This is a genomic window from Bacteroidetes Order II. bacterium (genome assembly GCA_016788705.1).
GTDB lineage: Bacteria > Bacteroidota > Rhodothermia > Rhodothermales > UBA2364 > UBA2364.
In genome coordinates this window covers 1-42,864 of sequence record JAEUSQ010000022.1, presented here as the reverse complement: position 1 = coordinate 42,864, position 42,864 = coordinate 1, and the positions used below count along the sequence as shown (strand labels likewise).

Below are 42,864 nucleotides of genomic sequence, written 5' to 3'. Positions count from 1 at the left end.
GTTGCTGCCGGAGTGGGGCATCACATGCGGATTGATTCGGGTAGCTACTGGGCCTCTGGGACGTACCTTGTGGTCTTAACCGCACAACAAGGCAACCAAACCTTGGTACAAAGAAGCAAAATTGTGCTGCTGAAGTAGGGGATTTGGTCGTTAAGGATGTGTTAAAAATATTGTAAACCGCACTTTAGCAGCGCCTCTTCAGGAACCCATAATCCCGCTTATTGAGAGATAGGCGGGATTTTTGTTTACCCTCGCTTCATGGCTATGGCCAATCCAATCAGCACCACCGCCATGCCTATAAGGGAAAGCAGGCCGGGCGTTTCATCCCAAAGAAGGAAGGTCATTAACGAAGACAGAACAGGCTCTACCAAGATAACCAAAGTGACAAAGGCGGGCGGAATATAGCGAACCGCATAGTTCATTGCGCCATGACCTGCAATTTGGGGGCCAAGGGCCATCAATGCACAAATACCCAAAACCGTCCATGAAACCAAGAGATGGGCCTGTAGAAATAAAGAAAAGGTCAAAACCGTTATTGCAGAAATTAAATATACGGGAAAAACATATCCTAACCACGAAAGTCCCTTTTGGCGTACTACCCGTCCGGCCATCATGTAGCCACTAACCGTAACCATACCCAAAAGAGCCAAGCCATTCCCCCGCGCAGCATGAGGAAATTGTTGGTTGGTCATGTCTCCGAACGCCATCAACGCAGCACCCGTAAAGCCCAATAAAATGCCCAAAACCAACGATTTATGGAGCTGCTCGCCGAGTAGGAAAAACGATGCAATGGCGATGAAAAGCGGTGAGGTATTTACCAAAACGGTAGAACTGGCAACAGTGGTATAGTATAAGGAACTGATCCACGTAACAAAGTGGAGACCCAATAAAACACCGGAAAGCACAATCAAGCCTTTGTGTGATGCGGGCAATGCCTTGATTTCTGGCCAAACACGCGGCGAAAAGGGCAATAAAAAAAGGGCCGCCAGAACCGTCCGATACGTGGCGACCGTTAATCCGCTCGCTTCTCCCGAAATATACCGAATTAATACGGAACTACTTGCAACGCACAATACACCCAATGCCAAAATCGGATATAAATGCCTTGGTGGTTTCATCGCAAGCGATCCATTGACCGTACCAATGACTCGTCTTTGCGAATGGCACGTAGCGCCAAAAGTTGGAAAACAAACCCTACGAAGGCTCCGCCAATCCCCCAAAGAATGGCGGGATTTTGGGTAAATGCCATCCACTGTGCTTGCGGCGTCGTGATTAAATACACCACTTTTGCAAATCCGACGGATAGAAAAGCCACAATGGCGGCCATCCGAACGGTATTCATTTGCTGTTTACGATTTTGAAACTGAGCAATCCCCCAGATGGCCAAAATTATGGAAACCGCCGAGACAACCATACCACCCCAATAGAGTGGTTGTTTGGCCGTTAGCGGGAACTGAAGCGCAGGAATCAAAGCAAGTAATACAACGGAAAGTACCAAATAGACCGTTTGAATGCGTTGCCACATATTGGGAAAAAGATTAAAAGGGTGAGGGTAATAATAGCGTGATTATACTTGGGTACGCCAGCGTGGTTTTGCGATGTTTTTCGCTACTTTCTCGGCAACACGTTTCCCAAACTCATTCGTTGGGGTGGAGCCGCCCAAGTCTGCCGTGCGGAATTCTCCACGTCGGAAAATCTCGAAAAGGCTTTTGCGGAGGGCATCTGCAGCAAAGTGCTCGCCCAAGTGACGGAGCATCATCTCGGCAGAACGGATGAGTGCTGTAGGATTCGCTTTGTTTTGTCCGGCAATATCGGGTGCAGAACCATGAACGGACTCAAAAACGGCATACTCACTGCCAATATTTGCGCCGGGTACAATGCCCAAACCGCCCACTAATCCGGCTGCGAGGTCACTTAAAATATCGCCAAACAGGTTGGTGGTGACAATACAATCATAGCGTTCTGGATTGGTTACCATCTGCATGCACATATTATCCACAATCACTTCTTCAAAGCGGATTTGGGGGTATTCTTTTGCAATTTCGCGGCCCAACTCCAAAAACAATCCCGAAGTTTTTTTCAGGATGTTGGCTTTATGAACCAATGAAACTTTGCCGCGTTCGTTAAATTTGGCGTATTCAAAGGCATACCGAATGATCCGTTCGGATCCTTTTTTGGTAACCCTTGCGATGGCCTCGGCTACGCCCGTCTCGGCATCGTATTTTTCTTCTCCAATATACAGTCCTTCCGTATTCTCACGGAAAAGTACCATATCTACATGCTGAAAGGCGGTTTTGATGCCCGGTAAGCTATAACTGGGCCGGACGTTTGCATAGAGGTCTAAGGCTTGACGCAAAGATACGTTCACACTTTTAAAGCCACCGCCAACCGGAGTCGTAATGGGGCCTTTCAGGGCTACCTTATGCGCCTTGATGCTATTGATTACTTTTTCGGGCAAGGGCTCGCCCCCTGCTTCTATGGAACGCATACCCGCTTCTTCTTCTAATACCCAAGTAATGGGGACGCCAGTTGCGGCTAAAACGTCTAAAGCGGCTTCAGTGATTTCGGGACCAATACCATCACCGGGAATGAGGACTACTTTGTGTGCCATCAGGGATAAAAATAATAAATGAAATAAAAGCAGGGGAAGCGTTTTGCAATATAACCGCTTAGGCGAAGCGATTCTGGCAAATATCAGTGAAAGCGGTTAAAAGATAAAAAAGGCCCCGTAAAGGAGCCTTCAAACATAAAATTAAGGGAACGTCTATCGGTAGGATTGAGCAAAGTTTGAAGCTTTGTCCCAATTCCGCAAGGCTTCAGCCAGTGTCAGGTCTAATTTATGAAAAACTTGCACGGAGGCATCCAGGTCCCAAAGACGACGGGCAAGTAAAGCTTTGATACGCACCTCAACCACGTCTCGGTTCTCTAACTGTTCCTTTTTGGTAAAGGTCTTGCGTTTTTCATCAGCCGTATTTAGGGTAGCAGATTTATTGTTTTCAACAAACTTAAAGCCTTTTTTATCGGTAGCATAACCCCAGAATTCATTCAGCATGGCATCCGTAATCCGGAAGTTTTTGATGAAATCACTCTTCTTAGTGGTCCATTGGGTTCTAAATTCCGGATGCTGATTTAGCCAGTGGCCGGTGAAATCATCCTCTACGCTATTCCGAATGAGGGCAATTACAAGGGGCTTGGGCATACCCAGCGAGTCGGGCAGGATAATATCTGGCAAAATACCTCCACCCCCCAAAACGGTCCGTCCACTGGTGGTTTTGTATTTAAGGGAATCTGGCGCCTGAGCAATAAGGTCTTCTTTTTTCAAAACGCCTTTGTTCTTCCGTTCGATGTCTAATTTGGATTTATAATAGGCTTCTTGGTCTCCGTCGGCATAAGGGGTTTGAATGAGGCGTCCGGAAGGGGTGAAATACCGAGAAATGGTCATTTGCATAACGGATCCATCCAATAATTCAAACTGGCGTTGTACCAAGCCTTTCCCAAAGGTCCGCTCGCCCACCACAAGGGCGCGGTCGTGGTCTTGAAGCGCTCCGGCAACAATCTCGCTGGCAGAAGCCGATCCGGAATTGACCAAGACGATGACGGGCATTTTTTCAAAGCTACCTCGCGAAGTGGAGCGGTATTGCTCATTAAAGGATTGGATTCGGCTCTTGGTATAGACAATCATTTTATTCGCAGGGAGCAATTCATCCACAATACGAACGGCCATTTCCATGTATCCGCCACGGTTGTTGCGCAAATCCAGCACAAGGCGCTCCATTCCCAAACCACGTAATTGGTTCATGGCATCTGCCACTTCCTGGTAAGAGGTACGGGCGAAGCGCTCAAGGTTGATATACCCTGTTTTATCGTCTATCATGTGCTTGGCAGTAACCGTATAAAATGGAATGGTATCGCGGGTAATGTCAAAGGTTAAGGGCTTGTCCACGCCATTTCGACGGATTTTGAGTGTCACCTTAGTTCCTTTAGGACCTTTAAGGTGGGCTTGTACATCCTCATTTTTCCAGCCTTTGGTTTCCTTATCATCCACCATAATGATGAAGTCACCTGCCTTAAGGCCAGCTTTTTCGGAGGGACCATCCGATATTACTTGCTGCACCATCAAGGTTTCATCCACAAAGTCAAAGAAAATACCGATCCCCTCAAAGGAAGCATCAAATTCTTCGCGGACGCGCTTCATGCGTTTGGCATCAATATATACCGAGTGAGGGTCTAAGCCCTTCAGCATTCCTTCGATCGCATTTTCGGCAAGTTTACCCGAGTCCACATCATCCACATACTGCTGATTGATCAATGAAAATGCCTGATCTAATTTTTGCAGACTTTGGACTACATCGTCTCCGGAGAAGACTTTTTGAATGCCCATTCCAAAGAAAAAGCCTGCTATTAGGATACCGGCTCCGATGTAAGTAAATTTTTTGGTTAAGCGCATATGGATTTTCAGAGTGAAAAATGGTTATGGATATCGTTTCCGTGCCTGAGAACAAGCCGAAAAGGGTGTTTCAGTTTTAGACGCCCTTGTATCTGTAAAGTAACAGTCTTTACCGAAATGCGGTCCATTCTTTAGAGACCGATCGGTTAAAAAGCGTGATAGAGGCCGCATTCTGGAACCACTTGAGCATGGTGCGAGCATATCCAATAGCCCGATACCGTCGTGGGTCCTCATAAAGCGTCCACTGCCAAAGAAAACGGATGCCTGCTTTGTTTTGTTGCCTCGCATGTTGTGCAATCCGCTTAAATAAATCAAAATCTTCTCCAGCAACCAAGTCCGTTCTATAACCGCCCAGCAACCTAAATGTTCGGGCGGCAATGGCGTGACATTCACCACGCCCCATGCCCAGTCCGATCTTATTCAGACACCAGAAATAGGCATTACAACCGCCCAAGACCAAATGGTCTTTCCAGTTGGCTTCTTCCGGATGGACGGTCACCCGACAGGTTGCGGCCCCTTCCATGCCAGCAGCTTCAGTTAGTTCCCGCAAGAACGGTTCCATTCGTATAGGAAAACGGACATCGGCATTAAAAAAGATTAGGACATCGCCCTGTGCGACGGCTGCGCCAGCATTGCGGCCCTCCGAAATCGTTTGGGGGCGTACGTCGGTATGTTCAACCACTTTGTCGGCATATTTCCGCGCAATTTCGACGGTTCTGTCGGTTGATCCACCATCTGAAACGATGATTTCGAGGCCCAAACGTCGCCGGACTTCCGGTGTAAAAGATCTGAGTAAATTTTCTAAGATCTTTTCCTCATTTAGGGTAGGAATAATGATACTGGTTTGTGGCAAGACACGAAAGGTCGCCAAAACCTCTTCCAACGTCTCTGGTACGACGTGCAAGGTTTCGTACATCATTTTGGTAAAGATTGATGAACGGAATGGAGAAAAGACGTTATCTGGCTTGTCGTCCTTTCCCTATAGAACAAAATTGTTCAGGAATTACGGAAAAGAAAAGGACTTGTTCTGTGGTGCAGGGCAAGTTTTTCTTAATTTGTTCTGGTTCAAACAATTGGCTTAAGATTGTTTGGGCCAGTTAGTAATTCATTTGAGCAATGTTTAAACAAAGAAGATACACAATTTACCCAATAATTGTTGCTTCCTCACAAACTGTTTGTCATGACGAATAAACAAATTGCCAAGTCTTTACAGGAAGTGGCAGATCTGTTGGAACTTACGGGTGGTAATCCGTTTCGGGCGAGGGCTTTTGCGAATGCAGCCCGTGTTTTACAACGGTTGCCAGAGCAAATAAAGGATTTGGCGGCAGCGGGACAATTGACAGGGGTGCAGGGAATTGGTAGTGGACTCGGCAAAGACATTGAGGTGCTGTTGGATACCGGATCGTTGCCGCAACGGGAGGAATTGGTAGCGAAACTCCCTGCTGGTCTGCCTGAATTGCTTAACATTAAAGGGCTTGGTGTTAAAAAGGTGCGCAGTTTATGGCAATCATTGGGTATTACTTCGGTTGGCGAATTGGCCGTTGCGGCGCGGGAAAATCGGTTGTTACATGCAGAAGGCTTTGGTAAAAAAACGCAGGAACAACTCTTAGAAAGTATCGAACGCTTAGCGTCCTATCGTGCTCAACGGCGGTATGCTACGGTTTACCGGCAGTTGATGCCCTTGTTGCAAACGCTGAAACAACAAGTTAGCATCGAAGACTGTGTGGTGGTTGGGGCTTTTCGTCGGAAAATGCCCACCATCTCGGAGCTTACGGTGTTAATTCAAGCGCAATCGGAAGAGGTTATTGCTCCTGCATTTGAGGCCATTGGGGTTTCGGTGCAGCAAATAAATACAGGTGTTTGGCAGTTCAGTCTCGAAGATGGCTTTGGGGTGGAGGTGGTATGGGTTCCAGAGGTGGCTTTTGGTACCGAATGCCTCAGGAGAACAGGTCCGGAAAGTTTTGTGGAAGCAATTGCGCAAAAAATAGGTGGACTTCCAGAGGTGGCCGCCGAAACGGAGTTGTTCCAAAAGGCTGGATTGGCTTTTGTATCTCCGGAGTTGCGCGATTTGGCTTCTGCTATGTCTTGGGCTGAAACAAATACCTTACCCAAACTCATAGAAGTCAGCGACCTTAGAGGAACGTTGCATAACCACTCAACCTATAGCGATGGCGCGCACTCCTTGGTGGAAATGGCCGAAACTGCCCGGCACTTAGGCTTGGAATACTATGGGGCCTGTGACCATAGTCGGTCGTTGACGGTGGCCAATGGTATGAGCATAGAGCGGGTTTTAGAACAACAAGCCGAAATTGCTAGCCGAAATGCCGTGTATGCTGCAACGGGAACGAACTTCCGCATTTTTTCGGGAATCGAAAGCGATATTTTGAACGATGGTTCATTAGATTACCCCGACGAGGTATTGGCTTCGTTTGATTTGGTGGTGGCCAGTATTCATAATGGCTTTAATATGACCGAGGCCGTGGCCACACAGCGGTTGATTACGGCCATAGAAAATCCTTATACCACCATACTGGGTCATCCTACCGGACGTTTATTGTTGGCCAGAGAAGGTTATCCGGTACATCATCATAAAATAATTGATGCCTGTGCCGCCAATGGTGTGGCCCTCGAACTAAATGCAAATCCTTATCGCTTGGATTTGGACTGGACGTGGGTACCTTATGCCTTGGAAAAAGGGGTTTTTATTGCCATTAATCCAGATGCCCATGCGATGGAAGGGCTACAAGATGTGTTCTGGGGCGTTGAAGTAGCCCGAAAAGCCGGGCTGACAGTCGGTCTATGCCTGAACGCGATGGATCGGTTTGCTTTCGAACAATGGCTCCGCCTTAAAAATCAATAAAGATTTCCATTAATCTGACCAAACCAAGCTAACTGTGTTGTTTTATAGATTCAGAAATATTATTGCCCTATCGCTGCTTATTGCCATTGTAGGTCTCTTTATTCTGGGGATTACTTTTTGGTTTTCGTATGGATTTAGAACCGACTACAGCGCACAGGTGAAAATTACCAATTTACGGGGTAATGTCTCGGTTGAATGGCGAAAAGACCGTATTCCAGTTATCCGCGCCTCCTCCGAAAACGATGGATTGGCGGGCCTTGGCTATAGCCATGCGTTGCGTCATGCGTTGCCAATGTCGGTTTGGCGGCAAGTGGCTCTTGGTGAACTAGGACAGTGGTTTCAGGGCGATTCTACTGCCATCATAGATCGTGTTTCCAAAACCTTGGGCATCGGAAAGTTGGCTTATGCAGCTTACCGACAATTAAAACCAGAAGAGAAGAACCGTTTGATTGCTTATTCAAATGGTGTCAATGCGGTTTTAGAACATCCAAACGAACAGGTTAATGACGATTTGTTGCTTTCTGGACTTAAGCCTAAGCGCTGGGAGCCGTGGCACAGTTTGGCCGTAGAACACTTGTTGGCTTGGATTGGCGCGGAGCCTTATAAAAAAACGCTTGCAGATACGTTGCAGCCCGCTTTTGAAAAGTTTATGGCAGAGCAGAGGGTTTTGAAGCAATTTCTGCGGTTACATGGTTTCGAGCATGGTTTGGCTTGGGTATCCCGTCAGAGCCGAGATACCTATTTTTTCCACCGTCATGTTTATGGGGCGAGTGCATGGCCTTTGGTACAAGAGGCAATTATAGACTGGGGTATTGGGCAAAACCAAGTGGTGAGTGTGCCTGGAACCTTGTTATTTCCTTCTGGACGAAATGAACGATTGTCTTGGTTTTTTCTTCTGACTAGTCCTTTTTCAGCAGAGCGCCTGCCCGCCGGAGCCGATAGCCTCGTTGTTCCCGAAAATCGGGTGATTAAAGATATGGAAGGCAACGAATCTTTGGTCACCACCCGGAGCAATGGGAATTCCTTCTTTTTGCCTGAGTCCTTTAAAAAGAAATACAAAAAAATGGTTCAGGATACCCTGCTGGTTGAGCGAGATACCACCGTTGGCTTTGTTTGGAAACTGAATTGGCCTGGTTTCCGCCCGTTAAGTGATCAAAGTATTTTTAGAAACTTGTTAGTGGGCGATACAACCGGGGTGAATTTCCATTTATTCAAGGGAAATGGTCTTTTATTAACCCAAGACGGGCGATGGTCGGTACGTGGGAAGCCATTGGTTCGAGAAGAATTGCCCAATGGCTTGTTAATTTCAGACACCCCTTGGGCCAGTCACTCCGCGACGCGCCTTCGTCAAGTCCTCTCCAGCGGCCTATTGCCTCAGCAATTCTTAGGAAAATTTGAAGATACCTACAGCCCATTTGTTCGTCCGGCAGTCAAGGGCCTATTGGGCATGATGGAAAAACGGAAAGACCTGACCTATGCAGCAAAGGACGCCCTTACGTATCTCCGTAACTGGAAGTTTGATTTTAGCAACGAAAGCATTGCAGCATCTGTTTTTGATGCTTGGATGGCTGAATACTATAAAGGGTGGTCCTATATCCCTAAACCGGACTCGACCATGTTTGCTGGGGCAGATTCGGCGAAGACGGCAGAAAATAGCCTAAAGCTCAAAAAAACCTTGATTAAAGTAGTGAGCCGTTTTAAAGACAAGGAAAGCTCACCGCGAGACTTTAGCTCCTTCCAATGGGGGCTTACCCAAGCAGGTGAAGTTTATTATCCAATCTGGTCGGCTCAATTTATTCCTTTGTATAGACATAATCTCGCACAAACCCGTTTTTCACCAGTCCGTGTGGCACATTCTGGCCATCCGACCACCCTGCAATGGCGTGCAACCCGTATGCTGACCGATTTGCCGTCTCCTTCGGTCTGGGAAGGTTGGTTTGCTAACCGTAGTTCAGAATCATGGATGATCCAACGGGCCAACTTGATTCATGAAGAAATGCTCTCGCGGTATAGCATCCCTGATCGCCAGCAATACATCGAGTTGGATGCGAGCGGAGATGTGGAAGTGATTGGTAAAACCCAATTGGTACCAGCAGAATAAATATATAAAGACCATGCAACATGTCTATTTTGGTATTGATGCAGGCGGAACCAAAACCGTTCTTTGGGGAGCAACGCCAGATAAAAAGCGCGACTTTACCATCTCGGATGCCGGAATTAATCTATATCGGATTCCCAAGGAACGAGCGAAGGAAATTCTTATTTCGTTGGTTACCCGTGCAATAGAAGCCTTCCCCGATCTTCGGGTTGGGGGAATTTGTGCCGGAGCAGCCGGAGCAGGGACTTCGGATATGCCCAATGCCCTCACTCCGGTTCTGGAACGAGAGGTTTCGGAAGCACTCGGCCTGCCGTTTCGATTGTTAAACGATGCCAATATTGCCCTCGAAGGGGCTTTGGAGGGCGAAAGTGGCCTGCTGACTATTGTGGGTACGGGCTCAAATGTGCTCGGGAAAACACATGAAGGCCGTTTGGTAAATACTGGCGCATGGGGCTATCTTATCGGAGACGAAGGGAGTGGCATGGCCATCGGGTTGGCGGGCCTTAAGGCAGTGGCACATGCTATCGATGAACAAGAACATCCGTTGTTGCGGCAGTTGTTTGCAGAACGGCTTCAAATGTCTAACCGTGCGACATTGCTGGATTATGTCTATCGCAGCCAGCGCCCGATTCAGCATATTGCTCCATTGGTGCTTGAGGCTGCCGAAATGGGAGATGCACCTTCGGTGGAAATTATTCACGAACAAGCCCAGGGCATTATTGCCCATATTTGCCGACTGGCACACCGCTACGATACACACTTAAAGCATCAGGTCTCATTTATCGGAGGACTATATAACAACGAGTTCTATCGTAATCAGTTGCATGAAATTATAGCCGAAAAACTCGCCTCTTGGTCCATTGTCCCTGCTAAATATACCCCAGTTGAAGGGGCTTGGCATATCGCTATGAAAGAGTTTGAATAGAATAGAAAAATAAGCGGCTTGTTATTGTCTGATGTTGTGCTGTATAAATTATATGTAAATATTATTTATAATGTAATTATAAGCTTTTTGTGTATAAAGGTACTAATTTTGATGGGTATTAGAATAGAAAAAAAGCCAATGTCATCAGCCGTAAAGACTTCGTGATATGGGTGCAGAAGGCGTTTTCATTCGCCCATAAGGGCAAAATCGGAGTAGTCAGCGAATAGCCATCTCTTGTTCAGCATCCTACCATCATTTCTGATAATAGCTTTGTTTGGATTTTGTATCTTAATAAAATTGCCCCAATCTAAAAACGACTCAAAATGGCTGAGAAGAAGAAGTGGAACGATAAAGATGCCACGCCGCTGATGCGGCAATATTGGAAAATTAAAGAACGGAATCCCAATGCGATCTTGTTATACCGGATGGGTGATTTCTACGAAACATTTGATGAAGATGCACGAATTGCCAGTGGCGTTCTGGGAATTACCCTCACCAAAAGGGCCAATGGCAAAGCATCGGAAATAGATTTAGCAGGATTTCCGTATAAAGCATTAGATCAATATTTACCTAAATTGGTGGCTGCAGGCCATCGTGTCGCTATTTGCGAACAATTGGAAGACCCTAAATTGGCGAAGGTAGTGGTAAAACGCGACGTTACCGAAGTGGTGACACCAGGTGTAGCGTTCAGCGATCGGCTCCTTGATCCCAAAAGATCCCATTATTTGGCGGCAGTACATTGGGGGCAAGATCGGGCGACACGGGGCTGGGTGGGTTTCTCGTTTGTGGATGCCACAACGGGCGAATTTGCCACTTCCGAGGTGCCGGAATCGCAGTTGCAGGAGTTGTTACAAACGATTGCTCCCGCCGAATTGCTCTATGATAAACGTGCCAAGGCGCTCTTGCAAACGTTGCCCAAATGGTCGTTTACAGCCACGCCAATGGAGGACTGGGCATTTGGGGGTGATTTTGCTAATGAGGTATTGCTTCGGCATTTTAAGACACACTCGCTGAAAGGTTTTGGTATCGAAAACATGCCATTGGGGGTGATTGCCGCTGGGGTGGTGTTACATTACTTGAGCGAAACGCAAAAAGGGAAACTACCACATATTCGCCGATTAATCCGCTTTTCCAATGAAGACTATATTTCATTAGACCCGCAAACCAAACGAAACCTTGAGTTGGTTGCTTCGATGCAAGACGGGGGACGCGATGGCTCGCTGATTCAGATATTAGACCATACCCAAACCCCGCCAGGAGGCCGACTGTTGCGGAAATGGTTGGTTCGTCCGCTACGGAATATCGAGAACATTCGTAAAAGGCTGGATGCCGTAGGAGAATTGGTCGAGAATCATGCCTTGCGACAACAAATCCGAGAAGAATTGGCACAAGTTGGGGATTTGGAGCGGATTATTGCTAAAATCAGCACAGCACGGGCCACGCCACGGGAGTTGGTGTACCTCAAGTTGACCTTGCGGCAAATTCCACCGCTCAAGACCCTTTTAAGAACAGCCAAAACGGCTTCTTTACGTAGCCTCGGAGACCATCTGCTATTGTGTGCCGAGGTCGTAGATCGCTTAGACGATGCACTGATTGAAGATGCACCAGCGTCTATCACCGAGGGCGGGATGTTCCGAACAGGTTTTCATGCCGGACTGGATGAATTGCGGATGATTGCCAGTTCGGGCAAAGATTGGCTTGCCGAGATGCGACAAAAAGAAATTGAAAGAACTGGAATCCCTTCACTTAAAGTCAGCTTTAACAATGTCTTCGGCTATTATATCGAAATCACCAATGCGCATAAGGATAAAGTTCCAGCAGACTACATCCGTAAACAAACCCTTGTTAATGCTGAACGGTATATCACCCCGGCACTGAAAGAGTATGAGGAAAAAATCCTGACGGCCGAGGAAAAAATCAGTGGTTTGGAGCAATCACTTTTTAATGAATTGCGTCTGGCGATTGCCGAGGAAACTGAATCTATCCAGAAAAATGCCCAATTATTGGCGATATTGGATTGTTTTGCCTCGCTGGCTGAAGTGGCTTCGCGGTATGGATACACCAGGCCAGAGGTGCATGACGGAGATGAATTAGACATTGTGGAGGGCCGGCATCCGGTTGTGGAACGAACCTTGCCTCCGGGTGAACCGTTCATCCCAAACTCCGTTCGTTTGTCGCGTGGGGAAGCACAAATGCTCATGATAACAGGGCCTAACATGGCGGGTAAAAGTGTGATTCTTCGACAAACTGCCCTTATCGTTTTGCTTGCACAGGTGGGTAGTTTTGTCCCGGCCAGCCATGCATCGGTTGGGGTTGTGGATAAAATATTTACCCGCGTCGGGGCCTCCGATAACCTCGCTGCAGGCGAGAGTACTTTCTTGGTGGAGATGAATGAAACAGCCAATATTTTGAATAATGCTTCTCCTAAGTCTCTAATTTTATTGGATGAAGTAGGACGTGGAACAAGTACCTTTGATGGTATGTCTATTGCGTGGGCTATTGCCGAGTATATTCACGATAATCCTGCTATTGCTGCACGGACACTGTTTGCGACTCATTACCACGAACTAAACGCACTTGCGGATCGCTGTGAACGCATTCGGAATGCAAGGGTTCAGGTACAAGAACACAACGGACGGGTTATTTTTCTCCGAAAGCTCGTGCCGGGTGGGGCTGATTCTAGCTACGGTATTGAAGTTGCCCGTATGGCAGGATTGCCGATGCCCGTTATTGATAGGGCGAAAGAGATTTTGGAGAGCTTAGAAGCCCAACGGTTGGAAGTGACAGCACTAACAGAGAGGTCATTCGATACTGTTGAACCATTATTCGTTAATCGTTTATCGCAAATTGACAATTGTATAAATGTGTCATTGCCCGATTCTCTACCGGGAGCGCCTCATTCTGTGACCAAAGAAGCGCTGGTTCCAGATTCTGAACGCCCTGAACCCACAGCCGAGCCACACAAGGAACCCATAACTGCAGGTCCAAAACTTCAACACGCTCGCATGAGCCAGGTGCCCGTCTCCGGTTTTTCCCAAATGAGTCTTTTCTCGGATGCCGACCCCGTCGCCTCCGAAATTAAAGAGTTACTTATCGAAATTGACCTAAACCGTCTTACGCCGATCGAGGCGATGATGCAGCTATCCTTTTTGCAGCGTAAGGCAAAAGAGGGATAAATTTCCTTTTTTAGTAAGGGAAAAAGCCCCGATAATCAACTGAGATTATCGGGGCTTTTCGATGTGCCCTCGGCTGGACTCAAACCAGCGGCCTAGCGTTTAGGAAACGCTTGCTCTATTCACCTGAGCTACAAGGGCAGGAAAAGAAGATAACTGAAATCGTTACCGAAACGCAATCTTTTGACGCGAAGATAGAAAAGGCTTTGTTCTGAATTAACATTTGCAGTACCTTCCGTTTTTCTTCACACACTAAGCAAAGAGGTTATGGCAGAAAATGTGAACCACAACCGGAAGGCGGTTTGGGCTTGGTATTTCTATGATTTTGGAAACTCGGCCTTTACAACCCTGATCGTTACCTTTATTTATGCCACTTATTATGCCAAGGTGATGGCTGCTTCCGAGTTAGATGGCACTTGGCTATGGTCCATTGGGGTTTCTTTTACAGCCGTAACAGTAGCACTCTTGTCACCACTACTCGGAGCCGCAGCAGACCGGACCAATAAGCGCAAGATGTTTCTTCTTGGTGCTACGCTTATGTGTGTTCTGGCTTCCATTATGTTATATTTTCAAAAGCCATACGAATGGCAGCACGAACACGGCTTGCCACACGCCGCTTTTACAGCGTTGTTTTGGTTTATTGTGGGCAATATCGCCTTCGAGTTGGGATGTTCCTTTTACAATTCTTTTTTACCAGATATTGCGCCAGCCGAGAAAATTGGCCGGATTTCGGGGTTCGGTTGGGGGTTTGGATATGTAGGAGGGTTGTTGTGTATGGTATTGGCATTGGTTGGCTTCATCCAACCGGAAACACCTTGGTTCGGTTTTGGTACAGAGGCCTCCGAACATATCCGTGCCACGAATCTATTGGTAGGGGCCTGGATGCTCCTCTTTTGTATGCCCATATTTATCTGGTTAAAAGAGCCTGGAAAGTATAGAACCGATACTAAAGACGTAAACCTGATTGCGGAATCATATCAACGCATTAAAGAAACCGCAGGAGAAATCAAAAAGTACCGCCAGTTGGTTCGCTTTCTTATTGCCAACTTGTTTTATAACGATGCTTTGGTTACTATTTTTTCGATGGGTGCAGTTTATGCAACAGTTGTGCTCCACTTCACCACCGAGGAAATCATGATCTTTGGCATCGTTTTGAACGTGATGGCTGGTATGGGGGCTGCCTTATTTGGATTTTTAGATGATAAACTCGGGGGAAAAAAAACCATTTCTTATAGTATCTGGGGGCTACTGATTGCGGTCATTTTGGCCACTGTTGCGCCAGATAAAACCACCTTTTGGGTCGCTGGAATTTTGGTGGGGATATTTGCAGGACCTAATCAATCGGCAAGCCGTTCTTTAATGGGGCGTTTTGTACCACCGGAAAAAGAAAGTGAATTTTATGGCTTTTTTGCTTTTTCTGGTAAAGCCACTTCGTTCTTGGGGCCGTTCCTTTTTGGAAATGTGACCATCTTGGTTGAACAACTCTTTGGGGGGGAAGCACCTTTTGCACCGCAACGTGCTGGTATTGCGGTGTTGATTGTACTTTTTACCATAGGCTGGATACTCCTGCGCCGTGTGGACGAAGCAGAGGGCATGACATTGGCAAAAGTACCAGACGAAGCACCCAAAAGTAATATGTAAAATAGTTGTGACACTGTGACAATACGTTGACATACCTTCAAATCTAACTTTGTCCAACATCAAGACAAAATATAGGAGGTCCCGATGTCAACCTTACAACCTTTATCTGCGCATGTTGCCGCTAATCCTGCGCTTCTTCTCGAAGCGGTTTGCCAACATACTTTTCCGGCCCCTGCGGGAGAGGTGTTGTCGGAGGATGTTTTCTGGATACTAAGAAAATATCTCAAGCCACAAACGGTTCTTCGACGGTTGGCTGCTTGGCGGGCAGATGCACCATTTGCATTGATCCGACTCTCTTCTCATGCCCGAAATGTCGGCTTACTGATTGGGCCTGAGCCATTGGACGACCCGGCCATTCATGCCGTCACAGACGAATATGGGTTTGATGCGGTGATATTTGCGGATGAGCAAACGGTTTATGAAAATCCGGATGCCTTTGCCGCTTTTGTAGCAGCAAAATTCCCTCAATTATTCAGCGAGCGGGGAAGAATTAATTTAGGAACGCGGGATGCTTGGTTTGCCGAGGCCGATACCAATTGGCGTGTGGTTTCAAAACCTGGCTTACCGCTCCGTCCTTATGGGACATATTTAATGACGCAAGCTGCCTGATACATTGCAAGGAGAAGTGATCGGATAGTATCTTCATTCCTTTGACCAAAAGGTACCATAATGATCACTATAAAAGAAGTGGCCCAGTCACTCGAAAATTGGGCACCCCGTGCGGTTGCAGAATCTTATGATAATGTAGGGCTTCAGGTTGGAAGGATGCATACACCAGTATCAGGGGTTTTGGTGGCATTGGATCTAACCCATGCCGTCATTGACGAAGCCCTCGAAGTGGATGCTAATCTGATTGTCACGCATCACCCTAATATTTTTCGTCCTATAAAACATCTCACGGATATGGGTTATGTATCCGGTTTGGCGCTTCGTCTTGCCGAGTCAAAATTGGCCCATTATGCGTTTCACACCAATCTTGATAACGCCAGAAATGGGGTTTCTTTTGCGCTTGCAGGTTTGTTGGGCTTGCAAAATGTACAGTTTTTGGATCAGAAGGAAGATATTCTGCAAGCCCTTGTGGTATATGTTCCAGAAGCCCATGCAGAATCGGTACAGTTGGCAATGGCTTCGGCGGGGGCTGGTGTTATTGGTCTTTATGACGCTTGTGCATTTTCTTCTAAAGGGACGGGATACTTTCGGCCAAGAATGGCTGCCAAGCCCTTTGTGGGAACGGAGGGGAAGCTACATGCAGAACCAGAAATACGAATTGAGTGTCAGGTTGAAAAATGGAGACTTCATGGTGTTTTATATGCCATCAAATCGGTCCATCCCTATGAGGAGGTTGCGTATCATGTTTTCCCGGCGTCACAACCCTCGCAAAATTATGGCTTGGGTGCCATTGGTGAACTTCAGGAGACCATGGCTTTGGATGAATATCTGGAAATGGTATGTGAACGACTAAAAACGCGTGCCATTAGGGTGGTTGGCAATACCGAAATGCCGATCAAAAAGGTTGCAGTTTGTGGTGGGTCAGGGGGGAGTTTCATTGCTTTGGCGCAACGCTCGGATGCAGATCTGTACATTACAGGAGATTTAACCTACCATCTTAATTTTGAAGTCTTAGACGATGTGGGCAAGCCTAGTATGGCACTGGCAGACGTGGGGCATTATGAAAGTGAATGGATTACCGAGGAATTGGTTGTGTCTCAATTGACTGAACTCCGGCCAGGTTTACGGGTACACCGAACACGGCACTCAACCAATCCCACAAGAATATTCGTTCGAAAATATTAATAAAGGCATTTATCGGTCAGTAGCCATTGTAAATAACTGCTTCTTTGTACCTGATATACAGGTTTTCGGTCATTCGATGAGGGCCATTTACCCGGAAAGGGGGAAGCGGCATTGTATTGGAGGCTCAAGCCTAAAGAAGAGACGTTTCCAGATTTCTTCCAAAAAGGATCCTTAAAACCTTGTTCTAAGACATGGGCCACCAGACAACGGTCTTTGGTGGTATCAAATGAGTTTTGAATCGTAGCGTTTTCCGCAATCGCACGGGGGGATTGTGGAAAACGTTCTTCGAGCATTAGGTTGCTCTTAAGCCGCCAGTATCTGGAAGTGTCGAAGGCATGTTCTTTCAAAACAGGAAATTGATCTGCCCATACACGCACCCCTAAACCGCGCACCTGTTCGAGTTCTGTAAATACATCTTTAGGTTTCCACCGAAGATTTGGCATGGCTGCATGAAGCCCCCCTAAACCCAGAAAAGGCAATACCTTGCTCACCGTTTCCAAGATTCTTTCCCCTGCATTCATAGGTTTGTTTACGACGGATTCTCCGAGGTACGGAGCGAGGAACCCATCTGCTTTAATTTGGGAAGACAGGGGGAGCCTGGTATCGGCACGCGATGCAAATGCATACTGTTCTGCATCATAAGGAAGAACGTCTTGGATACGGCGAAGTAACGGTATTCTGCGCTCGGCGCCAGGTTCGGTAAATGAAACGCCCGCCTGCTGCATGAGCGAATCTGGAATAGGCTCATTCAAGCGGATGTTAAACAACTTGTTTTGTTGCTTAAATCGTACCAAGGGATATCGTACACCTGTTTTTCCCATCAAAACACGGCCCTCTATGTCAAGGGTTACGGGAACCTGTACATCCAAAAGCCAAGTTTCAAATTTTTGTCGGTAAGTGGCTTCATAATCCTTCACTACGCCATCCGTCGCCAGCTGGTATGGACGGGCGTAGATTTCAGTGAGTACAAAGTCATTTAAGTCAACAATCAAGTTGCCGGAAAATGTAGCTACCTCGGATTGGGCGGGGGTGAAAAATATTTCTGCTTGTTCACCCTGATTTGTGGTTGTTTTTTTGCCAAGACGGAAGTTGTATAAAGTTAAGGCACGTGGATGGGTGGGGCCGGGTAAATAACGGCCTTGCACCAAAACCAAATCGTTGTAAAAATTAATCATTGGTTCGCGGTCTGCAAAACGAAAAGATTCCTCGGTTTGTGGGATGTTTCGATACGCACGAACCCACTCTTTGAATTCGGTGCCACCATACCCATAGACATCTGCATTTGATTCTTTGATTTGAACCAGTTCTTGCCCTGCCCAAAGGGAAAAACGAGCATACATTTCTGCGTGATAGGTTTTCCATGATTCATAGAACTGGTTTTTTCGGGCAATCACGTTGCGCATAATTCCTATTGCGGGGTCTTCGCCTGAAATTTCAACTTCTAAAGGCACACTGACTGCACGAAGTTGGACAATAACTGGTTGTGATGGGAGTCTTGTAAAAATGAGTTTTGCAGATTCATAACCCACGTATCGAACCACCAATGCAAAGGGGACGCGATTTACTATAATGGAGAAGCGTCCGTTTTCGTCGGTTTTGAGACCGCTAAACTGACCCTCGATCAAGACAGAAGCTGCATTTAGTGGTTTGCGTGTTTCTGCGTCTATAACCCTTCCTGAAAATTGTTGTGCGTAAGAAATGCCGACAAGAAAGAAAGACAAAAAAAGTATTATATGAAGTCGGGCATTATGGTCAAACATCATTAGGTGTGTTGTTTTTTGTAAAAGATACCAAAGTTCACAACGCGAACCGAAGCGAATTTGTTGTACTTTTGTATTTCATCATTCATTAGAATTATACGATCATGTTTACGTCTGAACTGGGTATCCGAATTGGCACCCTGGTATCCGGAGCCAATAATCCGGTGTCTTATATCCGTCAAATACTACCACATGGTTTTGAAAGTTTTGAACTTACTTGGTGGCGAACACTGGGAGGGATAGACCTGACACAGTTGGCAACGGAACTACGGGAACTCTTGTCGGGTACCGGAGCGGTGATTAGTTCACTTGGCATCTATGGTAATCCGCTAGAGGAAGGGCCGGAAGATGAGGAGACCCGCGAAGGTTGGGAGCAACTTATCCGCCATGCCCATCTATTTGGAACCGATGTGGTTTGTGGGTTTACGGGGCGCATACGCAATCAACCTATTGATCTGTCTTTGCCAAAATTTAGCCAAGTTTTTTCGCCATTGGCCAATTTGGCGGAAGATTGTGGCGTTCGTCTGGCCTTTGAAAACTGCGCAATGGATGGTACTTGGCAGACTGGGGACTGGAATATTGCCCATCATCCCGAGCATTGGGAGCGCATGTTCAATACGGTGAAAAATGAAAACTTGGGATTAGAGTGGGAGCCATGTCATCAGATGATTGCACTTTTAGATCCAATTCCGCAAATTCGGCAATGGTCGAGCCGGATCTTTCATGTGCATGGTAAGTGTGCTACCATTCGGAAGGACGTTTTGGCAACGCATGGCATTCATGGAACCGTACCTTTTGCATTCCATCGTACACCAGGTTTTGGGGATTGTAACTGGCATGATGTTATTACAGAACTTCGGTTGGGGGGCTTTGAAGGAAGCATAGACATAGAAGGCTGGCACGATCCTGTGTATAAAGATGTACTCGAAATGACAGGACAAGTCCGTAGCTTACACTACCTCAAGTCGTGCCGAGGAGGAGATTATATCAGCAATCCGCTCTGAGAAACTTTAAACAGTTTTAGGGAAACGCCGCAAAAAAAACATCCATTAAACGCTAATTTGGGGGATTATTTCATTATCTTCACCAATAAGCCTCTTGAATGTCCGCTAAAACCAAACGCTTACATGTCTGGATATACTCCAGTAATTGGGATTACCACTTCTTTTCAGTCCGACGAGCAACAACTGGCATGGGTATATATTCAGGCCGTTGCTGAAGCGGGTGGCCTGCCGTGGATTGTTCCCATCTTAGAAGACGAGTATTGGGTACAGGAATTGTCGGACAAATTAGATGGCTTGGTCATTACCGGAGGGCCAGCAATAAGTGATGGATTGGTGGGCCAGTTACCGGAAGATTTGTCCGAAACGCATCCAGTTCGGCGAGAATGGGATAAACGATTCGTACAATACTTTTCTGGAACCGGAAAACCCATCTTGGGTATTTGTTATGGGATGCAATTACTCAATATGCTGGCTGGAGGTACTATTTATGCAGATGTACAAAAACAATTACCCGGTGCTGGGCTTCACTCCAATCGGCGGGGTGCAGATCGTCATTTATTAACCATTCAATCAGATTCCCGTCTTTCACGCGAACTGGGAAAAACCGTCTGTGAAGTAAATACGCGCCACATTCAGGCAATTGCCCACATTGGTGATGGGTACAATGCCGTAGCATTTGCGCCAGATGGGGTTGTAGAGGCGATAGAACATGTGGAAAAACCCATTTTAGGGGTACAATTTCACCCTGAACGTGCGCCAGATGATACCCGCACATTATTCATGAATTTGGTTAACCATGCCCGCATTCAGGCAATGAAGCGGATGAATCTTGATATTTTATGATGCACGAAAAACAGTCGAAGCCGGAGCAAACGGCCACTACCCAACTATCGGATGAAAAATTGGGTAAATGGATGGCCGTAAAACATTGGTGGGTCAGAAAACAACATATTGCCGGCCCGGCATTGGTCGGTATAGGCATTTTTTTATTTACCTGCCTGCTTTTGGATGGAAATGCCATGGCCGATTATACGGCCCGAGACCCATTGGCCGAAAAACTAAAAGGGCTGTCTCCAGACTCGGTGACCGCACTTTATACATCTATGCCGCGCCGCCCGTTTAATTTAAAAGACCTGAATAATCATCCAGATCAGGCGTTTCCAGGCTTGTTTCCGGGTGATGACCCCGCAGATAAAAACCGGATGGTTTCCAACTTTGCTGCAATTGGAAGTGAAACCTACCAAAAATTTTCGAGCCTCCTGAATATTTTTGCAACCCGCCAGGGCGAGGACGATAACTTCACGATCCGGATTATGGACAAAAACGATAACACCATCGAAGTAGTGACGTTGGATAGTTTAAAACAGGTGTATGCCGATCGAGGCTGGATGGTTTGGGACGAAGTAGATCGAGAGCGTGAAAAAATAGGTCGAAAAATCAAAGAACGGTATCGCGCAAGAGGCTACGCGGCCACAGATATTCAAACCCGATGGGGACGAAAAAACCAGGTTCTCGAAGCACGTCGGAGGGAAGAAAACCTGATTACCTATGAACTCCGTTTGGCTCAGCGCTTAGGGCTCAGTACGCTCGTAACCGAAATCGGGACGGTCGAAACGTTTAATCAAGACTGGCTTGTTTCTAGCGTGGGGGCCAGAGGCCGTTATCAGTTTATGCCCAGTTTATTACGCACGTTCGATATCGAACAATACGACATCAAAAATATCCAAGGTGGCTTGTTGAAAGTACGCGAAGAACGGCATCCACTATTAACCATGGAGGCCTCTGCAACCTTGGTAAGGGCTTATGCCAATGCGGTTGGCCATGAAATTCCTGGCGTTTCTGCTTATCATACCGGGCCAGGTAACATCTTTAAGGTGTACCAATTTTATTTGCAGAACCGCACCGAGCGAATGCCTACCAATTCTGTTGCTCAGGCATTTATTTGGGGACTGACCACTGGATTCCCAATTGTTAGCCGGAATTCCTCCTTTAAAGCGTATTCACAAGGGTATGTCCCTTCCTTATATGGTTCTATGCGTGCTGTTGAAAAACTGCGTATAGATCCTGCGAAAATGCTTCGGGCGGATTTGGTACAGGTATCGGATGGCACAACCATTACCCTCTCTGATTTATTGACCGTTTTAGAAAATAATGGAGGGAAACAAATGAATTGGGGGTACGGCACGCCCAATAATACGTTGTATCAGAGGTTTCGGGAATTGAATCCGCATTTTGGTTTACCAGATTATGCTTCGGATGATGTGCCGCAAAGTGGCAATTTGGTATTGCGTAAGTATGCATCAAATGGAGACCGGATCCGCTTTTTCCTGCCAGCAGGCGCAGCCGATATGTTAGAGCGTATAGACCCCTCTATTCTTGATGAGCGCATGACCTTCCGGTTCGATCATACCACGTTTTTGGATCCTGTCAAAACCGGCGAAAAAACCGAGTTAGATTATGAGTATGATAATTTAGTTTCTGCTATCGGTCGTTTCGGATTCACACAAGAAAACAAGGATAAGCTAGGGGTGATTGCCAATGGACTGATTCAGGCAGCATTAAATACTCCAACCCCTTTCCGGCGGTCACAAGCCAGAATTGTACGAATCCACCGCGACACATGGAATTCTGCCGAATGGAAAAAACTTGCAGATGCCGTTAGCGTTGCGGGTATTACGGCGGCGCAAAGTCATCGAAGTGGGGGTTTTAATTTTTAATTAAACGATTGTTTGTAAAATAAAAAGGGGCGAAGCCTTCTGACAGGTTAGCCCTTTTTTATGAAAATCAACGTTCTTGGCGCTTAAAGTGAAGCCTTTGAAATGGCTATATCTGGCGTATTCTCAAAAAGAAAAGCCATCGGAAGTGTTTTATACACGGTCGGATCGTAGGAGCGGGTTTTGGCGAAAACCAATGTAGCTTTGCGGTCATGAACCCACCACCAGTTGGCAGATTGCTCGCGGGCCGTTCGCATGGCTTTCTGAACCACTTGTTCATCGGTCATACCTTCGCTCCGAAACGATTCAACAAGTATAGGAAGGGGTCTGGTGGCATATGTATCAAGCACAAAAGCACCAATGCTGCATGAAAGCAGCCAGACCAAGAGTGCGGAGGACAAGCGCAGGCGCATAAGGATCGTTTGGTTTAACATCGCAGTTGTCCACCACTACAGCACAAAGTATGCCAGATCGCTCCAAAGAAGAAAACGAACAGGCATTGCTAAAAAAAGCTCTTAGAAAGAACAATCGTGAGGGCTGTGGTGTGGGTATTTACCCATTAAATGCCTCGGAAGCGAAGATGGTTTAATGATTAGAAGATTAAGATTCTCAAATTGAAACAAATGTTCGGTATAATGATACTCACTTTTCATTGATGCAGCCAAACCATATGATACAATCAGAAAAATTAACCGAGATACAAGAAAAGTTTAATAATGTGTCGGAACAACTGGCCGATCCGGCGATTGCGACCAATGTTGCCCTCATGGCACAATTGGGAAAAGAACACCGAGAATTGGAGGCGTTGGTTCAGATTATTGAAAGGTATCACACCCTAAAAGACAATATTGACGAGCTAAAAGAAATGATTCGGGTAGATGAAGATGAAGAATTGACACAGTTGGCACGCATTGAGTTGTCGGTAGCCGAAGAACAACTGCCACAGGTTGAAGAAGCGTTAAGCTATCAATTAATTCCGAGGGATCCAGAGGATTCTAAAAACTGTATTGTCGAGATTCGGGCGGGTACTGGCGGAGACGAAGCCTCACTTTTTGCAGGAGATCTATTTCGGATGTACACCCGTTTTGCTGAAAAAAAAGGTTGGAAGGTGGAGTTGATTGATGAAAATTCAGGTACGATGGGCGGATTTAAGGAAGTGGTTTTTGGACTCGAAGGGGTGGATGCGTTTGGGATGATGCGCTTCGAAAGTGGGGTACATCGTGTACAACGGGTTCCGGCCACAGAGTCGAGTGGACGCATTCACACGTCTGCTGCTACGGTTGCCGTTTTACCGGAGGCGGAAGAGGTGGATGTTCAGATTAGCGAAGAAGAATTGCGGATTGATACCATGAGGGCCAGCGGGGCTGGGGGGCAACACGTTAACCGCACCGAATCGGCCATTCGTATTACACACCTGCCAACAGGCTTGGTCGTAACGTGTCAGGACGAAAAAAGTCAGCACAAAAATAAAGACAAAGCAATGAAGGTTTTGCGTTCTCGCTTGTTTGACCTCGAACTGGCAAAACGGAACGCAGAACGTACAGAACATCGTAGGAGTTTGGTGGGTACTGGGGATCGTTCCGACAAAATTCGTACCTACAATTGGCCACAAGCCCGTGTTACCGATCACCGACTGGAGGGAACTGCCAAGAATTATGCATTACAGACCATTGTGGATGGAAATATTGAAGGGATTATTCAAGCATTACGAATGGCCGACTATGCCGAACGATTAGCACAATTTTAGGGATACGTTGCGCTACCCTTTGTACAAATCCCGTTCGTCTGGCTGGTTGCGGATCAACGCTAAAATGGCATGATGCGGGATAATGAGATAGGTTTTACCGTCGAAACCGAGTTCGATGGCATCCTTTCTTAGAAAGTAGGCATAATCACCCATTTTTGCCTGAAGAGATAGGTACCTGACCTCACTTTTTTCATGCATCCAGGCGTCTTCATCGGAATATTCCGGATTTGGAATCGCATATCCGGGTCCGACGGCCACCACACGACCGCCCCTGAGACGTTCTTTTTCCTTGACCGACGCGGGGAGCAATAAGCCTGAAGAGGTTTCTGATGATTCCTCCTCTGGCTCAATGAGGACCCGGTCTCCTACCATTATCAAACTACCTTTAGATCCAGAAACAAACATTTTATGTAGGGTTTATCAGCCACAGATGGTGTGTGCAATTTTTTTGTACCGTTTTATCACCGCTTTTTGGCTGCGGCTTTCGCTAAAACGCATGGCATTTTCTCGCCAATGGCGCAGCATTCCGGGGTATTCGGGTAAAACCTGAAGGAGTGCATCCACTTCGTCCATTTGCTCCCATGTATATACTGGGCCAGCTAAATTTTCGCTCAGTTCCCGGAAAAGCTCTGTACGCTCGTCCGAGACGCCGAGAATCGGTACTTGCCTGTAGAGGGCGGCATGGTATAGGGTGGGCAGGAAAATATCTTCCGACATGGTTTTTTGGGGAATCACAAAAAGGTCTGTATTGGCCCAAGTTTCTGGGGTAATGCCTGCTAAAGGATAATCTGCTACCGTAAAGCGCAAATCTTTTTCTGCCTGTACCCAATTCCGGATCAGTGCGGTCTTTTCTCCAGTCATCAAAATATGGAGCCTGAAATCTGCCGTTGAAGGACGAAGGCGTTTGCAAAACCGTAATACATCCTGTTTTTCATCCCATTCTCCTGCAATCAAAAGACGGACGGTTTTCTGCATGGTAGTGTGTTCAATGCCTTTGGTCTCGATGGGGGAGGCAGAAGGAATCCAAGGATGCAGGCGAATGACGGGTTGATTTTTTGTGGTACAGGCGCGATATCGTTTGATGGCTTCAAAGCTACAAGCACTCACTACGTCCACTTGATCAATGAGGCGCATCAAGGCTTGGGCCTGCATCCTAGCCTTGATGCCTGGCTCCAAGTTGCCGGGAAAGATAATACGGCCTCCTCCTATTGCATGAAGCCAAACAGGGATCCCATATTTTTTCTTCATTCGCAAGGCGTAATTGAGTCCCTTCAATTCTGGCCCAATCACCCAAACAAGGTCAAAAGGACGTGGCCGGACCTCTGTTTTTTTAAGCGTTGCTGTCAAACTATGCCCCGCATCTTGTACAAATTGAATCAAAAGCGGTTCTCTAAGGGGTTCAACGTCTGTATCGTACAGCCGATGATAAATGGCGGGGGGGGCGTTCTGCTCATCCGAATTAGATGCTGAAAGAACAGTTACATCAAACACATCCTGATGGAACGAATGTGCCATATCATGGCAAAGTTCCGCTACTTCCCCGACATCCGGCGGAATCCGTGGAACAATCATCAGAATGCGATTTTTTTTGAATTTGGTCACAGGAAAAATATATAACCTCTTTCCCATATCGTTGGGGCAAGGTAAATTGTCGTCAAGGTTTAGCGGTATAAATTACTACATATTCTGGGGTGCTCACCAAAAATAACGTTTGAATTATGAGCATTGTAAGCGTCATGGTAAAAGTCATCCATGCTCTCATTTCTAAAACTTTGCAAAATTCGGCTGTTGGGTTAAGTGTTTTAATCCGTTCTATATAAGGGAAATATATCCAAACCTCCCAAGGGAAAGGGGGACATTGGGCATTGCATTTTGAAAGGCTGACGACACTTCATTTTTGGTATAAACAAATTTGGTATAAACAAAGAAGCCCCCAAAAAATTGGGGGCTTCATCACTATTGAAAAAGTTCTTATCGGGCAGCGAGTCTTCGCTTGGTAGAAACCACTTCGAACGTCTCAATCAGGTCGCCTACTTTGATGTCTTGCCCTCCTTCAAGACCAATACCACATTCATAGCCGGTATTGACCTCATTGACAGGGTCTTTGAAGCGTCGCAGGGAAGCCATTCTTCCAGACCAGATGACCACACCGTCACGTACAAGACGAACGGCATCTTTACGCAGAATCTTGCCTTCAGTGACCATACATCCGGCAATACTGCCCACTTTGGGTACGTGGAATACCTCCCGCACTTGTGCAGTGCCCAAGGTCTTGTCACTTAATTCTGGCGATAGCAAGCCTTCAAGGGCGTCGCGTACATCTTCGATGGCATCGTAAATCACGGAATAAGTCCGGAAATCAATTTGTTCTTGTTCCAGAACCCTACGAACTTGCGGTGAAGCCGGACGCACCTGGAATCCAATAATAACCGCATCGGACGTGGAGGCCAAGAGAACATCGCTTTCAGTCACCGCTCCAACAGCGCTGTGAATGATACGAACCTGTACTTCTTCCGTTGAAAGTTTCAGGAGAGAATCAGTAAGGGCTTGAACAGATCCCCCCACATCAGCTTTGATGATCAGGTTTAGTTCTTTAAAGTCACCCAAAGCCAAACGGCGTCCAATTTCATCCAAGGTCAGGTGCTTTTTCTGACGCATACTTTGCTCACGAGCAATTTGCTGACGTTTATTGGCAATTTCCTTTGCCTCGCGTTCGTCATCTAGCACCACAAAGCGGTCTCCTACATCTGGCGGACCATTAAATCCAACAATCAATGCCGGTTTGGAGGGGCCTGCAGATTTGATTCGCTTCTCTGTTTCGTCGAACATCGCCCGTACTTTTCCGGTAAATGCACCCGCAACAAATACATCCCCCACTTTCAGGGTGCCTCGTTGTACCAATACGGTTGCAACAATGCCACGGCCTTTGTCAATGCGGCTTTCCACAATTGTTCCATCAGCATTTCGGTTCGGATTGGCTTTTAAGTCCAATAACTCAGCTTCATCCACGATTTGCTGAAGGAGGCCATCAATATTAGTTCCTTGTTTTGCAGAAATCTCGCTGTGCTGCACGTTCCCGCCGTATGCCTCCACAACCACATTGTATTGGGTGAGTTCCTGCATCACACGCTGCGGATTTGCGCCATCTTTGTCAATTTTATTCACCGCAATAATTAAAGGAACACCTGCTGCATGGGCATGGTTGATGGCCTCGATGGTTTGTGGCATAACCCCGTCATCCGCTGCAACCACCAATACCACAATATCTGTGACTTGGGCACCACGGGCACGCATGGCCGTAAAGGCTTCGTGGCCTGGGGTATCTAAGAAGGAAATCATCTGACCTGTGGGCAAGGTAACTGAATAAGCACCAATGTGCTGGGTAATCCCACCCGCTTCAGATTTTACGACATTCGTCCGGCGGATATAGTCCAACAGAGACGTTTTTCCATGATCTACGTGGCCCATGATGGTGACTACTGGAGCACGAGGAAGCAAGTCTTGTTCATCATCATCTTGAAGCGCGATTTCATCGGAAGCGACATCGGTCACAAATTCAATTTCAACCCCAAATTCTTCTGCGATTAACTGAATGGTATCGGCTTCTAACCGTTGGTTGATCGAAACCATCAAGCCAAGTTCCAAACACGTGGAAATGATTTCGGTCACCGAGACATCCATCATGTTCGCCAGTTCGTTCGCCGAGACATACTCCACCACGCGCAATTTTCGTTCGAATGCCTCTTGTGCAGCTAATTCTTGCTCCCGTATTTCAGCGCGTTCTACCCGTTTTTCGCGACGGCGCAAGCGTGCGCCTTGTCGTTCTTTGGTGCCTTGGCGCTGCATCCCTGTTTTGGTTTGCAAAATCGCTTCTTTCACCTCTTCTTGGCTTACAACGGGCAACTTAGCCTTTTTCTTTTTGGCCTTTGTAGGTGCATTGGCCGAAGACGTAGTGGCAACATGTGTTGTAGGTTTTTTAGGGCCGTCTCCTGTCGCAACATGACCACTTGTTACAGGCTTAACTGGTTTTAGCGGTTCATCGGTCTTGCCTTTTCGCTTCCGCTTTTTCCGCTTGGCGCCAGGTTCCGCATCTTGTAGCGTAGCAAGATTGACCCTTCCAAGAACTTTAGGGCCTTCAAGAATATAGCGATCAGATTTGATTAGTTTTGGGCCATTTTCATCTATATCCAGTTCTTCCACTTCTCTCAAATGATCAGGCTTTTTCGGCTTGTCTTTTTTCTTTCTGGGAGGAAGGTCTGTTGCTAGAACATCCTCTGTAGCAACAGCATCCAGCAAGGGTGCGATCACCGCCTCAAGCTCAATGCCCACTGGGTCAAGCCGTTCTGCTTCTGCTTCGAGGAGAGCAGGGTCAAACGTTTCTTCCGGCTCTGTAGCAGCTATCTCATGAGAGGGAGGCTGAGGCTCTGGAATGGCAGGTGTTTCCACTACCGTAGGTTCCGGCGCTGCTTCTTGTACAACCTCCGTTTCAGGTGTTGCTTGGTGAGGCGGTTCAGGCTCTGGTTCAGGTTCAGGAGCCACGAAAACGGGTTGGGGTTCCGTTGCCCTTTCCTCTACCACCTCTGACTTTTCTGGCGCTTGTTCAGGTGGCGCTGTTACGGCTACTGGTTCCGGGGGAAGTTCGATGGGTGCTGGTTCCGAGGTGACCATTTCCGCTACCACCTGTACGGATTCCGCCTCCGTTGTTGGTGAAACCGATGCTGGTGCAACTTCCGTTTCATCCTCGTTATCCTCCAGATCACGTTGTTCCTTTCTCAGGCGTTCTTCCTCCGCCCAGCGTTTGTGTCGCTCGGCGGCAGCTTTCTCTTTTGCAAATTTTTCCAAAAGGGACAAGTACATCTCGTCGTTGAGTTTGGTGTTAACATCCACCTTGCCCAACTCAAACCCCTCATTTTTGAGGTGTGCCACTACGGTGTCCTGCTTGAGATTTAACTCTCTCAGGACTTGAAAAAGCTTTTTGGGCTTGTTGCCTTTGTTGTTTCCTGCCATACGGTAGAGGATCCGGCTCCAGATCGTTTAAAGTATTCAATTTTATAAACATCAACACCGTTCTCTTCGGTAGAGAAGGTATCAATCAGACAGAACGGATAAAGTCTTCATCCGTTTTATTCTTCTTCAAATTCAGCACGCATAATGTTAATCACATTTTCGGCCACTTCTTTTTCCAGACCCGAACGACGAACCAATTCTTCCACCGACAATTCCAAAACTGCTTTGGCGGTATCGCAACCAATGCGTTGCAGGGCTGTCAGGGTTTCGGGGTCTATTTCGTCTGCAAACTCCATAACATCCACATCTTCCTCATCTTGCGAGATGTCTCGGTACACATCTATTTCGTAGCCAGTCAAGGCCGAGCCAAGACGTATATTCAGACCACCCCGACCAATAGCTAAACTCACCTCATCAGCACGGACGGTCACTTTTGCACGTGGAGGAGTTACGGTTTCATTGAGGGAAACATCAATCGGTTTGGCAGGGGCCAACGAGCGTTTAATGTTTTCAAAAATGTCGTCTGTCCATGGGACAACGTCTATGTTTTCGTTGTTCAGTTCGCGCACCACTGCATGAATGCGTACTCCTTTCATGCCAACACAAGCGCCCACGGGGTCCACACGTTCGTCGTGACTGGTCACGGCTACTTTCGCACGCTCACCAGGTTCACGTACAATTTTTTTGATTTCCACCACACCTTCATATATTTCGGGCACTTCAAGTTCAAAAAGGCGCTCCATGAATGCGGGATCTGCTCGGCTAATAATAACCTGTGGAAATCCGCCTGTTTCACGATTGATGTCCTTGACCACGGCACGTAGCATGTCTCCTTTTCGGTAGCGGTCTTTAGGAATTTGCTCTTGTTTTGGCAAAATTAATTCCACTTTATCGTGCATAACCAGCACTTCGCGACGGCGAATTTGGTAAATCTCGCCCACCACAATCTCGCCGATCAACTCGGAATATTGGTCAACAATATTTTCTTTCTCGATGTCTCGGATGCGTTGGTTAAAGGTCTGACGAGCGGTTGCAATGACACGACGGCCAAAGTCACGAATATTCACCTCGGTTGCCACATCTTCTCCAACCTCTACATCTTCGTCTATCAGTAAGGCATCTCGAAGTTCAATCTGCGTAACGGGGTCTTCCAAATCTTGGTTGGCAATCACTTCACGGACATGGATGATTTGAATATCGCCATTATCCGGGTTGAAAATGATTTCAAAGGAATCGTCCGCACCATAACGCTTGCGGATCATGGCTTTAAAAACGTCTTCCATGATGGATTGCAAGGTGTCGCGGTCAATCGCTTTTTCTCGTGCAATTTCAGCAAACGAGGAGACAAGTTCGGCACTTTGATTGATTTTTCCCATATTAATTCCGTTATGGAAATGATTGTTTTCTAAAGATTTATTATGTTTATGGTTAGGAAAATGATCAAAGATTTTCCCGACACAACTGCTACCATGGAAGTTGAACTTTTGCAGAGATCAACTCCGCATAGTAAAGACGGATGGCTTCTGTTTTGGGTGGCTGCAAGGTGATGTATTCGGAAGTCGCCTCGGTTAGTTTTCCCCGAATGACCCGACTTCCGCCTTCTTCAGCCAATGTGACGGCCAAGTCACGGCCAACATGTTGTGGATATTGGCGCGGAAACCGAAGAGGACTCGTGACGCCGGGAGAAGATACATTGAGCACATAGGCGCGGGGCATAAAGTCTTCTTCTTCCAGAATCCGAGAAATTTTTCGGCTTATTTTGGCACATTTTTCCACATCAATTCCGTTGTCACCATCCAAAAAAACATCCACAACGTATCGTTCTTCTTTGCCCCGAATCAAACATTCTACCAAAAAAATATCCGGAAAATCTGTTAGTATTTTCGCTACAATGTCTAATATGCGATTTTCAATGGTTGACAAGGCTGGAAACGTTGTTTAATGTCCATAAAAAAAGCCTCACCGTGGGGGCGGTAGGCGTGCTTGGAAGTCCGCAATAAAAAAGGGAAGCTTCCCCGAAACTCCCCGCACATCACAGGCACGCAAAGAAGGTACTAAAAAATACGGCTGTCTGCAAGGTGTTGACAGGAATTTAGTAGAGGGAAGTGTTGTGATAAAAAACCGATGGTGGCAATCGGAGCGAAAGACTGGAGGCGAGGTGAAAAAATCGGAAATCCATTGTGTCCACCCGATTTTGGCATTTCAAGATAAAAGCCTGCACATTTCTTCGCTGTGTCAATAGGAAAACAATCCGGCGCAAGAAAAGGATCGTTCTGGGCATTGAGTACAAATACTGGCACCTGAATGTGATCCAATACAGACTTGCAACTCACGGACTGCCAGTAGTGCTGGGCTGAGTTGAAACCGAAATAGGGGGCAATATATCGTTCATCAAACTGGCGGAATGTTTTAATTTCATCAAAACCTGTGCTTGAAATTTCATTTGGAAACAGCCGTGCCTTGGTTTCAATTTTCACACGCAAGGTTCGCATAAAATTCAGGACAAAAGGCCGCCGGCTCCAGTGGTCTAATGTTTGTGCACTCGATTCAAAGTCGCAGGGAACCGAAATGGCAATGCCCGCCTTAATTCTACGGTCCAAGGTAGCACCGGCGTCGCCCAAATAGCGAAGGGTGAGGTTTGCACCCAAGCTAAAGCCGACCAAAACAACCTGTTCATAATGGTTATACCGCCAAATATGATCTAAAACCGTTTGAAGGTCGTTGGTCGCACCGCCATGATAGGAAAATACCTTGCGATTAGGCTCGCCAGAACAGCCCCTGAAGTTCCATGCCACAATGTCGAATCCGTTATGCCGTAATGCCCGCGCCATTTCGGTGATATAAGGTCGTTGACTGTGGCCTTCTAATCCATGGGATAAGACGGCGAGGCAAGAAGACCGGGTGAAAACGGTATCCAAATCTAGGAAATCATCATCGGGCGTGGCGATCCGAATCCGCTGGTAGGGCAGTTCGGGTGAATAGGCAAAAATGGCAGGATAAATGGTTTGTAAATAGCCCCCCGGTAGTCTGTTGGGTGCAACATATAATGAGGTCTGCTGGGGCATTTTCGATTACATTATCACGGTTAAACTTAAAATTAAAGATTTTCCCCAATAAACTTAGGGGTTATAAGTTTAAAGTTCTTCAAAGCGCTTGGTGCCGATGGGGTAGTTGCGCCAATCCTGATAGTCGAAGTGCCACCACTCGTCTTCCATGATAGTAAAGCCTTCGGAAACCATTGCTTGGCGTAAAATTTGTCGGTAGCGGCGTTGTTCTTCCGTCCCACCGGGATAATTGGCGGCGGCGCGTTCGGAAAACTCGTCGTATAGACTGGGCATTTCTACAGCCACCCCCGATGCCAAATGGTATAGTGTAAGGTCCACGGCACAGCCTCGGTTATGGCGCGATCCGTCTGCGGGATTGGCGACAAAATTACGTTGTGCAATAGGCGTTGCTTCCCAAAACATTTTGGTGACATACCAAGGACGGTAGGCATCATGAATCATCAGCCCCAGCCCTTGTTCTTTTAGCTTTTGATTGACGCGCAGAAGTGCCATTGCTGCTGGGCGTTGTAGATAGGCGCGGGCAAGGTCATAAAAGCGCATGCCCATAAAGTTACGGTCGGTAGCATACCGCATATCCAACAAAATGGTCCGATCCAGCAATGCAGGCTGTACCAAGTCCATCGGTCGTTTCCCAACTTCTGCTTTGGGTGCTCCTTCCTTGGCCAAAAGAAGGAGTTCTTCCTGCGTTTTTTGAGGTACGATATAGGCAACGGACTTGTCTTTATCGGCAAATGTTAGACCGTCAGTTAAGTGGGGTTGAATCGGTATTTTGCGACGTTTAAAGTAAATTCCAGCTGCTCTTACACCATTTATTTTTCCCGACTTATCGCGTGTAAAAACGATCTTTTCACTTTGGTACAAGCCTGAGTTGGGAAAGGAGAACTGGTCGTACCCTTCTTCTTGCATCGGGTAATCGTCGAACCATTCGATTCGGGTCATCAGGCGATTGTTTTGGGGGAAGACAAATAGTACATTATGATCCCATCCATATTCCCCGATGTATTCCTTCCATCGCAAAGGGACTTGTAAGCTTGGCTTGGGGACTTTGAGATAGCGCTGCCCACCAAAAGTGAGCGTATTGGCGTCGAACTGAACAGTAGTCCCATATCCCAAACGTCCATCTGTGATCATTCCACCGCCATTTGTTGCTTTACGAATGCGTTGATAATACGTACCGTCATGGAACCATAAGGCTTTGTTGAACCACCGGACAACATGGATCTGTTGGGTTTTTTCGTTTTGGTAATATCCCAAAGTAGGGCGTGCTTCAGCTTCTGGTATAGCCACTGTAAGATCGGGTTCTGGGAGCGGCTTCTTTTGTTTAAGCGCCAGCAGTAGTTGGGTGGCATAATGGTTGATTCGGTCTATGACCGTATTACTGTTGTCTAAATTTCCTGAGACCGTAACCGCAATTTTCTCGGAAGGAATAGCGTAAAAACGGGTTGCAATCCCATACTGAACACCGGAATGTTGAATTCTTTTAAAGCCACTAAAATCAGAAACATAGAACCCCAAGCCAAAGCCATTTTTATCAGCGGTAAATTGTGGTGTCCACATGTCTTCGAGGGTGGATGCTTGGATTATTTGTTTCCCGGAAGGGCTGACTCCACCCCGATAGAGCATCATGGCAAAACGGGCTAAATCTGGCATCGTGGTATTCAGCCCTGCTGCGGGTGCAATGCCCATATCGAAGATGGGGGCACGGAACAGATGGCCGTCGTAGCGCCACATGTATCCAGTCGCCATTTTGGGCTTCAGGCGGGGTTCCAAGTCAATGGCGCTGAGGGGCATGTCGGTAGGCCGAAGGATATGGTCTCGAATATAGGTCTTATATGTCTGACCGCTTACCTTCTCGATGAGATAACCAAGAAGCGTAAATGCTGCGTTGGAATATTTGGTACTGGTTCCAGGTTCAAAATAAACTTCCGTTCCCGAAAGGCTTTTGATTGTTGCAGCAAGCGAAGGTGTAGTAGGGTCAAAATAACTTCCAGTAGCAGGCTCTCTTAGAATTCCGCTCCGATGGCTGAGTAAGTGGCGGATGGTAATGGGTTTGTTAAAGGGGTTTTGGAAGGCGATTTCTGGTGCATACGTAGAAAGCGGTGCATCCAAGTCCAACTTGCCTTTTTCCACCAGTTGCATAATGGCCACAGCGGTAAATAACTTGGTAACAGAAGCCACCCGCCAAACAGATTCTGGCGTAGCCAAAAGGCGCTGGGTGGTGTCTGTTCTGCCAAAACCTCGGGCCCAAACAATATCTTTGCCGTCGGCAAGCGAAATGGTAAGACCGGGAATTTTTTTATCGGCCATTTCGCGCTGTATAAACGCCGTCAGTTTTTGGGCCACTTCGCGATACCCTTGCCGTGCAGCCCATTCCTGAGAACGTACCGAGGGCAACATTTCCTGAGAAAGGGCTTGCAACCGGCTTTGCATCGTCGGGCTTTTCTTTCCTAGGTATATGAACAGTGTCGTTCCCATTGAAAAAAGCAACATAAACACCACAAATCCAATGGTGTACTTGCGGGTTTTGTCGTAGGACCAACGATTGTTGGTATAGCGGGTTTGGGCGGTGGAATTCCCGGTCTTCATCATAAAGTTTTTTTATCGTAGTAGAACAACTTTTCCGGTTTCGGAAAACATGGCGCCTTTAATCTGGTACAGATAAATGCCATTTGGTAAATTGGTTCCATCAAATGTGACACGGTATTCGGTATGGGCTTCCAACATACTGTTGACAGCAGGCTTCACCTCTTGTCCAGCAGCATTGAACCAACGGATTTGAACGGATTCGGTTTTGGGAATCGAGATCAAGAAACTTGTTTCTGATTGGAAGGGGTTGGGGTATGCGGCTTTCAAAATAGCACCGCCGGGAAGGGTTTTATCCGGCTCGTTGGCCGTAATAATCGTCGCGTCTGTTCCATCCACATTGTTTGGTGCCGTGCCGAGCGGATCTAACCAATCTTTTAGGCGGGTTTGTGCGGTTCCGCCTCCGTTCCAACTCGTATAAAGCCGCCCATAATAGTCGGGGCCTTTCACCACAGTTGTGGGACTGTTGCTCCCACATTCCGATTCACCCGAGTTGAGTTGTCCGACAATCCGGAACGCTTGGTTAAATAGAGGACTGCCCGAAGAACCCACTTCTGTGACGCCTAAGTCCCATTGTTCAACTTCCATAAAGGCATCTCCTGGAGTATTGTCAGAAAAAGTGACCTGTACAGGGGCGTTGTTTTCAAAGCTAATGCGTTTCTCGTCGCCATTTGCATGGTGAATGCCTACCGCCGAAAACGGCATAAAACTCCGGCGTTCCCAGCCTGCATAATGCAAATTCCAACTTGGGCTTGGTTGTTCTTCTAATTGCAACAGGGTGAAGTCCGATCCAAAAAAAGTGCCATTTGCGTTTTCACCGCCCCAAGAGGCCACCAGTGTAGTGCCTTCGGAATAGGGGAAAGTGGTGTAGTCTATGGGGGTTTGATTGGCAGTAGAGTTGAGGGTCCGGCACGTACTACTTTGGTAGTTCCAATACACCCAAGTGGAGTTTGCTTCTGTTTCATTCATGATACAGTGTTGGGCCGTTAATAAATAAGGAATTTGATTGTTTTTGGTGTTGTTGATCAAGGCGCCTGAGCAGACATAAATGCCCAGATCGCCATTTTCGTCCTCGGCCTCAAATTCCAACATTCCGACAGAGCGAATGGGGTTACGCCAGGCATCAATTTGAGGATAGCCATTGGCGTTGGAGCAAACGACATCCACATTACAACTGCCAGAGGCTTTTTTGTTCAAGCCATTATTGGTGTTGTTCCGGAAATGGTGATACACGGTTCCAATCTCGCCCGAAATGGCTTCATTACCCGGAAATACCAATTCTACCAATGCGGCATTGCTGTTTACCACCGGAAACCAAAAAGAGCCATTGGCTTTCGGTTGTAGCGGAATATCCACTTGCTTGCTTTTGCCATCTAATGGAACAAACCGTCCGATGGACCCTTCTGGTACTTGTAGGTGGTCGAAACGAAGGGAGAGACCGAGGGCACTGGGGGAATCCAGCACCAAACGCCAAACCCGATTTCCCTTCTCGTCTGCTACCCAAGTTCCATCGTTGGAAAAATTTATCTTCGTTGGAATGGCTTTGGCAAGACGGTACCGATTGCCCCGCTTTTTTGTTTTGAGGGTTGCACGTAAGACTTCGGCGTCATTGTCTACGAGGGGAAGAGTGATGGCATCTACCCAAGCATATGCAGATTGTTGGCGGGTGGCTGATACGTTCATGTTTTGGGCGTAGAGACCCATGAAGGACATTCCCAAGCACGTTAGGAATAAGAGGTTGTGTAAGACAGGCTTCATATTTTTTAAATGGTATGGGTTAATTTCCGTATTATCTTGCTAATTCTGTGAGTGGCTGTTTGACAAACCTGCTATTTGGTTAGGACTACAAACGGTGGTAAACAGAATCCTCTATACGTTATGCTGGATTTAGCCAGATGGACGGAGGGTTTATAAAAATGGTGGGTGGGCATAAAGAATAAACTTAGGGAAACTTTATCCCTGTTTGCAAGCAATCACCCTTGACTTTTTTGGCAAAATGCACGAACTTAACACTGTTAAGTAATTATTCAATCATGGCACGTACTTCTGGAACCGACCTAAGAAGAGAAATTTTGGATACAACCCGCAAGTTGTTGATCCAAGATGGGTATCAAAACTTGTCTATGCGCAAAATTGCAAATGCCATTGGATACAGCGCCACAAGCATCTATTTGTATTTTGAGAATAAAGACAACTTGGTTCATGCGCTGATAGATGAAGGGATGGAAAAAATGCAGCAGTTACTGCTTGGTATAGACAACCTTCTGACCGATCCTTTGGAGGCGCTTCGGGAGTTGTGTGCTCGGTATGTAGCATTTGGATTGGAAAATCCTGAATATTACGAGGTGATGTTCCAGTTACATCCTGCGCGTATGGCCCGCTATCCGGTGGAGAAATACCGCAAAGCCCGCAAAAATTTGGAGGTTTTCCGGGATGTGATCGAGGCAGGGCAACGGATGTCTTTGTTTCGGGAGGGGGATGCGTTGCTGAAGGCCACGGCGGTTTGGACCTCTTTGCATGGTCTTGTTTCGCTGTTAATTGCCCAGCGGGTGGATCAGCAAATAGCACCGGATGACCTGAAAGAGCATGTTTTTGATCAAGTGGTAACCTTTGTGGGTACATAACTTTTTTGTCATGGAACTGAAAGCGCTTTTAGAAGTCTTAGGTTTATAATCTTAACAGTGTTAACTTTGCAATCCCTTATGGAAAAACGAATAACTTCAGACTATGGCCGTTTAACTCGCAGGCCATTCCGAACAGCCGCCGTTTTGGGGGCGGGTGTAATGGGTGCCCAGATTGCGGCACACTTGGCCAATACCGGCTTAGAAGTCTTGCTTTTGGACATTGCACCAAAGGAAGGCCCCAAGAATGCCATCGTAGAGAATGCATGGAAAATGGCCAGTAAACTGAATCCGGCGCCGCTCTTCGATAAAGATATTGAAAAACGGATTCGGTTGGGTAATTTTGATGAGCATTTCGATCAGATTGCTGACGTAGAATGGGTCATTGAGGCGGTTGTGGAACGGATGGACATCAAAAAATCTGTTATGGCCCGCATCGAGGCCGCAACGGGCGATCATGTGGTGGTCAGTTCGAATACTTCTGGCTTGCCCATTGCCGAGATGGCCGCCGACTGTTCGGAAGCGTTTAAGCGTCGGTTCCTCGGAACGCACTTTTTTAACCCGCCCCGCTACCTGAAATTGCTGGAATTGATCCCAACACCGGATACCGATGCGGCGATTTTAGAACGGATTTCATGGTTCGGTCGGGTACATTTGGGCAAAGGGGTGGTTTTGGCCAAAGATACGCCCAACTTTATCGGTAATCGGATTGGGGTGTATGCGATGATGCGTGCCTCGAAGGAACTCGAAAATGGATACACAATCGAGGAGATTGATGCGCTCACGGGGCCTATCATTGGGCGGCCCTCTTCGGCCACGTTTCGGACTGCAGATGTGGTGGGTTTGGACACGATGGCGCATGTTTGCCGTAATCTCTACAATGCTTTGGAGGGGCGTGCAGACGAAAGCCGTGACCTGTTTAGCGTGCCGCGTCATCTGGAAGAGATGATCGCTGCGGGTATGTTGGGGCAGAAAACGAAAGCCGGATTCTATAAAAAAGTAGGCAAGGAAATTCATTCCCTAAACTTACAAACGAAACAATTTGAACCCGCGAAGCCCAAAGATCTGGGAGATTTGTCGGGAATACGTGGTGGGCTTCCGGCGAAAATGAAGACACTTTGGGCAGATAAAGGGCGTGCAGGGGCTTTTTTTCGCGATGTAATGGTGGATACGATGGCGTATGCCGCACGTCGGATTCCCGAAATTTCGGATACGCCGTTGGAGATAGACCAAGCGATTTGTTGGGGGTTTGGTTGGGAAGCCGGGCCATTCGAGACATGGGACGCGCTGGGATTTGAGACGGTTTGTGTGGAAATGGAGGCGCGTGGCATTGTGCTGCCAGATTGGGTGGCGGCCATTCGTCAAGAAGGATTGCCGGGATTTTATCAAGAAACCGATGGGCGTTGGGCGGTTTATATTCCTGAAACGGGCACGTATCGCGCAGTCCCTACGTATGTGGATAATCTATCGCTGAATGTGGTGAAGCAACGTGCGGGATCGTTGGTCTGGAAAAATGATGAGGCGGCTCTTTTGGATATTGGAGATGGCGTTGCGTTGTTCGAATTTCGTTCCAAAGCCAATGCCCTGGGCGTGCAAGTGATGGAAGGGCTTCGGGATGCGATCCGTTTGGTGGAGGATGGAGATTGGCGCGGATTGGTCATTGGAAACGAGGGCAAGAATTTTAGTGTGGGGGCCAACTTGGGCGAGATGGTGATGGGCATGATGATGGGGGATTTTGTGACGATCGAGACCATGATTGCCCAGTTCCAAAACACGATACAGCAGGTGTATTATAGTACGAAGCCCGTTATTGTGGCTGCCCACCAGCGGGTGTTGGGCGGCGGTTGCGAGATGACGATGGCCTCGGCGGTTCCGGTGGTTTCTGCCGAGACGTATATGGGGTTGGTGGAATTGGGTGTGGGGCTGATTCCGGCCGGTTGCGGAACCATGCGTATGACGGCCTATGCCGCAGAACGTGCCCCGACGGATTTTCCGAGTGACATTCAGACGGTGCTCCGCAAACATTTTGAGACCATTGCAATGGCAAAAGTGGCCACCAGTGGTCGTCAGGCCATTTCATTTGGCTTTTTACCCGCACATACCCGCGTGGTGATGCACGATGATCGGAGGCTGTTTGTGGCCAAACAAGAAGTAATACGGCTCTCGGAAGAAGGCTATTTGCCGCCACCCGTTCGGAATGCGATCAAGGTGGTGGGTCGTGACGGACGGGCACAATTTGAAGCCGCGTTGTATCAATTCCGACAAGGGAAATATATTTCGGACTATGATCGCTATCTCGGTAGCCGTTTGGCCTATGTGATGACGGGTGGTGATCTCTCGGAACCGACGGAAGTGCATGAAGATTACTTATTGGAATTGGAGCGTGAAGTCTTTTTATCGCTCTTGGGCGAGGCCAAAACCCAAGCGCGGATCGAGAGTATTCTTACGACCAATAAACCCCTTCGCAATTAATCGGCGCGAACGCCTTTATCCTTCAACTAAAATAAGTAAAAATAAATGGATGCATATATTGTAAGCAGCGTTCGCACAGCCGTTGGGAAAGCCAAACGTGGAACGCTACGGCATGCCCGCCCCGAATTTATGGGCGCAGAGGCCGTGAAAGGTGCTTTGGCAAAAGTACCGGAAATTAAACCAGAAATGGTGGAAGATGTGCTGATGGGGTGTGCTTTTCCTGAAGGCCCGCAAGGGATGAACATGGGGCGGATTATTGCCCAAAAGGCGGGCTTGCCAGATAGTGTTCCGGGTGCAACGGTAAACCGATTTTGTTCTTCCGGTTTACAAACCATTGCCATGGCCGCGCAGGCGATCAAGAGTGGAGAGGCCGATGTAGTGGTGGCGGGTGGCGCAGAGTCTATGAGTTATGTACCAATGGGGGGCTATTATTATTCGCCGGATTTGGAACTTGCGTTGGAAATGCCGGATACGTATGTGGACATGGGGAATACCGCCGAAAATCTGGCGGTCGAGTATGGTATTTCCCGCGAAGAAGCGGATGCGTTCTCGTTGGCCTCGCACCATAAAGCCCTCGCGGCGATTCAGTCGGGCACTTTTAAAGACGAAATCGTCCCTTTATCCTTTGAAGAAACCTTGTTGGTGGATGGTAAGCGGGTAACGCGGTCGGTGGTGTTTGATACCGATGAAGGACCGCGTGCTTCTACGCCACAGGCCCTGGCGAAACTCCCTTCCGTATTCAGGGCTGGCGGGATTGTGACTGCCGGAAATGCCTCGCCTGTTTCGGATGGGGCGGCGGCTACCGTATTGGTGAGCAAGCGTAAATTGGAGGCATTGGGCTTAAAGCCGATGGCACGAATGGTGGGGTTTGCTGTTGCGGGTGTTCCGGCGGGGGTGATGGGCATTGGCCCCGTTCCGGCCATTAAAAAGGTCTTGGCCCAAACCGGGCTTTCATTGGCGGATATTGGGCTGATTGAGCTGAACGAGGCGTTCTCGGCGCAGGCGTTGTCGGTGATCAAGGCGTTGGGTTTGAATTCAGACATCATCAATGTAAATGGCGGCGCCATTGCACTGGGGCATCCATTGGGCTGTACAGGTGCGAAGCTCACCGCCACCTTACTCCACGAGATGCAACGGCGTTCGGTGCGTTATGGCATTGTGAGCATGTGTATCGGGGGCGGAATGGGCGCGGCTGGGGTTTTTGAAAACCTGGTATGAGTCCTTTTGGATGATTGGCAAGAGGTGGTTTTAAGTTAATAAGCCACCTCTTTTTATGGATTTCAATGCAGATGTTTCCGATCCCGCCTATGTGCGAGGTGGGTGATGGGTCAAGAGCTGCTTTCCAAAACCAATAAAACGGCATCGGCCAATAAAATCCGGTCGCCATCTTGGAGTTTTACCCACGCTTGGGCCTCTATCAGGCGGTCATTTATTTTTGTGCCTTGTCGGCTACGGTCTTGGTATTCCAAATAACGTCCCATCAGGTGATACCGAAAAGCCCCGTGCAGGCGCGAGACCGCTGGATGCGTGCTTACTTCCAGATCGGCGAAGGCGTTGGGGGCGTGGTCGTCTCGTCGGCCAATAGTGGTTTCGGTTTTAGATAAAGAGAAGGTCGTTTTTTCACCGGAAGGCGTGGTATAATGCAAGGTTCCGTAGTGGCCTCGTTTTGCACCGCTTTCTGCTTCGTCTAAGGTGTAGTAGGTATAGGTTCGGGTTGCCATGCCCGGATCGTTAGAGAGTTTTTCGGACTTGGGCAGGGTAAATTGCACCTCAATTTCGATTTGCACGGGCTGGAAATCGCGGTCTAAGGCTTCTTCTATTTGTATCGTCCAGAAATGATCGGCTTTGCGGTAGGGTTGGTCTTTATTGGTGAAGCCCACAAAAAGTTTTTCGATGAACCGGAAAAGCGGACGTTTGACGGCCATCTTGTTTTTTAGCGTCAATTCCCGATCCATCCGCCGTCGGGCTTCGGATTTGACCTGATCCATGATGGGTTTAAGCCCTTCTACCACTTCCGAATGTAGGCGGATTTTGTAAAATGCCGGAATAATGAAAATCCCTTCGCCCAATGGATGTTTGGCCTTTTCCATGGTTTCTACGAGGGTTTCAATAAGTTTTTGGGCGGTTATAGGGGAGATCATGGGGGTTTGGTCTGGATGAAGGAGAAACTACATCAGTAGTAGGATTCTTGCAAATGGATTTTTGGAAGGATTTAATCATCAAAAAACGTTTCTTCTACCGCCACCTGATACGCGGCTAAAAACCCCGCTCATGAACCAAAAACATGTAGGCCCTCTTCTGTTTTAATGCGGGTTTTCTCAGGAGGCGCTACATAAGCCCCAAAAGAAGAATATTGCCAATCGTGGGCGCTTTCTACAAAGCCATGCCGCACAGGATTTTGATGGATGTACCGAATTAAAACCCCAAAGTAACGTGCTGCATCCACCTCTTTTGCCTTAAACGCATGTTCAAATAAACTGCCCGTGCGGTGGTAAGGGGCGGTAGCCCTGTGATCTTGGTTGTTTTTGCCGTGTTACGTCCATCGGTTGATGTCAGGGCTACGCCCCTTTATCCATTCTTGTGTTGCATGATCTACGAAGATATTAGGGCTACGCCCCTTTTTTTCGTGCTGGTAACGCCTTACGGTTCGGCGAACGACGAAGGGGTTCACCCCAACAACCGTTTGGCGTGGCGCGAAGCGGCGCCCTAATGCGGTTTATTGCCGATAAGGGGCGGTAGCCCTGTGATCTTGGTTGTTTTTGCCGTGTTACATTCATCTGTTGATGTCAGGGCTACGCCCCTTTATCCATTTTTGTGTTGCATGATCTACGAAGAGGTCAGGGCTACGCCCCTTTTTTTCGTGCTGGTAACGCCTTACGGTTCGGCGAACGCCGAAGGGGTTCACCCCAACAACCGTTTGGCGTGGCGCGAAGCGGCTCCCTAATGGGGTTTA

General features: G+C 47.5%; 32 protein-coding genes and 1 tRNA gene. 15 read left to right on the top strand and 18 right to left on the bottom strand.

Annotated elements, in window-relative coordinates; genetic code table 11:
- A partial coding sequence (locus tag JNN12_05650) for a hypothetical protein (GenBank protein MBL7977807.1) occupies positions 1-138 on the top strand: 138 nt, incomplete at its 5' end.
- Positions 139-245: 107 nt separating this feature from the next.
- Here the strand turns inward: JNN12_05650 and JNN12_05645 are convergent.
- The 5 genes from JNN12_05645 to JNN12_05625 form a co-directional block, all read right to left on the bottom strand.
- Positions 246-1,118, bottom strand: a complete 873-nt coding sequence (locus JNN12_05645; protein MBL7977806.1) for a DMT family transporter — start codon at positions 1,116-1,118, stop codon at positions 246-248.
- On the bottom strand, positions 1,115-1,525 hold the full coding sequence (locus tag JNN12_05640; GenBank protein ID MBL7977805.1) for a DUF4293 family protein: 411 nt from the start codon (positions 1,523-1,525) through the stop codon (positions 1,115-1,117). Before JNN12_05640 ends, JNN12_05645 begins: the two co-directional genes overlap by 4 nt.
- Before the next feature lie 42 nt (positions 1,526-1,567).
- Entirely contained in the window at positions 1,568-2,611 is a 1,044-nt protein-coding gene (locus JNN12_05635) for an isocitrate/isopropylmalate dehydrogenase family protein (GenBank protein ID MBL7977804.1), read from the bottom strand.
- A gap of 153 nt (positions 2,612-2,764) precedes the next feature.
- Positions 2,765-4,447, bottom strand: coding sequence for a S41 family peptidase (locus tag JNN12_05630; protein MBL7977803.1), 1,683 nt, complete (start codon positions 4,445-4,447; stop codon positions 2,765-2,767).
- Positions 4,448-4,556: 109 nt separating this feature from the next.
- Entirely contained in the window at positions 4,557-5,366 is an 810-nt protein-coding gene (locus JNN12_05625) for a glycosyltransferase (GenBank protein MBL7977802.1), read from the bottom strand.
- 261 nt (positions 5,367-5,627) lie between these two features.
- Here JNN12_05625 and JNN12_05620 point away from each other — a divergent pair, with 261 nt between their 5' ends.
- The 4 genes from JNN12_05620 (at position 5,628) to mutS (ending at position 13,506) form a co-directional block, all read left to right on the top strand.
- Positions 5,628-7,307 carry a DNA polymerase/3'-5' exonuclease PolX gene (locus JNN12_05620; GenBank protein MBL7977801.1) on the top strand — a complete coding sequence of 560 codons (1,680 nt, stop codon included), beginning with the start codon at positions 5,628-5,630 and terminating at the stop codon, positions 7,305-7,307.
- A gap of 34 nt (positions 7,308-7,341) precedes the next feature.
- Positions 7,342-9,408 (top strand): penicillin acylase family protein, encoded by a 2,067-nt coding sequence (locus tag JNN12_05615; GenBank protein MBL7977800.1) that lies wholly within the window; start codon positions 7,342-7,344, stop codon positions 9,406-9,408.
- Between the two features lie 13 nt (positions 9,409-9,421).
- Entirely contained in the window at positions 9,422-10,330 is a 909-nt protein-coding gene (locus JNN12_05610) for a hypothetical protein (GenBank protein MBL7977799.1), read from the top strand.
- A gap of 323 nt (positions 10,331-10,653) precedes the next feature.
- Complete coding sequence (gene mutS, locus JNN12_05605; GenBank protein ID MBL7977798.1) at positions 10,654-13,506, top strand: DNA mismatch repair protein MutS; 2,853 nt, start codon at positions 10,654-10,656, stop codon at positions 13,504-13,506.
- A 64-nt stretch (positions 13,507-13,570) separates the two neighbouring features.
- Here mutS and JNN12_05600 read toward each other — a convergent pair.
- Positions 13,571-13,644, bottom strand: a tRNA-Arg gene (locus JNN12_05600).
- A gap of 126 nt (positions 13,645-13,770) precedes the next feature.
- Here JNN12_05600 and JNN12_05595 point away from each other — a divergent pair.
- From JNN12_05595 to JNN12_05585, 3 genes are all read left to right on the top strand, one after another.
- Positions 13,771-15,144, top strand: coding sequence for an MFS transporter (locus tag JNN12_05595; GenBank protein MBL7977797.1), 1,374 nt, complete (start codon positions 13,771-13,773; stop codon positions 15,142-15,144).
- 84 nt (positions 15,145-15,228) lie between these two features.
- On the top strand, positions 15,229-15,753 hold the full coding sequence (locus JNN12_05590; protein MBL7977796.1) for a hypothetical protein: 525 nt from the start codon (positions 15,229-15,231) through the stop codon (positions 15,751-15,753).
- Between the two features lie 60 nt (positions 15,754-15,813).
- Positions 15,814-16,938, top strand: coding sequence for a Nif3-like dinuclear metal center hexameric protein (locus JNN12_05585; GenBank protein MBL7977795.1), 1,125 nt, complete (start codon positions 15,814-15,816; stop codon positions 16,936-16,938).
- Here JNN12_05585 and JNN12_05580 read toward each other — a convergent pair.
- Positions 16,935-18,701 carry a carboxypeptidase-like regulatory domain-containing protein gene (locus JNN12_05580; GenBank protein MBL7977794.1) on the bottom strand — a complete coding sequence of 589 codons (1,767 nt, stop codon included), beginning with the start codon at positions 18,699-18,701 and terminating at the stop codon, positions 16,935-16,937. The genes JNN12_05585 and JNN12_05580 overlap by 4 nt on opposite strands.
- A 101-nt stretch (positions 18,702-18,802) precedes the next feature.
- Here JNN12_05580 and JNN12_05575 point away from each other — a divergent pair, with 101 nt between their 5' ends.
- From JNN12_05575 to JNN12_05565, 3 genes are all read left to right on the top strand, one after another.
- Positions 18,803-19,702, top strand: a complete 900-nt coding sequence (locus tag JNN12_05575) for a sugar phosphate isomerase/epimerase (protein MBL7977793.1) — start codon at positions 18,803-18,805, stop codon at positions 19,700-19,702.
- Positions 19,703-19,825: 123 nt separating this feature from the next.
- Positions 19,826-20,545, top strand: coding sequence for a gamma-glutamyl-gamma-aminobutyrate hydrolase family protein (locus JNN12_05570; protein ID MBL7977792.1), 720 nt, complete (start codon positions 19,826-19,828; stop codon positions 20,543-20,545).
- Complete coding sequence (locus JNN12_05565; GenBank protein MBL7977791.1) at positions 20,542-22,419, top strand: hypothetical protein; 1,878 nt, start codon at positions 20,542-20,544, stop codon at positions 22,417-22,419. The genes JNN12_05570 and JNN12_05565 overlap by 4 nt, the downstream gene beginning before the upstream one ends.
- A gap of 83 nt (positions 22,420-22,502) precedes the next feature.
- Here the strand turns inward: JNN12_05565 and JNN12_05560 are convergent, their stop codons facing one another.
- Entirely contained in the window at positions 22,503-22,829 is a 327-nt protein-coding gene (locus tag JNN12_05560) for a hypothetical protein (protein ID MBL7977790.1), read from the bottom strand.
- 257 nt (positions 22,830-23,086) lie between these two features.
- Between JNN12_05560 and prfA the strand changes: the two genes are divergently transcribed.
- On the top strand, positions 23,087-24,163 hold the full coding sequence (gene prfA, locus JNN12_05555) for a peptide chain release factor 1 (protein ID MBL7977789.1): 1,077 nt from the start codon (positions 23,087-23,089) through the stop codon (positions 24,161-24,163).
- A 12-nt stretch (positions 24,164-24,175) separates the two neighbouring features.
- On the opposite strand, the gene JNN12_05550 is transcribed toward prfA, so the two are convergent.
- The 8 genes from JNN12_05550 to JNN12_05515 form a co-directional block, all read right to left on the bottom strand.
- Positions 24,176-24,568, bottom strand: coding sequence for a co-chaperone GroES (locus JNN12_05550; protein MBL7977788.1), 393 nt, complete (start codon positions 24,566-24,568; stop codon positions 24,176-24,178).
- Between the two features lie 15 nt (positions 24,569-24,583).
- Positions 24,584-25,735: a hypothetical protein gene (locus JNN12_05545; protein ID MBL7977787.1), complete on the bottom strand. Its 1,152-nt coding sequence runs from the start codon at positions 25,733-25,735 to the stop codon at positions 24,584-24,586.
- A gap of 399 nt (positions 25,736-26,134) precedes the next feature.
- Positions 26,135-29,170: a translation initiation factor IF-2 gene (gene infB / locus JNN12_05540; GenBank protein MBL7977786.1), complete on the bottom strand. Its 3,036-nt coding sequence runs from the start codon at positions 29,168-29,170 to the stop codon at positions 26,135-26,137.
- A 116-nt stretch (positions 29,171-29,286) separates the two neighbouring features.
- Positions 29,287-30,546 (bottom strand): transcription termination/antitermination protein NusA, encoded by a 1,260-nt coding sequence (gene nusA / locus JNN12_05535; GenBank protein MBL7977785.1) that lies wholly within the window; start codon positions 30,544-30,546, stop codon positions 29,287-29,289.
- Between the two features lie 88 nt (positions 30,547-30,634).
- A complete protein-coding gene (locus tag JNN12_05530; GenBank protein ID MBL7977784.1) occupies positions 30,635-31,093 on the bottom strand; it encodes a ribosome maturation factor RimP in 459 nt (152 codons plus the stop codon).
- Between the two features lie 131 nt (positions 31,094-31,224).
- Positions 31,225-32,235, bottom strand: coding sequence for an alpha/beta fold hydrolase (locus JNN12_05525; GenBank protein MBL7977783.1), 1,011 nt, complete (start codon positions 32,233-32,235; stop codon positions 31,225-31,227).
- Between the two features lie 69 nt (positions 32,236-32,304).
- A complete protein-coding gene (locus JNN12_05520) occupies positions 32,305-34,824 on the bottom strand; it encodes a serine hydrolase (protein MBL7977782.1) in 2,520 nt (839 codons plus the stop codon).
- 9 nt (positions 34,825-34,833) lie between these two features.
- Positions 34,834-36,501, bottom strand: coding sequence for a T9SS type A sorting domain-containing protein (locus tag JNN12_05515; protein MBL7977781.1), 1,668 nt, complete (start codon positions 36,499-36,501; stop codon positions 34,834-34,836).
- 350 nt (positions 36,502-36,851) lie between these two features.
- On the opposite strand from JNN12_05515, the gene JNN12_05510 reads away from it, so the two are divergent.
- The 3 genes from JNN12_05510 (at position 36,852) to JNN12_05500 (ending at position 41,129) form a co-directional block, all read left to right on the top strand.
- Positions 36,852-37,442, top strand: a complete 591-nt coding sequence (locus JNN12_05510; GenBank protein ID MBL7977780.1) for a TetR/AcrR family transcriptional regulator — start codon at positions 36,852-36,854, stop codon at positions 37,440-37,442.
- 78 nt (positions 37,443-37,520) lie between these two features.
- A complete protein-coding gene (locus JNN12_05505) occupies positions 37,521-39,911 on the top strand; it encodes a 3-hydroxyacyl-CoA dehydrogenase/enoyl-CoA hydratase family protein (GenBank protein MBL7977779.1) in 2,391 nt (796 codons plus the stop codon).
- A gap of 45 nt (positions 39,912-39,956) precedes the next feature.
- Positions 39,957-41,129 (top strand): thiolase family protein, encoded by a 1,173-nt coding sequence (locus JNN12_05500; GenBank protein ID MBL7977778.1) that lies wholly within the window; start codon positions 39,957-39,959, stop codon positions 41,127-41,129.
- Positions 41,130-41,239: 110 nt separating this feature from the next.
- On the opposite strand, the gene JNN12_05495 is transcribed toward JNN12_05500, so the two are convergent.
- Both JNN12_05495 and JNN12_05490 read right to left on the bottom strand, forming a co-directional pair.
- Positions 41,240-42,052, bottom strand: a complete 813-nt coding sequence (locus tag JNN12_05495; protein MBL7977777.1) for an FHA domain-containing protein — start codon at positions 42,050-42,052, stop codon at positions 41,240-41,242.
- Between the two features lie 128 nt (positions 42,053-42,180).
- Positions 42,181-42,357 (bottom strand): hypothetical protein, encoded by a 177-nt coding sequence (locus tag JNN12_05490; protein MBL7977776.1) that lies wholly within the window; start codon positions 42,355-42,357, stop codon positions 42,181-42,183.
- Positions 42,358-42,864: the final 507 nt, after the last annotated feature.

Coding starts and splice junctions, on each gene's coding strand:
- JNN12_05515 (MBL7977781.1), bottom strand. CDS start 36,501: ATGAACGTATCAGCCACCCGCCAACAATCTGCATATGCTTGGGTAGAT.
- JNN12_05570 (MBL7977792.1), top strand. CDS start 19,826: ATGTCTGGATATACTCCAGTAATTGGGATTACCACTTCTTTTCAGTCC.
- JNN12_05545 (MBL7977787.1), bottom strand. CDS start 25,735: ATGATTGTTCCACGGATTCCGCCGGATGTCGGGGAAGTAGCGGAACTT.
- JNN12_05520 (MBL7977782.1), bottom strand. CDS start 34,824: ATGATGAAGACCGGGAATTCCACCGCCCAAACCCGCTATACCAACAAT.
- JNN12_05595 (MBL7977797.1), top strand. CDS start 13,771: ATGGCAGAAAATGTGAACCACAACCGGAAGGCGGTTTGGGCTTGGTAT.
- JNN12_05625 (MBL7977802.1), bottom strand. CDS start 5,366: ATGATGTACGAAACCTTGCACGTCGTACCAGAGACGTTGGAAGAGGTT.
- JNN12_05500 (MBL7977778.1), top strand. CDS start 39,957: ATGGATGCATATATTGTAAGCAGCGTTCGCACAGCCGTTGGGAAAGCC.
- JNN12_05610 (MBL7977799.1), top strand. CDS start 9,422: ATGCAACATGTCTATTTTGGTATTGATGCAGGCGGAACCAAAACCGTT.
- prfA (MBL7977789.1), top strand. CDS start 23,087: ATGATACAATCAGAAAAATTAACCGAGATACAAGAAAAGTTTAATAAT.
- JNN12_05630 (MBL7977803.1), bottom strand. CDS start 4,447: ATGCGCTTAACCAAAAAATTTACTTACATCGGAGCCGGTATCCTAATA.
- JNN12_05505 (MBL7977779.1), top strand. CDS start 37,521: ATGGAAAAACGAATAACTTCAGACTATGGCCGTTTAACTCGCAGGCCA.
- infB (MBL7977786.1), bottom strand. CDS start 29,170: ATGGCAGGAAACAACAAAGGCAACAAGCCCAAAAAGCTTTTTCAAGTC.
- JNN12_05635 (MBL7977804.1), bottom strand. CDS start 2,611: ATGGCACACAAAGTAGTCCTCATTCCCGGTGATGGTATTGGTCCCGAA.
- nusA (MBL7977785.1), bottom strand. CDS start 30,546: ATGGGAAAAATCAATCAAAGTGCCGAACTTGTCTCCTCGTTTGCTGAA.
- JNN12_05565 (MBL7977791.1), top strand. CDS start 20,542: ATGATGCACGAAAAACAGTCGAAGCCGGAGCAAACGGCCACTACCCAA.
- JNN12_05510 (MBL7977780.1), top strand. CDS start 36,852: ATGGCACGTACTTCTGGAACCGACCTAAGAAGAGAAATTTTGGATACA.
- JNN12_05585 (MBL7977795.1), top strand. CDS start 15,814: ATGATCACTATAAAAGAAGTGGCCCAGTCACTCGAAAATTGGGCACCC.
- JNN12_05525 (MBL7977783.1), bottom strand. CDS start 32,235: ATGCCCCAGCAGACCTCATTATATGTTGCACCCAACAGACTACCGGGG.
- JNN12_05495 (MBL7977777.1), bottom strand. CDS start 42,052: ATGATCTCCCCTATAACCGCCCAAAAACTTATTGAAACCCTCGTAGAA.
- JNN12_05580 (MBL7977794.1), bottom strand. CDS start 18,701: ATGATGTTTGACCATAATGCCCGACTTCATATAATACTTTTTTTGTCT.
- mutS (MBL7977798.1), top strand. CDS start 10,654: ATGGCTGAGAAGAAGAAGTGGAACGATAAAGATGCCACGCCGCTGATG.
- JNN12_05645 (MBL7977806.1), bottom strand. CDS start 1,118: ATGAAACCACCAAGGCATTTATATCCGATTTTGGCATTGGGTGTATTG.
- JNN12_05560 (MBL7977790.1), bottom strand. CDS start 22,829: ATGCGCCTGCGCTTGTCCTCCGCACTCTTGGTCTGGCTGCTTTCATGC.
- JNN12_05590 (MBL7977796.1), top strand. CDS start 15,229: ATGTCAACCTTACAACCTTTATCTGCGCATGTTGCCGCTAATCCTGCG.
- JNN12_05575 (MBL7977793.1), top strand. CDS start 18,803: ATGTTTACGTCTGAACTGGGTATCCGAATTGGCACCCTGGTATCCGGA.
- JNN12_05620 (MBL7977801.1), top strand. CDS start 5,628: ATGACGAATAAACAAATTGCCAAGTCTTTACAGGAAGTGGCAGATCTG.
- JNN12_05640 (MBL7977805.1), bottom strand. CDS start 1,525: ATGTGGCAACGCATTCAAACGGTCTATTTGGTACTTTCCGTTGTATTA.
- JNN12_05550 (MBL7977788.1), bottom strand. CDS start 24,568: ATGTTTGTTTCTGGATCTAAAGGTAGTTTGATAATGGTAGGAGACCGG.